The organism is Xanthomonas sp. NCPPB 3761 (genome assembly GCF_041475705.2).
In the GTDB taxonomy this organism is placed as follows: Bacteria; Pseudomonadota; Gammaproteobacteria; order Xanthomonadales; family Xanthomonadaceae; genus Xanthomonas; species Xanthomonas phaseoli.
Genome location: NZ_JCAQNX010000002.1, coordinates 1 through 54,883 on the forward strand (window position 1 = coordinate 1; position 54,883 = coordinate 54,883).

The following is a 54,883-nucleotide window of genomic DNA, read 5'->3' on the forward strand; positions in this document are numbered from 1 at the left end:
AGAAAGGATACGAGAAAATTCCACTTCTGGCGTCTGCTAATGGGCGGGGGGATTACCCCGGCTACTACCCCGGCATGCCGAAGGAGGCCGCACGGAAGATGGGCCTTACCGGCTGCGCTGTCCAATACCAAGCAGTGGAATGCAAGGCAACGCAGCCGCTCAAGATCGGTGGGGCCACGTCCACCGCCAGCACGATCACGCTGGACGAGCACACCGGGCGCGTTGCGGCGGTGGAATTTCAATTCCAGCGCGAGGCCTACGCAGCTCTCGCCGATGCGCTGGTGGCGCAGCTCGGCAAGCCCACGGCCAAAGATGGCGACTACCAAGCCAGGGAGTGGGCCAGCGCCGGCCGCGGCGCATGTGTGGACGTGCTTGTCTGGCATCGCGGTGGCGATGATGTGCTCGCCTTGTGCGGGCCAGGCTGGCGACGCACTGGCCTCACCTACCTGGTCGTCGACCGCCAGGCCGGCCGTGGCAAAGCATGGGCAAAGATCGCGACAGCCCGTGCAAAGAGCGCTCAGACAGCCGGTTCGTTCAACTCCAACTAGGCAGGCTTCTCGCAAGCACGCTAACTGGTTGCCGCACAAATCGAAGCCGCTCCGGGAACCTTGCGCTGGGATAGGTGGTGACCTGAGCAAGTTCGCCAATTGTGGGCAGAAATAGCTAGGTTGTTAAACTCCGTGCATTAAGGTGCCCAACGGAAGCGGCGAGGTCGCTCCGTTGTGCAAAGCGATGATGTGCTCGGGCTCGGAAGCAAACCAAGCGAAGGAGCGCCAAGCGAGCTCGGCGATTGTCTTTTTGAAGGCAGTGTGTGAGCGGTCAAGATAGGCCGTCACGAAAGCTACCGCTTCCGGCGTGAAACCGGCATCTGCCGCAATCTGCATGAAGGCTTCTCGCCGTTGCATCGTGATTGGTCCATCGGTCGCGACAACTTCGATGAACACCAGCAGGAAGCCCGTTACGCCACCACCGCCTAGGTCTACAAGGATGATGTCTGGCAAGTTGCGGTCGGCCGTAATTTTTAGCTTCAGTGACTTGGCAAGCTCATCGTCTCTAGAGACGACTTTCGCGCCGCTCTCGCTCACCCATAAAACGGCTGGCTGCGTGAGGAAGCGAGCGGCAAATTCTTCAATGACCGCTTTCGATATGACGGAGCTCGGGCCGGGTGCCATCCGGCGCGTTTCGCCGTTTGGAAAGGTCACCATTACACCCTCATCAGTCGGCGCAGCACCACGCCGCACGAGCGCGATGCGCGCCATCGCCGATGCTGAAAGGTGAGCTTCCTGCCAAGCAGTGATGGCTGCGATCAGGTCGTCTCCAGCAAGTGCAGGGTCAAACAACGCGGCGAAGTCAGTCTTGAGCGCATAGCGCGGCAGGCCAGAAGTCGTTGGCAAACCTGTCCGCTCTGCCACAGCGTTATTCGTGATGAACCCTTGGCGCAAAGTTTCGTCGCGAAGAGGCTCACGACTGTTTTCCTCGTACCAACGTTGCCCAGCTACCCGGAACCCCGGCTTCATGGCTCCGAGGCCGTAGGCCTCTCGCACTGCATCGTCACTTAGCAGTGCTTGCTCGACCGTCATACGCATCACATGTTTCGGAGCAAGCCAACGGCCAGTGCCTTCGACTGCCCCGATGTATAGCATCACAAACACCGCCGAGGCGGCCATTTCCCGAATGCAATAGTTACGATTGGGAGTGCCTTCCTGAAAGATGAGGGGCAGTCGCTGGTGAATGGTTCGCCGGTCGACGTAGGGAGGCAAGCTCACGCTTCACCTTCTGTCGCATACAGCTTGGCGCAGGCCTTCTCGACGCTCGCGCGTGTGACTTTGCTGCCAACCATTCTCTTCAGGTCGCTTGCAGTGGGCAGGGGCAAATTCTCAAGCTCGTATGCAGAAACCGCAACGCTACCGCTCATGCAACGGAAGGCCCGATCGGCGGCATCGCTGTTAAGAAACGCCGCAAGCAGCGCGGGCGACACCGCTGGATTTTCCACGGTAGGAATCATCATGTTGAGATGGTTCTCAATCGTAACGCCGGCGTGCCGCTTGATGAACGATGCCGGCATCTCTGCAGCGATGAGCCGGCGAGCTTGCTCTTTCGCTGTTGTCCGCTGGAGCAGAACGCAAGGCTTGCGAACGACCAGCCAATCATCACCAGGCTGAAGGCGAAGAAATGGCTTGTGGTTCCGCTTTTCTGCCCGGAGAACGAAACGGCCATCGCTGGTCACGCTTTCAGCCCATACGAGAGGGACGGTGCCAGCTTCTTCGCTGTCGCACAGTTGCGGCTTGAATCGGTTCCACACGAGGGGGCCTGTGCTTACTTTGTAGCCCCAATCTGCCAGGCGCGCCGACATGGCGCGCAGCCTCTTCGCAAGCTCTGCTTCGTCGGCGTGCCTGGGCAGGAACCAAGGGGCCGTTGCTTTGCGCGGCAAGGTGAAGTGGCCAGCGGGCTCAGCTTTGACCGGCACGCCAGGCTGCGCTTCGATGAAGGACACGACAGCGCGGGCGCGCTTTGCGCCCTTGCGATAGGTGGCCAGGACTGTTTCCTGCAGTACGTCGTCGAACACACCTTTGCGTGCCGTCACGAAGTCCAGCGAGACCGGCGGAGCTTCCTTGTGCAAAACGGCGCGCAAATTCTTGAAGTACTCCCCGGCAAGGAAGCTCGATGGCGTCAGGAATGAAACTAGGCCATCGGGCTTTGCCAGGCGCACGGCCAGATCCATGAACAGGCCGTATAGGTTCGCGTGACCGTAGAGACTTCGCGAAAAGTATTCGCGCCTTTCAGCGGCCAGCTTCAGCCTACCAAACGGCGGATTGCCGACAACCAAATCGAAGCCCTTGCTCTTTGTAATGGAGAGGCTATCGCATACGGTCAGAACAGCGGTCGGTCTCCGGCCGCAAGCCACGATGAGCGGCAGTGCTGCAGCTTCGACGAATACCTGCGCCATCCAGGCCGCAAAGGGATCGAGCTCAAAGCCGCGCAGCCTGGCCGAGAGATTGTGGATAGCTACTGCTGGGGAGCAGTCACCGAGGGACTTCAGTAGTCGCCGTGCCGCAGGCACAAGAAACGCGCCCGCTCCCGCTGCCGGGTCGAGCACATGGGCACGCGACCAATCTAGGCCTGCCGCCTCTGCTTGGTCGAGCAACCGCTCGGCCAATGCTGGCGGGGTGTAAAAAACGCCCCGCTCCGAACGCCACTCACTGGGGAGGAGCGCGGTGTAGAGCAGCCCGAGGTTAGATGCAGCGTCTTCGACAGACAGGCGCGCAATAGCCTGCCCAAACTGGATTGCGGCGCGGCGACCAGCTTCTGGAAAGTCGCACGCCGTGTGCGGGGGAGGCTGCACGGCCAGTCCCGAGCCAAGCTGCTCCCAATAGGCTTTGACGGCGTGTGCCGTGACGGCCTCAGCAAACGCGAGCTGTGAGCGTTCAGCAGTCGCCTTGCTTTGTGTTCGCAGAACCGCTCGCAGCTGCGAAGGTGAAGGCAGTTCGGCAGGCGAAGGCGGTGGCTCGCTCCGTAATGCAAGTCCATTTGCGGCGGTGTCTAAGGTCATCATTTCGTCTCCAGCAGCGGCCATTGGGCGGCGATGTACTTCTCGGCGGCCTCGCGGATAACCCAGGCAACCGAAACCTTTTTCTGCTTCGCTATGGCTTGCAGCGTCTGGTAAATCTCAGGCGGCAGGCTCGCTGAGGCACGAGTCGCACGCGGCTTGCCTGTAGGTTTACGACCTCGTTTTGCAACGGCCATGGACAGTGCACCTGATTTAGTTGCAGCACTTTACATCACTTCGAACCCACAACCATCAAATCAACGCTGCAATCGGTGCAGGCAAGGGGGTTCCGTCGCTGAGTGCCCGCTTGATGACTATCTGCCAGAACCGTTCAAGCTCATCAACGTCGATGTCTTCGCGCGGTGTGGCGATGCAGTTGCGACCCTCGCAGCATGTGCAGAACGAGTCGGCCCCCTTGCACGCTGGGCAAGGCGAGAATTGCCAGAATCCCCGTGGCATGAATACGCCCGCCTTGCAGACGTAGCAGACGATACCGGCCTGGTCCATCGTGCCGCACCGGCTGCCGCACGCGTCGCAGATGCCAGGTGGGCCGAAGTGCCACGGTGCGAGTGCTGGTCGTTTGCGTTGGCCCATGCACCACACTATGCACATCAATGTCGCAGCCGATGCGAATGCCCTGCCCACCCGCCACCAGCCCAGGCGGGCGTGACCGCACGCGGTCACCGGCTTGGGGTGCTGCGCACCGATGCCGCGTGCCGCGTCATCGCCAGTCGGCCCTAATCCTCGCCCCTTCGCCGGCTACGCCGGCTGCGCGCTCCGCTTGCACACCCCATCGCGCCCCTGCGCACAATGGCCGCTTCCGGGCCGCATGCCCATGCTGACGAGGTGCCAATGAGCCACATCCTGCTGCGAATCGTTGAAGGGGCCAGCGTGGCGCTCTACCGCCACAAAGATGAGAGCTTGGCCGAGCTGCTGCCTACCCGCCGCGACCTGTTTGATTACGACGGAGGTTATGGCTGGGGCTATGGCGGCAGTGGCCCGCAGAACCTGGCGCACGCCATCGCCGGCCGGATCTTCCTGCTGGACGGCCTGGACGACAAGCAGCTGCGCGAACGCGCTTGGGTGATCCTGGACAAGATCATTAGCCGGCCGATCCTGAACACTGATAGCGATCACGACCTGTCGGTAGACTCCATCAAGCAGCTGTTTGCCTGATCGCAGGCGGGCAGCTCGCCCCCCGCTTGCCCACCCATGCTCCACCGCTCCCCCGACGCCTGGGGATGGATACACCCATCCCCCACGGCGACGGGCAGCGCTCCGCGCTGGCGGTGGGGCATGCGTGGACGGCCGCGTGACCTGGTGGCCACCGGTAGGTGGCCACCGAGGATGCGGCCTGCGTCGCAGACCGCAACAGCACACCACGCAGGCATGGTGTGCAATGGTATTGCACGGTGTAACCTCGCCGATGCGCGGGCCATCGCACGCGCACTAAACCACACGCCGAGGACGCGACGACGATGCCTAAATCCGACTCCACCGCAGCAAACGCCAACACCCCCACCACGACGCACGACCGCTTCGATGTCGTATCGCCGCACGCCTACACCAAAGGCGACGGCGAAACCGGAACCGAGTGGTTCCGGTGCGGTGTTGCCTTTCCCCATCGCAGCGGCGGCTACACCCTCAAGCTGCGCACCGTGCCGGTGGCTATCGACGGCGAGGTGACGCTGATCGTGCGCAAGCGCGAGCCGCGCGAGCGAGGCGAGAGCGACAACTGGAACCTGCCGGACTAACGCCCCCAAAGGAGACCCCGATGAGTGATCCGACAAAGTCCGCCACCATCTGCGAAGACCCGGCAGACGGAACCACTGCCTATAACCATGTGCCCGCTGATTACACCGGCCCTTGCGCCATGAAATACCGAGGCAGTAGCGCAACGTATTGGGCCATGTTCCCAACGCGGGCCGATGCCATGACCGCCGCGCGAATGGCGAATCGGCACGACATCGGTGGCTATCACAATGTCGAAGTGCACCTGCCTGAGCTGGCGCCGGCAGACGCCGAGACGTTTGATTCCGCCGACGATTGGCTAATGGCCTACTGAGACGCGCACGCCCTGGATTCCTGCCGCCGGTCACCCGGCGGTTTTTTTTTGGCCGTGCGCCGGCACATCCGCAACAGCGGGTCAGCAGGGAGTGATTGGACGGGCGTTGGTGAGGGGATGGCCCTGTGGTCGTGATCGAGCTTCGGCGACGACCAGGACAAGGCGTGGCCGGGACCAGGCGCAGCGAGCGACCAGGTACACCGACCCCCTGCACTGGCACGCGCGGTGATGTTCCATCGGCAGAACATAGAGGTGCATGCATGACAGCTTGCATGCTTGCATGCAAGCATGCAAATCGGTATTATGAAGGTGTGCCAAGACATTGCACACCACACAACTACCGGAGATAGCGCCATGTTCACCGCATCCGACATCATCCATATCCACACCCGCGCTGACCTGATCGAGGATGGCGACCTGGTGGACGTGTCTACGCTCGCCCGCGAAGCCGGCTTTACGGTGCCGGTTGCCGTCACGCGGGCCGTCTGGGCCGACTGCGTTGCCTGGAGCCAGGACGACACTAAGCGCAAGCGTGTGCCGCAGGACGAGGAAGGCCGCTTGTGGGATGTGCTGTTCATGGCGCGCAATTTCGCCGCCCGCAACGCCCAGGCCAACCGGGTGCCGTTCGCCCTGCACCGGGTGCCCCGGGAGGGCAAAGGCCACCAGGCCCGTATCGTGACCCTGCACATGCATATCGGCGGCGGCGACAACGGCGAGCCGGTCATCACGATCATGCAGCCGACCGAAGACTGACCCCCTTTTTTTTGCCATATGGTGTGCAATGGTATTGCACACCTTTGGTCAGATCAGCAGAGGACTCCGACGATGCACCAGGCCAAGACCACCAAGCGCCCCCGCCCGCTGACCGCCGAAGACCGGCTGCGGCAAATCGTCCAGCTCGGCGCATCGGTCCGCGCCAGCGCGTGGGAATCAGCGCATGCCCAGCTCGCCGCGATCCGCTGGGCACGCCTGCGGGGTGCGGCATGAGCGCCGCCGACAACGTGCGTGCCCTGATCGCCGATCACCGCCGCCATGAGCGCGCCTGTCGGGTGCATGCAGCGCGCTTGCGCCGCGAAGCCCAGCAGCTGCGGGAGCTGCCCGCCGGAGGCGCACGCAGCCTGTTCCGCGCCCACGAGCTGGCACGCAAAGCGATCGCACTGACCGAGCAAGCCGACCACGACAGCGCCGCCGCGGCGCTGTTGGCCACCACTCCCCAGCACTGACCAGGACACCACCATGCATAAGCTGCCTAACCCCGCGTCCCTGACCGCCGCTGAGCGTGCCGAGCTGCGCGATGCCATCGCCGGCCCTCGCTATGCCCAGCAGCCGCATGACTTGGCCGACGGCTCGCGCTACTACATTGCCGAGGAAGCCGGCCGCATCGTCGTGACCAAGTTCCACGGCAAGGCCTTGAAGCCTGACCGGGTGTGGTTCCGGTCGCAGGCCGCAGCCGAGCAAGACATTGCCAGCTTCACCACCCGCCGGCAGCAGCTTGCCGACGCCCAGGCCGAGCGCCGCGCCGAGGCCAAGCGCCCGCACACCCTCACCGTGGGGGCGGTGCTGGTGTCCAGCTACGGCTACGAGCAGACCAATGTGGACTTTTACGAGGTCGTCGCCGTGCAGAATCGCACCGTGACCCTGCGCGAGCTGGTGCAGCAGCGACAGGACACCGGCCACAAGGGGGTGTAAGCCGGAACCGCCGAAAATTCCGTTACTCCAAGCTCCAGTCCCGGCTATGAGTGACCAACTCGGTAAGTTCAAGCAGTGGGTTGATGATTTTTCGGCATCGACACCTCGACGTACTCAGATAGGCGCTTCTGGGCTTCATCCATGTCAAACACCTTGGGATCGAACGGCCCGCCCAGCCACTCGATGAGTTCGCGCCGACGGGCGTTGCGGTGACCAGCAAGAACACGGAGCAAGTCTGCATACCCCCACGACCCGCCACAATCTTCCGGTGGACAGGCGTACTTGCCGGCGACCATGCATGGATAGGTACCTGTCGGTCGTGCCATCGCCTTCTCGACCGTCACTCTGTGCTGCCAGTTGTCGCCAAAATCGTAGGTGTACGTCAGGGCATCACCGATGCGGCAGACATCGCACAATCGCAGTTCGCTGTTGATCGCGCCGCCGTACCCGCGCCCATCCTGGTACGAGAACAGGTGCATCAACTCCCAGCCCATAGCGCCTTGGATGAAGTAGTGCAATTGCGCGAGTTTCGCATCCGAATGGGTATCGAAACGACGCCACACGGCCGGCGCTACGCCAAGCAGTTCGACCTTGAGACGCCACACGGGTGTAGGGTTGCGCATCGTCATGGATTCCTCACCCTTCCCACGGATTGATGACGGTTACGCCGGCCGCTTCGTAAGGGGCCGTGTCGCGTGACGCCACAATGAAACCCCGCGAGGCAGCAATCGCTGCGATGTAGCCGTCGGGTGTCGGAAATCCTCGCCCTCCGATCTTTGCCGTCACGGCCAATTCGGCATAACGCCGCGCTGCATCGATGTCGAATGGCAACACCCGATCCCTAAACAGGCCCATGAGGCCATCAAGGGCCTGTTCCAGCATGTCCTTGCGCTTACCGGCAGGAAGCGCAGCGATGCCAAATAGCAGTTCGGCCAGCGTCACGCTGGACAGGTACAGTGTTTCAGCGGCTTGATCGTTCAACCAGGTCCGCACGGATGGGTGCGGCTCGGGCTTCATCGCCTCGGAAACGACGTTGGTATCGAGAACGATCATTCAAGCCTCGGCGGGACGGCCGGCGTCTTGTCTCTTACCCGATCGAAGACCTCGAAGTCCTCATTCGTCAGGCCAATCTTGCGACCCAAAGCCGCCAAGGCTTCGCCTAGGCGAACGCGCGTCTCTGGCTTGACTGCGGTCGCCAGAATCTCGCGGACCTCGGCCTCGGTGCTGTGCCCATTTTGAGCGGCCCGCATGCGCAATGCGCGGTGCACATCATCCGGCAGATTACGTACTGTCAGCATTGCCATAGCATTCGCCTTTTCGAAAATGCATTCGATGCATGCATTTTATTTATTTGAGTTCATTATTGCAAGGGCCGGACCCTGTCGCCAAACACATGTTTTGCGGCATCTTTGCAACAGCCTCTCGAATCGCTCGTTCGGTGGCCCTAAATTTGTGCGGAAAACAGTGTCGCCATGCGCTATTGTACGGAAACCTAATCTTGATGGTTATCCGCTCATGTTAGTGGGCTACATGCGCGTGTCGTCCGATTCCGACCGCCAGAGCACAGACTTGCAGCGTGACGCCCTGCTCGCTGCCGGCGTCGATGCCCGGCACCTCTTCGAGGATCGTGCTTCCGGCGCGAAGGATGACCGGGCTGGCTTGGCGCGGGCGCTCGAATTCGTGTGCCCTGGCGACGTGCTGGTGGTGTGGAAGCTGGATAGGCTCGGCCGCTCACTATCGCACCTGCTCACCATCGTGACCTCGCTCAAGGAAAAGCAGGTGGCGTTCCGCTCGTTGACCGAAGGTATGGATACCACCACGGCATCGGGCGAGCTGCTGTTCCACGTATTCGGTGCGCTCGCGCAGTACGAACGCGCCTTGATCCGAGAGCGTGTCGTTGCCGGCTTGGACTCCGCCCGCAAACGTGGCCGGATCGGTGGCCGACCACAGGCAATCACTGGCGAGAAGCTGGATGCCATTATCGCCGCACTCGATGGTGGCATGTCCAAGGCGGCGGTGTGCCGCAACTTCGGCGTCAAGCGCACTACCTTGATCGAGACGTTGGCGCGGATCGGCTGGGCGGGCTCCGATGGAGCGTCGTCACGATGATCGCCAAGAGCGAACGATTGACGGTGCTGTCGGACGCCGAACAGGAAGCCCTGTACGGCTTGCCTGACTTTGATGATGCTCAACGGCTGGAATACTTGGCATTGACCGAATCCGAACTGGCACTCGCCAGTTGCCGCCCCGGCCTCCATGCCCAGGTCTATTGCGTCTTGCAGATCGGCTACTTCAAGGCCAAGCACGCCTTCTTCCGCTTCGACTGGACTGAGGTCGAGGACGATTGCGCCTTCGTGCTGAGCCGCTACTTCCACGGCGAGGCGTTCGAGCATAAAGCGATCACCAAGCACGAGCACTACGCCCAGCGCGAGTGCTTGGCCGAGTTGTTCGGCTATCGGCCGTGGGCGGCCGACTTCCTGCCGCAACTCGCGCAGCAGGCCGTGCAAATCGTCCGCCGCGACGTGACACCGGGATTCGTCGTCGCCGAGTTGATCGGCTGGCTCAACGAGCACAAGATCATCCGGCCCGGCTACACCACCCTGCAAGAATTGGTCAGTGAAGCCCTGTCCGCCGAACGTCGACGCTTGAACAGCCTGCTGGCAGAAGTGTTGGACGAATCGGCCAAGGCCGCGCTGGCCCAGTTACTGGTGCGTGAGGACACCCTGTCGCAACTGGCGGCACTCCAGCAGGACGCCAAAGATTTTGGCTGGCGTCAGATGGCCCGAGAGCGCGAGAAGCGCGCCACGCTGGAACCGCTGCACAGGATCACCAAGGCGTTGCTGCCAAAGCTCGGCGTCTCGCAGCAGAACCTACTGTATTACGCGAGCCTGGCCAACTTCTATACCGTCCACGACCTGCGCAACCTCAAGGGGGATCAGGCCCGGCTCTACCTACTGTGTTATGCCTGGGTGCGCTACCGGCAGCTTACCGACAACCTGGTCGATGCCATGGCCTACCACATGAAGCAATTGGAGGATGAAAGCCGCGCGGCGGCAAAGCAGTCCTTCATCGCCGAGCAGGTACGCCGCCAGCAGGACACGCCGCAGGTCGGCCGCCTGCTGTCACTTTACGTGGACCATAGCGTCGCCGATCCAACGCCGTTCGGCGAGGTACGTCAACGCGCCTACAAGATCATGCCCCGCGACACGCTGCAAACCACCGCGCAGCGCATGAGCGTAAAGCCGATGAGCAAGTTGGCGATGCACTGGCAGGCGGCGGACGGCCTGGCTGAGCGCATACGCCGCCATCTGCGACCGTTGTACGTCACGCTCGATTTCGCGGGCACCCACCCGGACAGCCCGTGGCTGGCAGCGTTAGCTTGGTCCAAGAGTGTGTTTGCCAAGCAGCAGCGGCTGTCGCAACGGCCGCTGGCAGAATGCCCGGACGCTACGCTGCCGAAACGGCTTCGTCCGTATCTGCTGACCTTCGATGCAGACGGTAAGCCGACCGGCTTGCACGCCGACCGCTACGAATTCTGGCTCTATCGACAGATCAGGAAGCGCTTTCAGTCAGGTGAATTGTTTCTCGATGACAGCCTGCAACACCGCCACTTCTCCGACGAGTTGGTCTCGCTGGACGAGAAGGCCGACGTGCTCGTGCAAATGGACATCCCCTTCCTGCGGAAACCGGTCGATGTTCAGTTCAATGCGCTGGCAACTGAACTGCGCACGCAGTGGCTGGCGTTCAATCGCGAGCTGAAACAGGGCAAGCTGACCCACCTGGAATACGACAAGGACACGCAGGCGCTGATCTGGCGCAAGCCCAAGGGCGAGAACCACAAGGCACGCGAAAAAGCGTTCTACGAGCAACTGCCATTCTGCGATGTCGCCGACGTGTTCCGCTTCGTCAACGACCAGTGCCAGTTCCTGTCGGCGCTGACGCCTTTGCAGCCGCGCTATGCGAAGAAGGTGGCCGACGCCGTCAGCCTGATGGCGGTCATCGTCGCCCAGGCCATGAATCACGGCAACCAGGTCATGGCGCGCACCAGCGACATCCCGTATCACGTGCTGGAGAGCACCTATCAGCAGTACCTGCGCCAGGCCACGTTGCACGCCGCCAACGACTGCATCAGCAACGCCATCGCTGCGCTGCCGATCTTTCCGTACTACTCGTTCGACCTCGACGTACTGTACGGTGCCGTCGATGGTCAGAAATTCGGTGTCGAACGGCCGACCGTGAAGGCGCGCTACTCGCGCAAATACTTCGGCCGCGGCAAGGGTGTCGTCGCCTATACGCTGCTGTGTAACCACGTGCCGCTCAACGGCTACCTGATCGGTGCACACGAATACGAAGGCCACCACGTGTTCGACATCTGGTATCGCAACACATCGGGCATCGTGCCGACCGCGATCACTGGCGACATGCACAGCATCAACAAGGCCAACTTCGCCATCCTTCACTGGTTCGGCCTGCGCTTCGAGCCGCGCTTCACCGACCTTGACGACCAGTTGCAGGCATTGTATTCCGCCGACGATCCGGCGCTGTACGAAAAATGCCTGATCCGACCGGTCGGGCAAATCGACCAGCAACTCATCGTCCGCGAAAAGGCGAACATCGACCGGATCGTCGCCACGCTCGGGCTGAAGGAGATGACGCAGGGCACGCTGATCCGCAAGCTGTGCACCTACACTGCGCCAAACCCGACCCGGCGTGCGGTCTTCGAGTTCGACAAACTCATCCGCAGCATCTACACGCTGTGTTACCTGCGCGATCCGCAACTGGAACGGAACGTTCACCGCTCACAGAACCGCATAGAGTCCTACCACCAGCTACGTTCGACGATTGCTCAGGTCGGTGGCAAGAAGGAATTGACCGGACGCACCGACATCGAGATCGAAATCAGCAACCAGTGTGCGCGGCTGATCGCCAACGCGGTTATCTACTACAACTCGGCCATCCTGTCGCGGCTACTGACGAAGTACGAGGACAGTGGTAACGCCAAGGCGCTGGGACTCATCACCCAGATGTCGCCGGCAGCCTGGCGGCACATCCTGCTCAACGGGCATTACACCTTCCAGAGCGACGGCAAGATGATCGACCTGGATGCGCTTGTGGCAGAGCTTGAGCTGAGTTGACGGAAATTTCGGCGGTTCCGGCTTAGAACCCCCACATGTCCGGCACTGCCATCCCGGTGCCAGGCCAGTACACAAAGGCCGAGCCGATCCGCAAGCGGGTCAATCCGCGCAACGGCGTCAAGTTGTCCAGCAGTGCCTATGCCCACCCGTGGGACGGGCGCCCGCACTACTGGTCAAGCTACGCGTGAGCCGCTAGACGTAGCCCAGCGCTGCGGCGGCAGCTTTTTTTTAGACTCGCGGTGTGCAATGGGTGTGCACACCGCAAGCTGATCGAAGGAACCGAACATGGACAAGCCCAGACCCAATGCCGCCCCGGCGCGCACCGGCAGCTATCCCAGCGCCCATGCCGGGCTACTGCTGCACGTGCGCCACCAGGTCGAAAACGGGGAGCCACAATTCGGCGTCCACCTTGCCCCCCACGTCGGCGACGTGTCAGGCCCGGCGTATTGCACCGTGCGCGGCGTGGCTGCGCTTGATGTCTTCGTGTCTTCGCCGGCAGCGGTGTCGGCCGACCTGGCTGCGCTGGTCGTGGCTGGCGGGCATTACGTGCTGACCCTGGAGGCGGCCGCACAGCTGGCCGCTGACTTCGCACTGCCGGTGCGCGCACCCCCACTGATCGAAGGCGCGTAGCGCGCCCGTAGCGCACTCCGGTAGCGTCCTGGACGTGCCGGCGCCATGCTTCCCTGTGTGATCACACCGCGCAGCCCCAACCCGTGGGCTGTCCGGCAATGAGGCAATCCCATGCTGATCCATCTTTCGCCCCGGCTGTTTGAGCCGCAGGGCATCCCCACCCGGTGCGAACTGATCGATATTGCGATTGCCCCGTTCGGCCTGCTGCTACGCAACGGCATCGAGGTCGTCGCCCGCCGCCCGTATCCCAACAAACGGTATCAGGTGGCCTGTCGCAAGATCGGACGCAAGGCCATGAATGGCCTGTTGATCGAGACGGCCGGAACCGTCGATGCGTTCCGCGTCGTCACCCGCTGGGCGGTCGAGGGGGAAATGCTCTGCACCCACGAGGTGAACTACAGCCTCGCCGACCAGGACCACGACGCAGTGAGCGAAGATGTCCTGTTTTGCAACCGCCAGGCTGCACAGGTGTATCACCAACCCCGCATGGCGGTGCTGGGAAGCGACTGCATCGCGGGCGATGCTGGCGTATCGTCTGTCACGTCCACCGAGTTCATTAGCGTGTCCGGTCCGGTCGTCACGGGCTGCCGGCAGCAGCTGCGGCTATCGACCATCACACGCGCCAGGCTGTTTGATCCGATGTTTGTTTCCCGGCGCATTCCGCCGGCCGATCACGCGTTCCGTGTCGAGCGATAGCCGGGACGAATCATGCCGGCGCCTCATGGCGCGAGGGCAAAATGCGTGCCACGCATGGTGTGCAATGGTTGTGCACACGGGGATTGCTTGCGGTTTAAGGGCCGCGCGCGGATACTTGGCAGCGATATGACAACGCGGGTGGGAAGGCTACTAGCGCAGTAGACCCCCGAAAACGAAAAAACCGCCCCGGCAAGGGCGGCTTTTTCATCACTGGGCTGGCGGGACAAAACCAGTCAATGGGCTAGTCAGATAGCTCCATCCTAATCCCGCCGGCGAAGCCGTGCAAGAGGGAAAAGGATGCAAAGGCCGAAACGCCGACCACCTTGCCCCGCTGCCGTTCATCGGCGCGGGACATGTCAACAGTAGATCCAGGCTCTCACACGCCAGGCCCTGAACCGACCGCTCCCAGCGGTCGGCCGCACAAGCGTGTGCACTGGCGTCAGCCCAAGCCACCGGCCGGCAAGAAGCGCCGGCCGGCCGTCCTCGATGCCACCCGCGACGCGCTGGTGCGCAGCCTGGAACAACGGCGCGGCTCGCTGTGGATGCGGATTAGCCGCAACGTCATCGTGGCCGGCTATGCCCTGGACAAGGCACTGACGAGGGTGCGGGCGCTGCGCGCTGATGGCGCCGAATCACTGCTGGCCATGTCCGTCGCCCTGCTCTACCTGGCCGACGTGCGCACCGGGTTTGTGGGCAAGCCGCGCCATGGCGGCGGCCGTTGGCACCGCTACACCCTCAAGGATCTCGCCCAGCTCGCCTATGGCGGACAGACCGGCGCCGAGCTGGAACGTGCCAAACGCTCGATCGACATGATGGTGAGCCTTGGCTGGGCATTCCCCACCAAGCAGGTGCGCCGGCACACCAAAGATGCCGAAGGCCGCGACGGGTGGAGCAGCGAGCCGGGCGTGCGCCGGCTCAACTTCCAACGGCTGTGCGACATGGCCGGCACCAGCTGGTTACTCAAGCGCGACCGCAAGCACGCCGACCAGGCGCGTGGGACCGGTGTTGCGTCCTTCGTCCAGGCGCACGCACGCCGGCAGTCGCCCCAGGGCGCGGCCACTACGCCGCGCACGGGCGCTGCCCGCCCTGCGGCACACCGAGCCACGGGCGACCCGCCAGGCGGCGCACAGAGCGCCGTGCAGCACATCTCCGACATCCTCGCCCTGTTCAAATAGCCGTCCCGGCAGGCGTGCCCCTGCCCGATGCCGCAAAAACAGGTGTCCACGCCGGCCAATCTGCCGCGATCAGGCTAGCTGCCCCCTCTGCGGCGGCCTCGATCATCGCCTCGACGCCCTCAACGACACCCGCCAAAGCGAGTTCCCCACCGCCTCGGGGGATAACCTGTGGGGAAGTAGCGCTATTTGTGCTCCTTAATTGCCAGGCCAACCAGTCAACCTATGGTTGAAAACACAGTCAGTAGAGCGCTCAACAGCAAAACCGGCGTCGCCGCCGCTACGCGACGCCGACAGCGTTAAAAGCTTTATCGAGTTGCGGGGGCTGCGCCCCCCATGTCCTCCCTACGCGGCTACGCCGCTACGGTCGCAACTTCGACCCCCCGGAGAGGGGCGTAAACGCCCCTCTCCCACCGGCTCTGCCCTCACTCAGGCGAAGGCTGAAACAACTGGATGGCAGAGCCGGCGGCTCCCTCACCCCAAAAGCAGGTCAGCAGGGAGTGATATACCGAGCGAATGAAGTAGAAGGCCCTGACCAGGCTGAAGGTGCCGATCACTCCGCAGAGGTAGAGCGGTCATCGTGCGCTACGCGCACACCAGCAGGTCGCCGTCACTTCACGCGGTGGATCAATCCACTGCGACAGATCACGTAGGCACGGTCACATGGGAAAGCCATGAGCTTACGGATCGACTTTTTGCGCGGAGCCAGGTTGTCCAGCTCGATGGCCACGGTCCATCTGCCGTTGCTTACTACCAGGTCAATTACGCCTTGCCGGTTTTTTTCCATTTGCAGCGGCACTTCCCATTCGACATGCCATGTCCGCCGCTTCAAACGACGTGACCACTGAAGCTGAAAGCGGTGGGCTGGTTGTGGCATCGCCAGAAATTTATCCTGTTGCATGCAAGTTGTCACGTCGTCATGCATGCTTGTCGCTAATTCAGCTTGCATGCGTGCATGCGTGTTGCTAAGGTATTGCACACTTGCCCTCAAGCAAGTGACTTCCACCAGGAGCGCAGTGCATGAAAACCGTAGCCATCGCCGTCCAGAAGGGCGGCGCAGGTAAGACCACCATCGCGGTCCATCTGGCGGTGGCCGCGCAACAAGCAGGCCTGCGCGTTGCGCTGGCCGACACCGACCCCCAAGGCTCGGCCAAGGCATGGGCAGAAACCCGGTCGGATTCGACTTTGGAGGTGGTGGCGATCACATCGGCCAATGTCGGCGCTGCGGTCGCGGCCGCCGCCGAGGAAGGCTATGACCTGTTGATTGTGGACACCCCCCCGCATGCATCGGCCGGCATCGCCGCCGCGCTTGAGCATGCGGATCTAGCCTTGATGCCTGTCCGGCCAAGCCTGCTGGACCTTGCGGCCGCCCCGGCGTCCATCCGGCTACTGCACGCCAGCGGCAAGCCGGGGGCGTTCATCCTGTCCAGCGCTCCGATCCGGGCCAGCGAAACGCGCGAAATCGAGCGAGAACTAGCCAATACCGGCATTCCGGTGCTGGAAACGGTCATCCACGACCGTACGGCCTACCGCCGCGCCCTTGCTCATGGCCAGGCCGTGGGCGAATTTGAGCCGGCCGGCAAGGCCGCATTTGAGGTTCGCGCACTCTGGCGCGAAGTGAATACGCTACTCGCAACCAAAGGAACCCAAGCATGAACACCGGACTCACCGGCAAGCTCGCCGCCCTGGACAAGAACAAGACCCAGCCGGAGAAGCCGGCGCGCCCAGCGGCGGACGCCGACAGTGCGCAAGGCACCAGCCGCCCATCCAGCGCTGGTAAGAGCGCGCCGAAGGTCGGGGCGACACGAACCGTCACAATCCGGCACCTGACCGACGACGACCTGCGCCGGCTATCTGAATTTAGGTATACCCACAACCTGACGATTCAGGACATTTCCATCAAGGGCATTTCCATGTTCCTCACCTCGATGGGACTTGCCCCGCTGTCCGCGATGGCCGACACCCCAGACGACGGCCAGGCTGAATAATCTTGCATGCAAGACGACTCGCAGGCATGCATGCATGCTGAAATGAAGACAAACAGTCGTGCATGTAAGTCTGCAAGGTTGCTTAGTGTCTAGCATGCAAGACAGCAAGCTGTCATGCATGCATGTCGGAAAGGTGCATGCAAGTCGTCAAGCCGCTGACGCAGCTTGCAGGCATGCAGGCTGCCACAACCACCATATAAGCCGCATGCAAGTCATCAAGCATGCGTGCATGCAGGTGTAGGGATGGGTGCCCAGGTCGTTGAAGCCTTCGCCAAGGGCCGGACAAATCGGCGGATACTCGCCGGTAAGCCGCGCGAGGTCGGCCGGTGGGTGATCGGCGACGAAGGAACCCGCCGCCGGCTTCTGAGCTTCGCACCTGGTGACCGCTTCGCGCTCGACCTGTGGGAGCAAAACGACTATGGCACAACCCGTTGGCGGGTCGTGCTGTGTGAAGCATTACAGCCCGGCGAGACCGGGGATAGCGTGCCATCGGTGCGCCCCGATGTTGCCATTCTGGCCGACATTACCGGCGCAACACGGGTGCGCGCGTATGTCGCTTGGTTAGCCCTCAATCGCGCGAAAATTGAGACGCTAAATCGGCTAGAATTGGCGCGAATCGAACAGTTTTTCCAGCGCATGCCACTGGCGCGGTTGAAGGTTTTAACCGCCGACGTGAGAGCCAAACTCCCCCGGAAAAGGCGAGGTTAGCGGCATGTCTGTGACACGAAAAAGGGTCATATCAGGACTGGCAATCGGTCTAGGTCTGGCGGTTTTGGCTCCGGCGCTTGGCTGGGCAAGTGCCCGTATTCTTAGCGCGTTTGGGTTCACTGTCATCGCCAATTTGTCGCCCAGCGTTGCGCAGGGCATGTATCTACTGGACCGCAATGTGCGTAGCGCAGAGCGGGGTCAGCTGGTCGCTTTTCCGCCCCACAATGCCGCTGCCCGGTACGGCTTTGAACGCGGTTGGATGAAGCCCGGAAGTCTCTACATCAAGCGCGTTGGTGCCGTCGCCGGTGACACCGTGTGCGTCAATGTCGAAGTCACGATTGCGACCCCGACGACACCCGGGCACCCGGCGACGTTTACACGCGTAGGTGCTGTATCTGCAACGGATCACACAGGTGTGCCGCTACCCCATGCGCTGCAAGGTTGCAATCGCGTGACCGCAGGACACATTTTTCCCGTCGGTGACGGCTTAGCGAACAGCTACGACGGCCGCTATTACGGGTTTGTGCCGGTGACCCTGATTGCCGGACGCATCACGCCGATATGGACCCAGGCGCAGCCAGATGGAGCCGATCATGAGTGACCTGATGTCGCTAATTCTCGCCTGTTCTATCGGCGTGCATCCGCAGACCGTGCAAGCCATCATTAAGCATGAAAGCGGCGGCAACCCCTACGCCATCAACAATCAGGCCCGTAGCTTCTACCCGACCAGGCTGGAGGACGCGCAACGCATTGCGGTCGAACAGGTGCGCGCGGGACGCAGTACCGATATCGGACTGATGCAGATCAACTCGCAACATCTAGGCAAGTTAGGGTTAACCCCGATTGACCTGCTGGACCCGTGCACGAACATCCGTGTCGGCACCACCATCCTCAGCCAGAACTATGCGCAAACATGGGCCAAGTATCGCGCCGAAAAGCCGGCATTGCTGGGTGCGCTTTCGATATACAACACGGGCAACGAGTCGCGCGGATTGCGTAACGGATATGTGGGCTGGGTGTCGCAAGCGGCCGGGGTCACGGTCAACTTGCCCGCTGGCGAGAGAGGGAGCGGCCGGCGGTCCACCAAAGCCCAATCCAATGCTGTTTCCGTGGTGTCGCCAGCTGCCGCGCCAACCGGGTTTGCAGGAACCGGCCCGAAGCCTTCAAAGCAGGGGCCACGCTGACCGCTTGTGCGGCGCTGTGGGCGGCCTGGTCGTCCAGGTGAGTGGACCCAGTGGTGCTACTCGGCGACGCGCCAGAGCAGTGCGAGGCCGGGTGGTGGGTTTCTGGGGTAGGGTGGCCAGGTCGAGGGGGTCGGGGGTCGGAGGACAAGATAAAAGTGTGTGTGGTATGTGGGTTTTAACTGACTATTTTTATTGGTTTTTTCTTACAACGTTTGCAGCTGACTATGTTGTAAATTACAACAGAGATTTTTAAGGCTGGGAGACTGCCGTGGCCGGCATTGAAAAGCGGAGTTCATCGGGGCTAGACCAGAGCGCTGGGAAGGGCAGCCAGGGTGCAAGTAGCACCGACAAGCCGCTGCGCGTTCGTCTGTCCAAGGGGCGCCAGGCGCGTAACAATTCCCAGGTCAACGAAGTCATCAGCCGTGTCAAAAGCGCTGCCAAGCGGGCGGCACGTACCGGGCGCATTTCCGGCGCGATCACGCACCATGCAGGGCGCGGCGCTGGCGTCAGGATCAATACCGGAAGCCGACAGCAGCGCGTCACCATCAAGGCCCGTGTGGTTGCAGCGCCACGGGTCGGAGCAAAGGCCGCCATGCAGCGGCACGTTGACTATGCGCAACGCCACGGCGTAGATAAGGATGGTGGGCCGGCGCGCCCTTTTACCGACACGGGCGAACTCACGCGCGAGCAGACATCGCAGTTCGTGGACCGGGCAGAGCCTGACCGGCATTCGTTCCGATTCATCGTCTCGCCGGAAGATGGCGCTAACCTGAATCTAGAAAGCTACACGCGTGATCTGATGCAACAGATGGAGCGGGATCTAGGGACAAAACTGGATTGGATGGCGGTCGCCCACCATGACACCGACAACCCGCACGTGCACATCATCGTGCGTGGTGTGGATGACAAGGGCGGCGACCTGGTGATTAGCCGCGACTACATCAGCAATGGCATGCGCGAGCGGGCGCGTGAGCTGGCAACCCGTGAGCTGGGATATCGGAGTGATATCGACATCTATCGTTCCGCTGCGAGGGAGGTCACGCAGGAGCGCTGGACGGGTCTGGACGCGTCCATGCTTCGGGAGCAGCAGAGCCGCGAAAGCGGCCTAATCCATGCCGGTAAGGTGCATGCAGATCCGTTCCGCAATGCACAGCGGCAATTGCGGCTCCAACGGCTGGCGATCCTGCGTGATCACGGCTTAGCCACCGAACATATGCCCGGTCGCTGGAAGATCCACGCGAACGCGCCGGAGGCGATGCGTGCGATGGCGCAAGAGCGCAGGCTAGCAACAGAACTCAAGCCGCACATTGACGCCGAGCGTAGCCGGCGTGGACTGCTGGCGGACAAGGACAGTCTGAAAGCTGCACCCGTGCAGGGTGTCATCCTTGATCGCGGATTGGCAGACAAACTGTCAGGCATCGAGTACGTCATTGTTGGCGGATTCGACGGCCAGGTGCATTACGCGACGCTTAGCATGCACTCAGAGCGACACATGCCTGAGCGCGGACGCGTCGGCGACACGGTGGAGCTGGGCACCTACACGCCGCCAGCCGCCACGTCTGCGGACAAGAACGTGCTAAGGCGCTTGAAGAGCGGCGTCTATCTCCCGGACGCGCATCTGGCCGAGGTGAAGGCGTGGGACCCGAAGCGCTTGCCTGCGAATGCAACGCCGGAGTCCTACATTGATGCGCACGTCAATCGCATGGAAGCACTGGCGAGCCGCGGACATGTCACCAAGCTGCCTGACGGCACGTTCCGTGTGCCGCCAGACCTCTTGGCGCGGCTCGATGGTGATCCAGCCATTGCCCGTGACAAAAACTCGTTCGTGCGTCTGGACGTTAAGGCGCAAGGCTCGCTAAACCGCCAGAGCCAAGTCATCGGGCGCACGTTCCTTGACGACCAGCTGGCCGCTGGTCGCCTTGAGCAGCTGAAGAACACCACTGTCCGCACACGCACCCAGGTGCAGTTCCTAGACGCACTGGAAGCGCGTGCCGACCGCCTGGTTGAGTTGCAGCTGGCCCAGCGCACTCCCGCTGGGGTGCGCTTGAAGGCCGGCTTTGACGACGAGCTGCGCGACATGGAGCGCGCGATGGTGCAGAAACACCAGGTGGCGGGACTGTTGAAGCCGCATCTTCGAGCCGAGCGGAGCCAGAGCGGGCGACTGGCTGACGAAAAAAGCCTAGAGACATCTGGACCGGTCCAGGGCGTCATTCTCGACCGTGGGCAGGCCGACAAGCGATCGGGTGCCGAATATGTCGTCGTCGCCGGCTTCGACGGCCAAGTGCATTACGCAACGCTCAGTGCCCCATCGGAGCGGCACCTGGTCGAGCGCGGGCAAATCGGTGACACCGTGACCCTCGATAGCTACACGCCGCCGGTCGCCACGGCGGCAGACAAGAACGTGCTGCGGCGGTTGAAGGGTGAGATCTATTCCCCTGAGGCACACCTGGAAGAGGTCAAGGAATGGGACCCGAAACGTCTGCCCGGCAACGCAACGCCAGAGTCCTACATTGAGGCGCACGTGCGGCGTATGGACGCCTTGGCGCACCGAGGCCATGTGACCAAGTTGGAGGACGGCACCTTCCAGGTGCCGGCCGACCTGGTGGAGCGTGTCAACGCCGATCCCACACTCAGCGACCCCAAGCGCGCCTTTGTGCGCCTGGACGTGCTTGGAAAGGGGCCACTGCCTCAGCAGAGCAAGGTCATGGCACGCACGTTCCTGGACGACCAGCTGGCCGCTGGTCGCCTTGAGCAGATGAAGGGCGCCACCAGCCGCACCCGCACGCAAGCGCAATTCCTGGAAGCGCTGGAAGCGCGCACCGACCGCCTGGTCGCACTGCGGATGGCCGAGCGCACTCCTGCGGGCGTGCGCCTCAAGGCCGGCTTTGACGAAGACATGCGCGGCATGGAGCTGGCCGATGCACAGAAACGGCTAGCCTCCAAGTACGGCCAGCCGGTCAATCTCGATGTGGCCCGCCGCTTTCAGGGCACCGTGGAAGCCATCGAGAACCTGCCCAGCGGCCCCCATGCGGTGATTGTGCAGAACGGAGCGTTTGCGGTGGTGCCGGCGAAGGACGGCCTGCAAAGCCAGCTCGGCAACACCGTCGCGGTGCAGCTGGCGAAGGGCCAGAGCATGAACCAAGACTTCCAGTCGGTGCGCATCCGCTTTGCGGCAATGGATGTGCTGGACAAGGGCAAATCGTTAGGACTCACACGGAGTTAAACCGATGGCACCACAAAGCAAACAACGCGAGAAAACGCGCCATGCTGGCGGACTGCGGGGCGGTCCCATGGTCGCTTGCGTGGTCTGCATCTTTCTGGGGGTGTGGGCAGCGGGCCAGTACGTCGCCTACGCGCTGGCCTACCAGCCCCAGCTCGGCGCGCCCTGGTTCCAGATCCAGGGGCACGGGATCTATGCGCCCTGGTCGTACTTCCCGTGGCTGTGGGACTACAACGCCTACGCGCCGGACATCTTCACGCGCGCCATCTACATCGTTGGCGCATCTGCGGTGCTGGGTTTCGTGGTCATGGTGGCGGTGGCCATCTACCGAACCCGCGCCCAGGAGGACGTGCTGACGCACGGCTCGGCGCGCTGGGCAGAGGCCAAAGAAATCGAAAAATCGGGGCTGCTGGGGCAGGCCGGCGTCGTGCTGGGGCTGACCGAGGACGGCCGTTACCTGACCCATGACGGTCCTGAGCATCTGGAAGTCACCGCCCCAAGCCGGTCGGGCAAGGGCGTGGGCATCGTCGTGCCCACGCTGCTGAACTGGCAGGCCAGCGTAGTGGTCAACGACATCAAGGGCGAGAATTGGGAACTGACATCGGGTTACCGGAGCCGGATCGGCTACGTCCTGAAATTCAACCCAACCCAGCGCGACACCTGCCGGTTCAATCCGCTGGCCGAGATCCGCCCCGGTGACAACGAGGTCAAGGATGCCCAGAACGTCACCGACATGCTGGTGGACCCGGATGGCAAGGGCAAACCCGACCATTGGAGCAAGGAGGCCGACTCGTGGCTGCTAGCGGTGGTGCTGCACGTCCTCTACGCCGAGCCGGACAAGACCTTGGCCGGCATCGCCATGTTCTTGGACAACCCGGAACGGACGATGGAAGCCACGCTGCAATACATGCTCGACACCAAGCACCGCAACGGCACGGTGCACCCGGTCGTTGCGATCGGGGCCAGGGCCATGCTCAACAAGAGCGCCAACGAACGCAGCGGTGTGCATTCCACCGCGCGCAGCTTCTTCAACCTGTACTACGACCCCATCGTGCAGGCCGCAACGTGTGAAAGCGACTTCCGCATCACCGACCTGATGCGCGCCAAATATCCGTTGTCGCTGTATCTGATCAGCCCGCCGAGCGACAAGTCGCGTTTGCGGCCGCTGTTCCGGCTGATGCTGCAACAGATCACCCGCCGACTCACCGAGGAATTGCACCCTGAGGGCAACAAGCACCGGCTACTCCTGCTGGTCGATGAGTTCCCATCGCTGGGCAAGTTGGAGTTCTTTGAGGAAGGGCTGGGCTACGTCGCCGGCTATGGCATCAAGTGCATGATGATCAACCAGAGCTATAACCAAATAGTGAAGTATTACGGGCCGAGTAATACCGTCATGGACGGTGCGCATATCCACGTGTGGTATGCGCCCAACACCGACGAAACGGCCAAGCGCATCAGCGATTCACTCGGGATGACGACCGAGATTCACCAGCAGACCAACTACACCGGAGGCCGGTTGTCCGGCTGGCTGGGCCATGTGATGGTGTCCAATCAGGAATCGGCCCGCGCCTTGATGACACCAGGCGAGGTGCGGGAAATGGACCCGGCCAAGAAGATCATCGTGGTGGCGGGCTTGCCGCCGATCATGGCGGTGAAGATCAAGTTTTACAGCGACGCCAAGTTCCGCGACCTGGTGCCGCCGACCGATGCGCGCGGGAAGGTACTGGACCCGACCCACAAGTACGCGCCCGTCGCCAACACTGCCGCCAGGCCATACCCCTACGGGCCGCCAGTGGCCGGCAATCCGTGGGGCAAGCTGCCCCCCGCTGTGGTGCCGGTCGCGGTGGCGGCCGCCCTGCAACCGGCCGTCCAAGACTCCCGCGACCTGGACGCCATTCCCGAGCCGACGCCCGCACCGGAGGTAGCCGTCGAAGCCGCGCCGATGCTCGATGACGATATCGACGCCGATGCCGGCACCCGAGAACACACCGTCAGCCCCGCAGCCAAAGCCGATGGCATGGATGCAGCCGACGACGACATGGACTACATGCTGCCATGAAGAAATCTGTCGGTAAGACCATCCTGCACACGCAAATCGAAACCCGGCTCATGCAGCTGGCCAAGCGCGAGGCCGCCGAGCGGCGCATTCCGTTGCGCGCGGTGGTGGAGGCCGCGCTGGCCGAGCGTTACGACCCCGAACATGCCAAAGCCGAAGAAATGCTGGTCTTGAAGGAGCTGCGGTCACTGCGCAACGAGGTACGCAATGTCCACTTCGGCAATCAGATGCTGGTCGAGCTGACCACGCTCACGACCAAGAACCTGTTTGCACGGCTGCCGGCAGCCACACCGGCCAGCAACGCAGCCGGGGAGGGCTTCTACAACGCCCTGATCGCATCGGTGGAACGGGTCTTCAGCGGGCGCACGCCGCTGCTGGACAAGTTGACCGCCTCACTGATGCGTGCCCAGACCGATAGCGAGTTCGACGCGCTGCAAGCAGCGTCAGGACAGCTCGACAATACCGACCACGATCCCGAGGCCACTCCATGAACGCATTACGCTCCACTAAGGTGTCCGTTTCGATGGTCAGCCACCCGCCCGTATGGAGGCTCAAAATCCAGTTGCTTGGCATCACCCCCACAGTGTGGCGTCGGCTCGATACCTACGCTGATGTGGAATTGGCGCAGCTGCACTACTTCATCCAAGGCGCGATGGGCTGGGAATTGATGCACCTGTTCTCGTTCGGGCATGGCAATGGCAGCAAGATTTCCAGTAAGCGCCGCTTGTGCGATGTCTCTGACATTGGAGAGACGCTGATCTACACCTACGACTTCGGCGATGACTGGCAACACCGAGTGACCGTCGAAAAGCTGATGGAAAAACCAACAGAGAGTTACCCGCACTTAATTACCGGCAAGTGCGCCTGTCCACCGGAGGACTGCGGCGGTCCATGGGGCTATGCGGAGATGCTCAGGGTACTTGCTGGCCGCAGCAGTGCCCGCCGACGCGAACTCACGGAGTGGTTAGGGGGCCCATTCGACCCCAGCTCGTTCGATATTAGTGAGGCCAGAGAACGTCTTGCCGAGTACGCCAAGCTGTCCATGCCGAAAGCTCACCGTTGAACGCCACCTGCGCTGCGCTGGCGGCGCGGTGGACGGGTCACATCACACACCCAGTGACCTCGTACACTCACCGCAAGACAGTTGCAGCGTGCCAAACCTCGAAAGAGACGAGGTAGCGGATGGGCCGTTGGTGGCAAGACCAGGTCGCAGACCTCGCAAAAGCGATCAACTGAAACGTCTGTTGCGGATCTCCTGGCGTTCCTCTGCGGTCAGATCATCAATGTGGATGTAGTGGACGCCTAGACCGCGCGGTGCGCTCAGAAGCTGCGATTCGCTCTCATCTTGGCTATTGTCGGGCGAAGAGATCAGGCCAACGATCGTTCCATGCGGGGCCACCCGCCATAGGGCCACGCGCTGGAAGACGCGTGGCTCATCGGCCCCGGCAGCTTGTGGATAGGTGGCGTACCAACCATCGGCAGGCAGGTAGCGATAAGAACCGTAGTCGTTCATAGCGTCTCTGGGCGATGCGGGATGACGCTTTGATTGTCGATATGCGCCGATAGGCGGGATGCGGGAGTTTCTGATTTGGCGCTGCAGCTACGCACCGGGTCATCTGGGCTTCGCTGCTGCGAGAAGGGTTTCGCGTACTACGCCCAGTGCACCGGACGGGCTGCAAGAGCTAACAGCTGGTGACCGAGGTCTGGACAGGTTCGTTTCAGGACTGTCGTCAAGGAGTAAGGGATGGAGACAGCCATCCCAGCAATGCGGATCCGGTCCGTGCTACCTAGTCGTTGGCTTGAAACCGCCGCCTTTCGTCGGCTTGATTACGAGGAGAACTGATGATGTCCATGTCCATGCGTCAATGTGCTGCCTGCGTTGTGCTGCTCGGAAGTTGCATCTCGCTCGCCCAAGCAGCGCCAACCTGCAACAACCCGGTAGGCGAATGGAAAAACCAGCTGGGTTCCACACTCACGATCACCGCCGTACAGACCTCCGGGCAGCTCTCGGGTACGTACATCTCGCCTTCCGGTACCACTGGTTCGGTGTATCCGCTGGTCGGCTGGTTTGCCAATCCGGTTGCTGGGTCGACGGCATTGAGCAAACTGCCCGCCATCACTTTTTCGGTGCAGTGGGGTAACTACGGCAGCATGACTGCCTGGACCGGTACCTGTGATGCGTCTGGCGGCGTGCCGACCATCACCACAGTCTGGCACTTGGTGCGGACCGGTTCCCAGTATTCGTGGGACCACATGCTGACCAACAGCGATGTTTTCGTCCCCAAATGACAGAGACCTGTCGCCAACAAAACTCCCAGCACAGAGCCTGAGAGTTTTGTTGGCGACAATGAGCGGCTGGCTAGGTCGCACGCTCATCGTCAAGGGGTTTCTAAGCCGGAACCGCCGAAAATTCCGTCAAGGGAGTGTTAGCGCGTGAGTGGCGGGGTGTGGTGCATCAAGTGAGGGAGCGCGTTACTACCAGAGGGTCAGACGGACTCGATGATCTGCACGCGGACGGCCTTGCGCCACCGCCTCCATAAACGCCGTTTGCTCGGCGTGACCGACCCTCTCACTCAGGCACAAAAAAGCCCCCGGTTAGGCCGTCCCTGGATGATGTGGGTCGGCGTACTAAAGGGGCTGCATATTTAATATGTCAGCAGAGCATGGAAAAGCGCAATAGTAGTGAGCGCTTCCGGAGTCTTGGGGGGTCCCTGCGCTCTGGGTTCAATCGAAACCAAACAATAAAGCCAAAAACCATGGGCATCAACTACACCGATGAACTTGCCAACCTAGTACGGTTTACAGGCAACACTGCATTGGCCATCCGGCAATACTGTGCTTACAGCGCGTATGCCGCCCCCGCCAGTCGTGCGGCGCGCGATGTCAAGTGGCTATCTGACAGCCTGCACAACTTCGAGGCCATTGGCCGCAGCGTGTTGCAGGCCAACCACGCGCACGTCGCTTTCATGGCTGGTTTGCTGGCCGAGCAGTTCCAGGAGCATTTGCAGACCGATCCAAGTGACCCGGAATCGCCGGCAGCCGCCTTCCAACGGCACGCCCAGTACGTCGACTTGCATGCCGTCATCGCCACGCTCCTCAACCTGCAAGCCAAAGCGGCGGCGGCGGTCGAGGAGGCGACGGTTTAAGAGGCGGTTGACACGTTCGCCGGTTGGCGAGAGGATTGAGCTATCGCTGCACAATCAGCGATTCGGCCTATGAAACCGATAAAGGTGGCAGGAGCGCGCAAGCGCCCATCGTCCGATGCTGGCGCTTTTATTTAGCTCGCCAGTTCTATGGTGGGCGGTGCGCGGAGGTCGCAAGGCCTGCCGGTTCCCGCTTCTGCCCACCGGTTTTCATAGCCGCGTACCGTCCACCACCTTTCCTGCGAGTATGCTCGCGCCTGCAAGAAGGTAGATTCAGCACCAGACGTACCAAAACAACGAGGCAGCCCGCTGGTGTGATGAGCGGAGGCCGAAAACGAAAAAACCGCCCCTGCCAGGGCGGCTTTTTCATCACTGGGCTGGCGGGAACACCAGACCAATGGGGCACAACTCATACCCCCATCCTAATCCCGCCGGCGAAGCCGTGCAAGAGGGAAAAGGATGCAAAGGCCGAAACGCCGACCACCTTGCCCCGCTGCCGTTCATCGGCGCGGGACATGCCAGCAGTAGACATAGGCCCACACGCTCAAGGCCCCAAACCGACCGCACCCAGCGGCCGGCCGCACAAGCGTGTGCACTGGCGTCAGCCCAAGCCGCTGGCCGGCAAGAAGCGCCGGCCGGGCGTACTGGACGCTACTCGCCATGGACTTGTGCGCGCCCTGGAAGAACGGAAAGGGGCGTGGAAGCGGATTCGCCACAACGTCATCGTGGCTGGTTATGCCCTGGACAAGGCGCTGACGCGGGTGCGCGGACTGCGCAAGGATGGGGCCGACTCGTTGTTGGCCATGGCCGTGGCGCTGCTCTACCTGGCTGACGTGCGCACCGGCTTTGTGGGCAAGCCGCGCCAGGGCGGCGGCCCCTGGCAGCGCTACACGCTGCCCGACCTTGCTCAGCTCGCCTATGGCGGACAGAGCGACGCCGAGCAGCGGCGCGCACGGCGCTCGCTCGACATGATGGTGAGCCTTGGCTGGGCATTCCCCACTAAACAGGTGCGCCGGCACACCAAAGACGCCGATGGCGGTGACCTGTGGTGCAGCGAGGCGGGCGTACGCCGGCTCAACTTCCAGCGGCTGTGCAAGATGGTGGGGACCAGCAGGTTGCTCAAGCGCGATCGCAAGCACGCCGACCAGGCACGCGGCACAGGCGTTGCGTCCTTCACGCAGGCGCAAGCACGCCGTCAGCCGGCCCAGGAGCCGCGCACCACGCCGCGCAAGGGCGATGCCCGTCCTGCGGCGCACCGTGCCACGGGCGACCCGCCAGGCGACGCACAGAGCGCCGTGCGGCACATTTCCGACATCCTCGCCCTGTTCAACTAGCCGTCGCCGGCAGGCTAGCCCCTGCCCGACGCCGCAAAAAACAGGCATCCACGCCGGCAAGTCTGCCGCGAAAAGGCGAGCCGCACCGCCTGCGGCGACCTCGATCACCGAGCCGTCCCCCTCAACGCCATGCCGCGCGCCAAGTTATCCACCGTGGCGGGGGATAAGCCTGTGGAGAAATGGCGTTATTTGTCCTATTTATTTGGCAGGCCATCCAGTCAACCTTTGGTTGAAAGCACAGTCAGTACGAGCTCAACAGCAAACGGGCGTCGCCGCCGCTACGCGACGCCGACAACGTTAGAAGCTCGATAGAGGGGCTGCGCCCCTCCCACCGCCACTGCGCATCAGCCAGATCGGGGAACCAAACCCGATGAGAGCGCAGTGGCGGCGGTTCCCTCCCGCAAAAAGCAACAACAGGTCAGCAGGGAGTGATTAACCGGACTTCGAGGCAGGGCATGACCCTGGAACCGCTGCCGGCTTCGGGTGGTCTACGTTTAAGAGCGGTCGCCGTGCGCTACGCGCACAACAGCGCGTAGCATCCGCAGTGCATACCCTCTTTCTGAGACCCGCAGGGCATTTTGATAACATCCAGTGCTAGCGCCGACTGGCCAAAACGGTGGTGCCATGTTCTATCCACCACAGAGGTACTGCACCGAATGCCAGGCCGACCGCGTGCTGCTGACAGCCACCAAGATCCCAAGCCTGTGCCCGTGGAGAGGCTGATTTTTGCACGCAATTTCTGCCAAGCACGGAAGGCAGCGAAGCTCAGTCAACGTGGCATAAGAGATAGGACAGGGTTCGCGCAAGGGTGGATAAGCGCAGTAGAAACAGGGAAATCAGCGCCCAACCTCGACAGCATGGCCGTCCTTGCTGAGTGCGTAGGTGTCCCGCTGTGGAAGCTTCTCGTACCGTAGTGCTCGTCACAGTTTAAATAGCCGGGCGAGGGTTATCTGAAATACGGGTGATAATATTGAGTGTGTCACCTGCGTCTCTAGAATATCCAGCCCGTGAATGCATCCGTCTCCCCACCCACCACCCGCCATAGCCGGCTGCTGGACATGATGAAGTCCGCGCTCGGCGGTGCCATCGGCGAGCTGCTGGACGATCCAGACGTTGAAGAAGTGCGCGCCAACCCCGATGGCCGGCTGTGGTATGTGAAGGATGGCCGCCGAATTTGCCACGAACACACCCTGAATGTGAACACGCGGGCGCGTGTCATCAAGATCGTGGCCGATCACGTCGGCGAGATTGCCGACAAAGACAATCCCAGCTTCCCGGCCGAGCTGCCGGAATCGGGCTACCGGTTCCACGCGATCCTGCCACCCGAATCGCCCGATGGCCCCACGTTCGTGATTCGCAAGAAATCAAACCTGCGCCTGACGCTGGACGACTACGTGACCAATGGGCGGCTGACACAGCGTCAGCGCGACATCATCGTGACGGCCGTGCATGACCGCGACAACATCGTGATCGTCGGTGGTGCCCACACCGGAAAAACCACCTTCGCCAATGCGGTCCTGTACGAAATGGGCCGGGTCACCGGCCGCGTCATTACGCTTGAGGACACGCTAGAGCTGCGCGTGGAAGCTGACGAGGTGGTGCGCTTGCGCACCGTGCGTAACCGCGACCAGATCACCCGGAGCATGACCCACCTGTTGCGCGACACGCTGCGCCTCACTCCTGACCGCCTCATCGTCGGCGAGGTGCGCGGGCCGGAAGTGATGGACATGCTCGATGCCTGGAACACCGGCCATCCCGGCGGGCTATGCACCATCCACGCCAACAGCGCCAATGAAGCATTGGAGCGCATCGAGGACCTGCTTGTGCAAGGCGGGTTCTTGCCGGTTCCGCGCAAGATCGCCCGCACGGTGCAGATCATCGTGAGCATCGGTTTCGAGACGGTAGACGACGATGAGGGCCGCAAGGCGGTGCGGCGCGTGCGTGAAGTGCTGCGCGTCAAGGGCGTCGAGCAGACGCCAGAAGGGCACGTCTACAAGCTTCTGTCAGCCGAATGACCGGGCCGCTGCTTGGTGTGCTAGATGTATACACACTACGTAAAAGCAAAGAACTTCCCCCCCGACGCAGGATATGACGATGAAGCTCCGCAACACTTGCACGCTCCAGCTGCTGACGCTGGCGTTTTTCTTGTTGCCGGCTGCCGCCTACGCAAGCGGTACCGGCATGCCATGGGAAGACTGGCTGGATAAGATCTTGAACAGCATCACCGGTCCCGTCGCCAAAGCGATTGGGGTGATCTCCATCGTTGTCTGCGGCCTCGGGATGGCGAACTCGGAAGGAGGCTCCGGTATGCGCAAGCTGATGATGGTCCTACTCGGTTTGTCGATTGCTTTCTCCGCAAGCACGTTCTTCCTCAGCTTCCTTGGCTACGGCGGCGGCGCGGTGTTCTGATCGTGGACGAACAAACCAACCCAGATGGCTATGAGGTGCCGGTACACCGCGCACTGTCCACACCCAGGCTTCTTCTAGGTATTCCACGCGACATGGCCGTTGTCGCGTTCACGACGGCTGCAGCCCTCGTGCTCGGCCTGCAATCGTGGTGGAGCTTGCCGTTCTACATCGTCATCCACATCGGCTTGGTTCTACTGACCAAGTACGACACGCAATGGCCGGAGGCGTTGAAACGCGCGCTCCGCTTGAAAAACCACTACCGCGCATAGCGGGCTACCGGGCAACTGTCCGCTACGGCGGATCACTGCCCGGCAGCACTCGGTGAAGGCCAACCCATGCAGCGACTTCCGAAATACAGCAACGAACCTACCGACATTGGCGATGTGCTGCCGTGGGCGTACCTGGTCGCCCACGGTGTGGTGCTGAACCGCAATGCGTCGTTAATCACGACGCTACGCTTTCGCGGTCCAGACCTGGACTCAGCGACCAAGCACGAACTGATTGCCGTGTCGGCTCAGATGAACAACCTGTTCCGCCGCCTTGGCGACGGCTGGTATTTCCAGATCGACGCACAGCGTGCACCCAGCACCAACTATCCCAGCGGCGAACACTTCCCCGATCCGATGTCGTATCTGATCGATGAAGAACGTCGCACGATCGCCGAGACCGGGATTCACTTCGAGACCACGTATTACTTCACACTCGGATGGTTGCCGCCCAAGGCGCGGGAGAGTACAGCCCGAGCCTGGTTCTTCACTGACCCGGACGGGCAGCGCAAGAGTGCGGCCAACCGTGACCGGCAGACAATCAACGATTGGCTCGACAAGTTCTTGGTGGAGCGCGTTCGGCTCCTGGAGGCCTTCTCGGCCATCCTGCCCGAAGTGCATGCGCTCGATGACTCCGAGCTGCTGACCTACCTGCACGACACAATCAGCACCAAGCGTCACCCGGTGGTGCCTGGTGACGTATCGCAAGAGCTTTGCCGCGTGCTGCCCGATACCCCGCTGATCGGCGGCAAGGAGCCGAAGCTGGGCAAGCACCACATGGGCATCATCACCGTGCGCCAGTTCCCGACGCAGACCACGCCCGGAATCCTGGACCGCTTGAACCGGATGGGCATGGCTTACAGGTGGGTGACGCGCTGGGTGGCCCTGGACAAGGCTACGGCCGACAAGGAAATGAAGAAGATCCAGCGCGAGTGGTTCAGCGGCCGCAAGTCCTTCATGGTCATCTTGAAGGAGCTGCTGAGCAAGTCAGAGTCCGCGCTGGAAAACCCCGAAGCGCTCGCCAATGCGGCCGACGCCAATGCAGCCATGCAGGAAATTGCCGCCCAGGCGGTGGGCTACGGCTACTTCACGCAATCGCTGATCGTGCTGGATACCGATCCGCGCCGGCTGGAAACCAAGCTGCGCGCGGTCGAGCGCGAAATCAATGGTCTAGGCTTTGTGACCATTGACGAAGCCCGCGACGGCAACGCCATCGATGCGTTTCTCGGCGCGGTGCCAGGCAACGCCCAGCACAACATCCGCCGGCCGATGGTGTCCACGCTCAACCTCGCTCACGCCATGCCAAGTTCCAGCGTGTGGGCGGGGCCGCGCTATTGCCAGAACGATCTATTCCCCGGCAATGCGCGCCTGGACCACTCCCCGCCGCACATGTTCGTGGTCACCGGAGAGACCACGCCTTTCCGATTCAGTACGTATGTCGGTGACGTTGGGCACGCGATGGTCATCGGCCCGACCGGTGCCGGCAAGTCGTTGTTTCTCAACCTTGCCGAAACACAGTTCCGCCGCTACGAGTCGGCGCAGGTTTACATCTTCGACAAGGGCGGCAGCTCCCGGATCACCACCGACCATGTGGGGGGGCGCTTCTACGACCTAGGCGGTGACAGCAGCCCGGCGTTTCAGCCGCTGGCCCACGTGGACAACGACCAGGAGCGGGCGTGGGCGCAAGAATGGCTCATTGACATCATCGTAGGCGAAGGCGTCGAAATGACGCCGCAGCGTAAGCGCGCCATCTGGGATGCGCTCAACGAGTTGGGCGCAGACGACAGCCCGGTCGAGCAGCGCACCATTACGGGCTTTACCGTGCTGGTGCAAGATCCAGTCATCAAGGAGGCCTTGCACCCCTTCACCGCGGATGGGGCGCATAAGAAACTGCTGGATGCGTCGCACGATGACGTGTCGCTGGGCAGCTGGCTCGCGTTTGAGATGGAAGAATTGATGAACACCCCCCAGGTGGTCATGCCGGTGCTGACCTACCTGTTCCACCGCTTGGAGCAGCGCTTCGACGCGAAGCGGCCGAGCCTCCTGGTGCTCGATGAAGCATGGCTGTTCCTCGACCACCCAGCGTTTTCGGCCAAGATCCGCGAATGGCTCAAGGTGCTCCGTAAGGCCAACGTCGCTGTGTGGTTCGCCACGCAGAGTCTTGCCGACGTGGCGCAATCCAAAATCATGCCGACGCTGATCGAGGCATGCATGACCAAGATCTTCCTGCCCAACAGCAGCGCCCGAAACGACGAGGTAGCCAAGTTCTACCGGATGTTCGGATTGAACGATAAGCAGCTCGACATCCTCGCCAGCAGCACGCCAAAGCGCGACTACTACCTGACCAGCCCGCAGGGCAACCGGCTGTTCTCGCTGGGCTTGGGGCCGCTGGCACTGGCCGTATGTGGTGCAACCGGCAAAGAGGCCCAGCGAGACGCCATCGCCATCCGCAAGACCACCAACTCCCCCGTGCAGTTCAACGAAGCGTACCTGTCGCACCTGGTCAACAAGCACGACCAGGCGCAGGCGTCCAAGCCAGAAAGTCAGCGCACGCAATCCCCCCTGCAATGGGCGCTCGACTTCGTGCGCTCCGTTGATAGCAGCCCCGCAGCGCCCAGCAACGCCACCGTCGAAGCCTAACCCCGCATGGAGAACGCTATGACCATTCGTCGCGTCACCGCAGTCCTCACCGTTGCCATCGGCATTGCCGTTGCCGGCGGCTCCGCCGTCTATGCGCCCCCCGCGCAAGCGATTGTGTGTGCCAATTGCAGCAACCTGGTGACCCAGCTGTTGCAGCAGAGCAAGGAAATCAGCGCCTATGCTAAGCAGGTGCAGCAGTACAAAACCCAGCTGGATCAATTGAACTTGCAGATTCAGCAAGTCGCCAACGAGGGCCGCAATCTAGCCTCACTTCCGCGCAATGTGTTCGGCGAGTACCAGCAGGTCTACAACTCTTATAAGCAGAGCATTTCCCAGTTGCGTGGGAGCATGGCGAACCTACAAAACACGCGCGATATGTTCGCCCAGCGCTACCCCGAGGTGACGAACGACACCACCTTCCAGCAGCTTTCCGCGATGGTCGATCAGTGGCAATCGCAAGGCCGCGAGAACGTGGAGGATGCCCTGTACAGCGGCGCGGCCGTCCTGGACACACTGGATAGCACCAACCAGCAGTTTGAGACGATGGGCCAGGCCTCGCAGTCAGCGACCGGTGCCTTAGCTGCTACGCAGGCCGGCAACCAGATCAACATGCTGGTCGGCCAGGAACTGATGAAGCTCAACGCACAAACCGCTGCGATGAACCAGGCCGTGCTTGAGGAACAAGCTCGGCAGCTGGCGGGCGATCGCGTAACGCAGCAGAACATCGATAACGCCCATCGCAACGAAAAAGCCTTCCAGAAATCTACCCAACCAGCTGCAAAGCCAATTGGAGAGTGGTGGTGAGCGCCCGCGTCCTAGCCGCCCTCGTGCTTGCTGCTGTCAGCCTTGCAGGCTGCACAGCGCAACCTGCGGGAAAATCCTGCGAACAGACTTTGACCTGTGAAGCTCCAGAAGTCCTCCCTAAGAGCGTACCGGCCAAATGCGGATGCGCTTTGCTGTTTGATGAGGAATGCAGGGCGTTGATCGACCGCACCTACGGGAAGAGCGCAGCCGCCAATTTGCAGACTCGGCTGAACATAGCGAGGGCTTATGGAGACGCGGCTCAACGTGCATGCCCTCCTGCACCAGGCCAGCCCGCCGGCAAACAAAAGCGTTCCGACGCTTTCGCGCCATCGACTGTGAAGCCGGCCAAGCCAATTGGGGAGTGGTGGTGAACGGTCGCGTTCGTGCCTCCCTCGTGCTTGCTACTGCGGCCCTCGCCGGCTGCGGCGGCGATCGTACCGCTCAAGTTCCTGGCAGTGTCTTCGCTACAGCCACGATTCCCGGCGATCAACCAATTCCGATCGTCGAGAAATTAGGTTTGCCGGACAAGTGCAAGAGACTCGAGACTTTTGACCAGGCATGTTCAGACCAGATCGATGCCGCATACGGCAAGGGTGCGGGCGGCGATGCAAGGAGCAAGTTGGGGACTTGCAGCGCGTATGGAAATTGCGTCGGGATGCCGCGCAGTCGTGCCTACGAGAAGTCCACTGTGCCTCCCGCCAAGGTCGATTTCCTCAAGTGAGCAGGGGTCCACTGTGCCTGCTGCAAAGACGAGCTTCTAGCCTTAAAAGGAGGCAGTAATGGACCCGACCACCACCGGATTCCTGACCGCGCTACTCAACAATTTCGTAGCTGTGTTTTCAAACGGTTTCGGCATTATTACGCCGCGCGCGTCGGCAATCCTGGGTACCTTAGCCGCCATAGAGGTTGCGCTGGCGTCGCTGTTCTGGGCATTGCGCGGTGAGGACTTCACCGCGCCATTCCTTCGCAAACTATTGCGGATCGGCTTTTTTGCCTTCTTGGTGGCGTCGTGGCCGACATTGACGGAAGGCGTCGCTAGCGGCCTCGCACAAATCGGCTCCCTCGCTGGCGGTGGCTCAGGCGCGCCATTGATCAAAGATCCTAGCCGCATCCTCGAGCAGGCAATGGCTGTCATCAAGCCAATCGAGGACGAAATGACGCGCATCCAACACGGGTCGTGGTACCAGAAAATTGCCGTATTGGCGGTGGTGATCCAATACACGATTGCGGAGCTGTGTGTGCTGGTCGCGTTCTTCATCTTGGCGATCACCTGTTTGCTCACACAAATTGAGTTCGCGCTGGTGGCGGTATTAGGCCTCATCCTGGTGCCGTGGGGAGTGAGCAACCACACCGCGTTTCTTGCGGAAAAAGCTATCGGCGCAGTGATTGCCCAGGGCGTCAAACTCATGGTGCTGAGCTTCATCATTGCTGTCTACGGCGGGGTACTCAACACATTCGCCCTAAGCCCAGCGCCATCGCCAATGGATACCTGGCTGTTGGCGGGCTCTGCGTTCGTTATGGCTATCATCGCGGTGCATGCCCCAGCAGTGGCGGGCGGGTTGCTCTCTGGCTCGCCGTCGTTGACAGCCGGCAGTGCGGCTGGGGTGGCAATTGGTGCCGGCGCCGCCGCCATCGGTGCCGGTGTCGGCGCCGCTGCGCTTGGCCGGATGGGCGCCGCCAGTGCGGCTAAGACCATCACGGCTGCCGGGCAGATCCACGGCGCCGGCAGTGCAGCTGCCGCGAACAGCACCGGGGCCGGTGCGGCTGCACTGAGCAATCCCGGTGTCCGTGGCAGCGTCATTGGTGGGCTGATGGCTGCAAGCACGACACCAGCCGGCCAGGCCGTTGCAGCCGGCGTTCAACGCGCTGCAAGCACCCGGCTCGGCCAGGCCGCAATCAAGTTCGGCTCGGCCGCCGCTGCCAACATTGATCGCGGCGTCTCAGCAGGCGCCAGCTACGCGGCCGCTGGTGCGTCGGAAGTCGGCCGGATGGCCGCTGCACCGGTCACCAATGCCGGCGCGGCGGTGAAAGATGCCTGGTCCCAGGGCGTTGCGATGGGCAGCGGTGTACCGCCTGCAGCTGCGCCGGCACCGCCTGCGACACCTACCCCGTCTCCGGAACGTCTGGAAGCCGGCAGACAGCGATTCAGCGACGCAGCCACCGTCGCCAAAGCAACAACGACAGCGATCAAAGGAGCCACGACCACCAGCGGTGGCGGCAGTGGAAACCCGACGATTGCCCCCACCAACGACGAGAGCTAACCACGCATGAGCAGCACCAACGACTTACTGCAAACGCCCGTCGGCCAGCGTCCCAGCTCGCCGCCGATGTCGCCCCACCACGATTCAGCGCGCAAAGGCTGGACAGACAAACTCGAAAAATCGGAGAGCGACAAGCGCGCATGGCGCTGGGCAGCCGTTGGCGGCTACGCCTTGTCGGTGCTACTGACCGGTGGCTTGATTGCCGTCAGCAATCGGCCGCCACCGAAGCCGCTCATTGCCCGCATCAACGTCGATGGTGCCCCGCAGGTTGTGGGGTACGCCAGTCCCAACTACACGCCGGGGCAGGCAGAGATTCGCTACTTCCTCAAACATTGGGTGGAGCTGGTGCGCACCGTCCCGCTTGATCCGGTGGTAGTGAAGTCGGCATGGAACGAGGCCTACAGCTTCATGACCCCAGCCTCTGCGAACAAGCTCAATGCCGAAGCCCGCGTGCCGGGTTCGACCATGAGCAAGGTCGGCCAAGAAACCGTCACCACCCAAGTCACCTCAGTGGTCCCCGTGTCGGCTGACAGCTACCAGGTACGGTGGGTGGAGACCAGCTTCACCGACCAGGGCCAGGTCAAGGAGCGGGCGACGTGGACATCCACGTTCACCATCAAGCAAAACACCCCCGATCCCAAGATCGAGCTGGTGAACCCGCTGGGCCTGTTCATCACGGACTTCAATTGGCAGCGCGACATCGGCAGCGCCCCTTAATTTTTTCGCTTGAGAGTGCAAACACTATGCAAACCATGAAGACGACCGTTCTGCCGTTGCTGTTGTTGTCCGCCGGCATCGCCAATGCCCAAACCACGCCACAGGTGCCCGCGATCACCAGCGCGCTCAACGACAACAGCACGGCGACCGCCAATGCGACCCCGTTGGCCAACAACGCCCCCGCTCCCGCACCCGCCTATGTGCCGCCGCCCTTGCAGCCGGAGCATGTCTCGCCGCGCGTCGCCAAAGCGCGGTCTGACTTCGACAGCAAGCAGCGCGCCCAGGTGGCCGAGTACGTCGGCCAGGCACGGCAAGTGCCGACCAGCTCCAGCACGGCCAATGTGGGCGGACAGACGATCTTTACCTATCGGCCTGGTGCGCTCTATACGATCTATGTCGGCGCCGGCCGTCAGACCGTTATCGACTTCCAGCCAGGCGAACAGCTGACGGGCGAAGTCAACGGCTCCGATACGGTGAGGTGGCTCATTAGCCAGGTCACCAGCGGCACCGATGCCGGCGAGCAAGTGCATCTGGTGCTCAAGGCGGTGGAGCCAGGTCTGACCAACGACCTGTTCATTGCCACCAATCGGCGCACCTACCTGGTCACCGCGCGCAGCGTGGCCGATTGGAGCATGCCCAGCGTGTCGTGGCAGTACCCGATGGACACCTGGAAGGCCCAGCAAGCCGTGGCAGCCAAGCGTGAAGCCGTCCAGCCTGTGGCAGTCGCCCCGGATGCATTGCACTTCAACTACGACATCAAGGGCGGCCGCTACTCCTGGAAGCCCATGCAAGTCTTTGACGATGGCGCGCAAACCTATATCCGCATGCCGGCCACGCTCAATGCCACCGATGCCCCGGCGCTGTTTCTGATCGAGAAGGGCGAACCGTTGCTGGTGAACTACCGCGTCAAAGGCGTGGCGAACGGTACCACCGGCCCGACCTACATCGTAGATCGCGTGTTTGATCGCGCCGAGCTGCGCGTGGGTGCGAAGCAAACCATCACGATCCGCCGTCGCTAATTACAGAGGTGCCGCATGCAGACCACAAACGGAACCCCGGCTGACGACGAACGCGACCCGGTGACCGGTGAGTCGGCCAGCGAGGGCTACACGCCGCCGCAGGACGCGCCGATTCCCTTGGCAACGCCCAAGCCGAAGATCAAGACCCTGGACAAAAAGAAGGTCGGCATCATTGCAGGCATCGCGGGTGTGTTGATCGCATTTGCTTTCGTCCAGGCCTTCACGCAGAAGCCGAACCAGAACAAGCCAAAGGAGCAGCCGCCCACCGCCAACATGTCCACCAAGCCTGAGGCCTTCAATGCCTTGCCAGGCGACTACGCAACGGCCGCCCAGCAGCGCGCAGAGCGCGTTCCGAAGCTCGGGGCACCAATGCCGGGGGAAGTGGGGCAAATGCAGTACGCGGCCCAGCAACAGGCCAGCACGCGGGCCTACGGCGGCGGTGCGCAGCCGCAAACAGCGGCACAGCAGTTTGCCGCCCAGCAGGATCTACAGCGCATGCAGCAGGCCGCCAATGCCCGCTACGCGAAAACCAGCTTCCAGCAAAGTGCTAGACCTGATGCGGCCGGCAATCCGAGCCAGTTCGGTGGACCGCCGGCATTCGGTGGGATGCCGGCGGACTCACCCGAGGCGGTGCAGCAGAAGATGCTTGCGCAGGCCGCTGCCGCGGCCGCTGGTGCTGGTGGGCCAGACAAGACGGCTCGCGACGATGCCAACCGGCAAGACGACAAGCGCAACTTCATGGACGAAAAGCGCGACACCGGCACGCTGCAATCGCGCCTGACTCCGCCAGCCACGCCGACCGTCGTGAGCGCGGGCACGCTCATCCCTGCCCTGTTCTTGACAGGGATCAACAGCGACCTACCCGGCCAGATCACCGCGCAGGTCTCACAGCCGGTCTATGACACCCCAACTGGCCGCTACGTCATCATCCCGCAAGGCTCGGTGCTGATCGGTGCTTACGACTCGCGCGTGACCTTCGGGCAGAACCGCGTGTTGCTGGTGTGGCAGCGCCTGCGCTTTCCGAACGGGTCTAGTCTGGATCTGGAGGGCATGCCAGGTGTTGACCTGTCCGGCTATGCCGGCGTGAGCGATAAGGTCAACAACCATTGGGGCAAAGTCTTGTCGAGCGTGCTGCTGTCGAGCACGGTAGCCGCCGCTGTGGCGACGGCCGAAGGTGACAGTTTTTCCGCTTTTCAACGTGACGCCGGTCAGGCCGCATCCCAGGGTGCGGCGCAACAGATCAACCAGGCCGGTTCGCAGCTGCTTCAACGTAGCATCAACGTGCAACCCACGCTGGAAATTCGGCCTGGTCAACGGGTGGCGGTCATGGTCAACAAAGACTTGGCGCTGTCGCCCTATGGCCCGTGACCGTGAACCAACGTGTGCAATATCGATAAACTCCGAGGGCTTTACCAACCACCCAACGGAGCAAATAGCTATGCCTGCAAAAGCCGCTCGGCGACAGGTTGTCGCGAACGTGGCCCCTAAGCAGATGAAAGCGATTGACCGCGATGCACAGCGAGCCGGACTCAGCCGGCGAATGTTTATGCAACACCTCATGGAAGAATTTCTGCTTCAACCCACCACCCTGGTGGCCGGCGGCATCTATCGCAAGCAAGACCGCGAACGCCTCCGCTTCCACCTGTCCGTCCCCTTGCACAACGGCGTCAGCAAATACGCCAAAAAATTGGGCGTCACGATCAGCGTCGTTATCACCACCGCTGTAGCCAATCGCTACCCGCTATAGGAACAACTACATGGCCCGCAAACCATCTGCACTGCCGAAGATCCCCGTCAAAACCGAACGCGTCACCAAGCGCTTGCAGTTCGATCCCGCGCTCATCAAGCGCGTGGAAGCCTTCTGCGACTTCTACGCGCACACCGTGGGCGCAAAGCCCGACTGGAACGATGCCGCCGTTGCCCTGATCGAGCATGCGCTCGATGGCAACCGTGACTTCACCAAGTACCTTGCCGAGCAGAACAAGCCAGCTGCATGACCACACCGTGACGCACTGAGTCTGTGCGGTCCACCTCGGGTGACCGCATCAGACAACCGCCGGAGTTAGCGCATGAACGCACCCGAAAAAAGCCTGGGATACCGCATCGGCGAAATGCTCTACGCCATGTCGCAGTGGTCACGCCCAGCCCGCGCCAGTATCGTGATCGTCGGCATGCTCGCCGCCATCGTGTTTTTCTGGCTCTCCATACCCGCTGCCGCCGTCGCCATCGGCCTCCTATCGCTGGCGACGTTCTGGCTGCTGCTGCCCACCGACCCGCCGGCCGATCCGAATACCGCCGCTAACGACCCGGAGCGCTGACATGCGTCTATGGATCTGCGAGAAGCGCGACCAGGCCAAAAACATTGCGCCACTGCTGGGCAACCCGAAGCCTGGTCAGGGCTACATCGATACCGACGATGGCCGGGTGACGTGGGCACGTGGCCACCTCTTGGAACAGGTCGGTCCACCGGGCTACGACAAGGCATGGGAGGCCTGGAATTTCGAGGTGTTGCCCATGATCCCGACCGCGTGGAAGCACCAACCAACTGCCGACAAACAGCGCGAGTTAGCCGTGCTGCTAGCCAACATCCCCAAGGCATCGGAAATCGTCATCGCCACCGACTGCGGCGCCGAGGGCGAAGCGATCGCACGAGAGCTGCTGGACCACGCCGGCTATCGGGGACCGGTGCGCCGGCTGTGGTATTCCGCGCTCGATGCTGCAAGCCTGACCAAGGCAATCGCCAGCTTGCGGCCAGGCGAAAGCAGCGAGCCGCTCTATTGGGCAAGTCAGGCACGTTCACGCGCCGACTGGCTCATGGGTATGAACCTCAGCCGTGCCTACACGCTGCGGTCTCGTGCAGCTGGCGGTAAAGGGCCACGGCACGTCGGCCGGGTGATGTCGCCCACCCTCGCCCTGGTCGTGCGTCGGGATGCTGAAATCGCCGCGTTCCGCGAAGCCACCTATTACGAGCTGGAAATCACCGCTCAGACCGCACTCGGGGCAAACGTCGTGCTGACGCACGCCCCGGCAGATGCGGAGCGGCTCTTCGCTCGCGCCGACGCCGAAGCCATCCTCGCAGCGGCCACCGGAGCCAGTGGACCGCTCGCGGTCACGCACGAAAGCAAGGCGCAGAAGCCCCCTGCCCTGATGACGCTTTCGCGCTTCCAGCAGCTGGCCTCGCGGCGATTCGGATGGAGCGCAAAAAAGACGCTCGATATCGCGCAAAGCCTGTACGACAAGGAGCTGACCAGCTACCCACGCACGCCGTGCATGGTGTTACCCAATGAGCAGGAAGCCGAAATTCCCCGTGTGCTGGAAACGCTTGGCCAGGTGCCAGGCCTGGCGCGGCACGTAGCAGCGCTGACCGTCCACAAACCAACCATCCGGCCGACCGTCTTCAACAGCGCCAAGATGGCAAAAGACAACGCAGAACACCATGCCATCGTGCCCACAGGTGTGCCGCTTGCCAGCCGCACGCTCAGCGATGACGAGCAAACCGCCTTCCTATTGATCGCACAGCACTATCTTGCTGCGCTCATGCCCGACTACACGTTCAACGAAACCCGCATGACGCTGGAAGCCGGCGGCGTGCCTTTTACTGTCACTGGCCGTGTTCCCACCGGCCAAGGCTGGAAATCCGTGTTCGGCACGGACCCGGACAGCGAGGACGAGGACGACACGGCCACGCCTGCGCTGCCTGACATCCAGGACGGCACGCGCTGCACTGTGGCTGCGGCCGCACTACGGCCGAAGAAGACGCGGCCGCCCAAGCGCTACACAGAAGGCGACTTGATCGCCGACATGCTCGATGTTGGCAAGTTCGCCACCAACCCCGAGGTGCGCAAGCGACTGAAAGAAAACGCCGGCATCGGCACCGAGGCCACGCGCGGGACAATCATCGAGAACCTGCGCGAACGCGGCTACCTGGAGCCGCAAGGGAAATTCATCGTCAGCACGCCACTGGCGCGTGAGCTGATCGCAATGCTGCCTGCCCCGATCACCGATGCCGCGACGACGGCCCTGTGGGAGGAAAAGCTAGATGAAATCGAGGGTCGGCAGGGATTCGTGTAAAAAACAGCCAAAAGTGAGCTAACTCACTGACAGTGAGAGGTTTATTACACGAATCTCTGCCGACCCTCAGGTCGTTCCCGACTGGGCCTCACTGAGGAAACAGCTCCATCAACCATGCCATCTCCTCTTCGTTGAATGCCGGGAAATCATCCGCCTCCCCTACGAAGGGGGCCGCATCTTGTTCCCAGATCATGGTGCTGGACGCTGCCAGATCGGCATCCATGGGCGTACCAGGATCCGGGAGGCCTCCTCCGATCCTGGTACGCGGGCGTTTTACACCCCAGCTTAGGGGGGGGAAATGCAGCCCCTCGTGCTGTTCGGGAACGCGCACCTCGACAGCTTGCTGTGCGAAGGAGCCGGTGACAGAACTCTCCGATCGGGACCGTTTACGGCTGCTGCTTGCCAGCGCCTGGCCCGCCCGGTCTATTGGGCTGGGCGCATCCAGCTCACGCTCCAGCGCATCGGCGAATGCATGCAAAGACGCCTGGTCCGGCGTTTGAGCCGAAGCACCGGACGGTTCGGCCCTTTTCATCCCTGATGCCTGGAGGATACGGTGCCAACGCTGCGGGGCTGGGGGGAGCGTTCCACTGCGGGCCTCGAGTTCGGTGACGCCCACTCTGCGAAATAGCTGTAACAACCCGTGCCTGCTCATCCCGAACTGCGTCATGGCTTCATCAAATGCTTGCGCTGGATGGGAGTGGCACTGGAAAAAACCCAGCACGCGAGCCACTTGCGCGTGGTCGGCAACGCGATGGGACGTGCGTTCGGGAAGACGGCGATTGGTTCTTTTGATCAAGGTCGGCGCGTGCGGCAATCCCTTTTTCACTGCCTCCAGCGCAGGACGCCCGCCGAGGCAGGCCAAGGCGACGAGGTGGTCGTTGGTCAACGCGGCCAACGCCTGATCAGGGCGAGATAACTGGGCAAAAATGCTCTCCAGCGCCTGCTTGCCGCCGCCATTGCTGGCGATGGCCACCACCTGGGCCGGGGTCAGGCCATGTTGCTCGCACAGCACCGGCAACAGCCGCTGCACCGTCTCCAGCGCCTGCTTGCCGCCATCGTGGCTGGCGATGGCCACCACCTGCTCCGGGGTCAGGCCATGGGCCTGGCATAGCACCGGCAACAGCCGCTGCACCGTCTCCAGCGCCTGCTTGCCGCCATCGTGGCTGGCGATGGCCACCACCTGCTCCGGGGTCAGGCCATGTTGCTCGCACAGCACCGGCAACAGCCGCTGCACCGTCTCCAGCGCCTGCTTGCCGCCAATATTGCTGGCGATGGCCACCACCTGGTCCGGGGTCAGGCCATGTTGCTCGCACAGCACCGGCAACAGCCGCTGCACCGTCTCAAGCGCCTGCTTGCCGCCGCCATTGCTGGCGATGGCCACCACCTGGTCCGGGGTCAGGCCATGTTGCTCGCACAGCACCGGCAACAGCCGCTGCACCGTCTCAAGCGCCTGCTTGCCGCCAATATTGCTGGCGATGGCCACCACCTGGTCCGGGGTCAGGTTCAGGGGAGCGCCCGTCAGTGCATTGCGCCATGCATGTACTGCCTCCACCGCGGTCACGCCGCCACGTTTTGCAATCTTGAGAAGTTGACCTGTGTCCAACTGTAACGGTGGACCTCTCAACTCTCCCGACACCGTGAGCAATGCTTCCAGGGCGCGTGCGCCGGACCACTGTTTGCCGACGCCAACGATGTCTTCGTGTGTCGCCTCCGGCAACGCCGCGATCATGACCTGGTACTTGACAGCGACGGTCCCTAAGGCTGCCGGGTGTTGGCTGAGCGCAACGATTTGCGCACGTGTAAACCCATGGCCGATCAGTGCCTCGTGGTGCTGTGCTACTGTCGAACGAGCCTTCAGTTTGATCTTCTCTTGCTGCTGCTGGCTGTAGCCGAGCGTGCATAGATCGACCTGCCCGGCCGGCGAAGCGTCAGAGGTGTGCGCAGCACGCCGTCGCGGCACCGGCTTGGCGCGCGGCGGTCGCGCGGCCGTCACAGCGACCTGCACGGTGGCTTGCGGGTCATCGGCTGCACGCAGACCCGATTGCACCTCATCCCCCTCTCCTGAGGCAGCCTCTGTATGAGGCGCGCCGAAGGCAGACATCGAATCAAAAAGCGATGTATCAAGAAGCGACGGATCGAACTGACGGAGCAGATCGCTGAAACTGCCCGCTGAGAACGCAGGCAAGGGTGCAGGGGGAGACGGGAGACGGGTTCGGGACATCGTCCGTCGAGCGGGCAAGCCATCCAGGGGGCTGCCAGCAGGCGGAGCCCCCCCACGATCTGCAGTCGGCTGCGGCTGAACCCTATCCGGCTGGGGTCCGGCCAGAAGTTCGTGGGCAGGACTTGGCGTGCGCGGACGAATGGGATCCATTAGGCATACCTGTTTATAGAAAAGATGGTCGCCCAAGACTAAAAGATCTCTGGTCCCTCCACTCCTTGCCGAATCCGCACGGCAGCACACAACTTCGGGGGATCCTGGCAACCCTCGACGACCGGGGGCGAGGCGCAGACATGAAGGAGGTCCTGGACCCGTCTGGAGGGCCGGCAGGAAGTTGTGAAAAATTTCTTTTCTGACAGCAAGTTAGCTCACTTTTGGCTGTTTTTTACACGAATCCCTGCCGACCCTCAGTTTGGCTACACCAAGGTTCGCTATCGCGGTCTGGCCAAGAACACGGCACAGGTGCTGACCTTGTTTGCGCTGTCAAACCTGTGGATGAAGCGAAAGCAGTTACTGCCTGCGATGGGGAGCGTGCGCCTGTAACCCGGAAATTCCCACGGAAAACGCTAGAAATGGCGAAATTCCGAAGTTCCAAAAGCCACTCGTCGGAACGACGCCACCTTCCACCCTGTCAGGCATCGTTGTTCAGACCTTCCTTAGCGACTTGTGCAAATCCAGACGCTATTAATATTCCAGTAATCAGGATGCTTCCCCCCTGCAGTAACGGCCCAACTCGCTAAATATGCAGAGCTGGAATTTACAAACTGTTGTTTGCATTTACCCAAAGCTTGCTGCTGGTGTGCGCTCCGCACCTGATTATCTGTAGGATTTGCGGGTTGAATGTTACCAAGCACAGAAACTGCCCCCAAATCGTCTGCCTGGCTTGTGGTCGATATCGATAAAAGAAGGAATCCGAATGCTGTTGCAGCGAGAAATGACGCTATTCTAGCGCAAATTATTGATTTTCTTAGCATGCTTAATTCCTCGTTGTTGGTTAACATTTAATATTTTGAAGCATAGCCAAGGTGAGGGATATCCCCGATCAGGCGGCCCGCAGCCGCGCCAGCAGCGACGTACTGGCGTAACCGTCCTGCGGCAATTGCTGGCTACGCTGGAACGCACGGATTCCCTGGCGAGTACGCGCGCCCAGCACACCGTCGACGCCGCCCACGTCGAATCCCTTGTCGGCCAGCCTCTGCTGCAGCTCGGTGATCTGGGCCGTGCTATTGAGCGGCGGATCGTCTTTGGGCCAGGATTGCTCGACCCCGGCCCTGCCCGCATAGCCATCTGCCAGCAAGCCGACCGCCAGTGCATAGGCGGTGGAATTGTTGTAGCGCAGAATGCTGCGGAAATTATCGAACACCAGGAATGCCGGGCCGCGGTATCCGGTGGGCAACAACACCGATGCCAACTGCTGCGCCAGTGCGGGCGCAATCGGCTTGCGGGGCGCCACGCCCAGGCGCTGCCATTCGGCGACGGTCTTCTTGATCGTCAGGTCGGCCTGCGCGTAGTCGAAGCCGGCTGACAGCTGGACTTCCTGGCCCCAGGGAACAGCGCTGGTCCAATTGTTCTGCTTGAGATAATTCGCCGCAGAGCCCAAAGCGTCCGCCTTGGAATTCCAGACATCCCGCTTCTGGTCGCCATCCTCATCGACGGCGTAGTCGCGATAGGTGCTCGGAATGAATTGCGTCTGTCCCATGGCGCCGGCCCACGAACCCACCAGTTGCGAGCGATCAATGTTTTTTTCTGTCTGCAGGATCTGCAGGGCCGCAAGCAGCTGCGTGTTGCCATATGTGGTGCGCCGCCCCTCATGGGCCAGTGTCGCCAGCGAGCGAATGACATAAAAGTCCCCGATCTGCTTGCCGTACCCGCTTTCCATGCTCCAGATGGCGGTCAGGATGCCCGGATCCACACCGTAGTGCTGCCGCAACTTCTGGAAGAGGGCGTGCTGGCTGATCAGCAGCTGCTGTCCTTCCTGGATGGCCGAAGGTGTGACACGCGCGTCGAGATAGTCCCACAGATACTGGGTGAATTCGGGTTGCTGCTGATCCAGTTCATGCACCGATGGATCGGGTGTGACACCAGCCAATGCGTTATCCAGCGTGGTGGCTTCAATGCCGGCGGCAAGCGCACGTTGGCGGAAGTCGGCCAGCCACTGTTCGAAGCTCGCAGTGGGTGCGGGATCCTGCTGTTGCGCACTGACCTCGGTTGCGGAGGATGCGGTTGTTTGGGGAGCGATGGCTTGCGCTGCTACGCTGGTTGCGGCCACACAGACGCTGACACCGAGCGATAGACGCAAAAGGCGCGAAGGCATGATCATGAGATACCCGAGGTGGTGGTTGAGCGGCCACTCTAGTCCTCCTGTTTCCAGGATGTAATTATTGCGGCTATGCGTTTTTGACCGCGATGGGCAAGCAGGAATTCGCCCGGTAAAAAACAGCCGATTGCGTCCTAACGCGTTGTCGCCGCAAGAATTCTCCGCGAAAAATCGATTGGCTCGACCTGCCGCTTGAGGTCCAAGGTGTAGTCACCGAACCGGTTGATATGGCTGGTCCGATACGGCGACAGGCCAGCCAGCACGTCCGGGCTGATGTTTGAGCCCTCCTCCCGCAGTTCGGCCAGCACGCGGGTCATCTGCTCCACGTTGTGCAGGATGACCAGGTTGGCCACCAACTGGTTGTAACGCACGATCTTGCGCTGTTCGTGCTGGACGTTCTCGGCGATGATCCCTTCCCCGCCGAAGAAGGCCCATTTGACGAAGCCGTTGAACTCCTCGCTCTTGTTGGTGGCGGCATGGATGGTCTTGCGCACTTCGACATCGTCGATGTAGCGCAACAGGAACAGTGTGCGTACCGCCTTGCCCAGTTCGCGAAACGCCCAGTACACCTTGTTCTTGCGGCTGTAGGTGCCGAGCCGGCGCAGGATGGTGGAAGCGGTGATCTTGCCAAGTTTGATCGAGATGGCGACCCGCAGCATGTCGTGCACGTGGGTCTCGATGAGTTTCCAGTCGACGCTGTCGCCGAATAGCGCCTGGATGTTCTCGTAGGTCCGACCCGGCTCGGGACGGGAAAACACCAGGTCCTTGCGCGGCATGAGGTTGATGCCCAGCAGGTGCGCCAGCCCGAACACCGGGAAGCTCTGCGCCTGGGTGTCGCCGTGTACGGTGTCCGGCTGGATGTCGGACCGGTTGGCCAGCATCCCGTCAAGGATGTAGACCAGGGTTGGCAGGGATTCGTGCAAAAAACAGCCAAAAGTGAGATAACTTGCTGTTAGTAAAGAATTTTTTCGCAGATTCCTGCCGGCCCTCAATCCCGGCAGCGTGTACTGCCGAATATTCCTTGCGTGCTCTGCTGTGAAGCAGGCGGCATCCGTCTATTACCCACCCTGCGACCACTGGTCTCGCACAGTGCCGCAAGACAGTTGCAGCGAGCCGAACCTCGAAAGGGACGAGGTAGTGGATGAGCGATGGAAGCGCCGTTTTTATCTGGCAACTTCATGTTTTCACAAAAGAAATTGGATTCTGCGAGTCATTTTTACACGTATGTCGGCTGAACCCCGTCATCGTCCAAATCGGCATAGGACAAGCTTTCGACGTCCCCCCCCCCCCTTCCGCTACTCAGGACGAGGGTCGGCAGAGATTCGTGTAATAAACCTCTCACTGTCAGTGAGTTAGCTCACTTTTGGCTGTTTTTTACACGAATCCCTGCCGACCCTCAAATCCGTCGTGGCCAGGTGCCGGTGGAGGCGCGCGACGAGTTCGTCAGCAAGGTCGCGGCGAACGTCACCCGCATCATCGAGGCCGTGCGCGTGGATGCCGCCAAAGCGGCCGCCACCCGCGCGCCCAGCGAGGGCCAGCTACGCTATGCCCAGGCCATCGCCGTGGCGCTGGGTGTGCCGCTGCCGGCGAATGCGGACAGCTCGCACACGGCCGTGCAGGCATTCCTAGGCGCCCATAGCGATACCTACGGCAACCTGCCGCCGAGCGACAAGCAACTGGCCTACGCCCAGAAGCTGGCCACCGAGAAGGGTGTCGCCTTGGCGGACGAGCAGCGCCGCTCACGTGCCGCTCTCGGTGCGTGGCTGGATCTGCATGCCGACAAGAAGAAGGCGCCAGCGAAGAAAGCCATAAGCAAGTCGCCGGCAGCGAAGACTACCCGAGCGCGCAAAGCCAAAGCCTAAATGCATGCAAGCATGCTTGCATGCTCAGGACTATATTCGGCGTGTGCACAACCATTGCACACCGTGCCCTTTCGGAGATCTATCGTGCAACTGAGGCGCCCCAGCATCTTGCGGCACCCCGTGGTGGCATTGGTTAACGGCATGTTTGCCGCCGGAGGCTGCTGGCTAGCACCACTGCCGTTGGTCTATCCGATGGTGACTACAGGCGAGTGGTCAGTGAGCCGCGTGCCATTCGCGGTGCTGTTTGCAGTGCTTGGCCCCTTAACCGGGCGTGTGATCGCACGCACCACGCTGACGAACTGGCGCAACCGCCAGGCCAGCGCACCCCCCGCTGTCTGACTTGGAGATTGCATCAATGAGCATCACCACACTTGCCCTGGGGTTAGCCGCTAGCGTGCTGCTGCTGGCCGGCTTAGGGCGCGCCGCATTCCGCGCTGGTTACGGATTGATGGATGACGTGATGGACCCCAAGCCCCAGAAATAACGAGGAACGACACCATGAAACTTCCCTACTGGCTGCGAAGCAGGAGCTGACATGAATCTATATTCCGTTTTGGTGTACCTCACGGCCGCGTGTATTCTCGTTTCCGTGGTCAACCTCATCGTATCGCGCCACGCTGTCACGCTTGGCCTGGTGACCCCGGTCCAGTACCGCATAAGGGCCGCAACCATCGTCGTGGTACTGCTTACCCTTTTCATGGGCTTGTGGTGGCTGAAAACGTAGTAATCATCGGCGCCGGTCCGGTTATCCAGCCCCGCTCCTGCGGGGCTTTTTTGTGCCGGCGACAGGTGCCGGCATCGAGGAGGTGCCGGCGACACGCCACTGCGCGCAATCTTCCACCGTCAAATATTGTCCCCTCTCACGGGTACCCGCATGCTAGCGACTGTAGCAGCAGCTGACCGGTGACGAGGGAGATACATCGATGAAGGAGAAGTATTGGCCCGACCACTTGGCCAAGGGGTACATCGCGATTGAAGGTGCTCAGTTTTCCCTGACGCATCTGCAACCGTTCAACTACCAGGTCGCCGTCCAAGCGCCTAACCAGGCGCCGGTAACGGTGTCTGTGCAGGTGGAATTTAGCTCGCACTGCGTCAGCAAGGGGCCGCCCAAGAAAGGGCCGGCGCTGGTCTTTCGCGCAAGCCACGATGATCTGGTCATCGACGGGCGCCGCATCTGGCGCTGCTTCCATCCTGCACGTTATGCGGCTTCAGTGCTCTTGCCCGACATCATGCGCACGCTCGATCAGCGCCCTTGCCTGTTTACCAATGGCGACAACTTCCTGACGATGGAGTTGCAGCAACTGATTCCCGGTTACCCACCAGGCGTGCAGTACGAGGTGTACTTCAACGTCACCACGCGCGGCGTGGGCGCGGTGCGGATCTACGTCGAAAGCGCCTACGTGCGGGATGAGGACGCCGACAACGATCCCTACAAATTCAAGAAGGAGGATCGCATCAAGGGCTGGCGGTTGTTACTCAACCGCGCCACCGGCAAGCCGGTGCGCCGGCCGCCGAAGCGGTAGAAAAAGCAAACCCCCCTTTCGGGGGGTTTCGCGGAAGCCCTTAGGGATTGCTCCCATCAACCGGCAATAGCCTGGAACCCGTGGCGGCGTCTGAACACCTAGGTGACCCTAGGCTCCGTATATATCCAGATGTGAATACTGTAACGCCTACGTGACACCTGCGCAATAGCATTTGCTTACCGCTCGGCCAAGCAAATGCTATTGCGCCCTGACAGGCAAGAACCTTGGCAGCTGCCGGCATCGCGCCACTGCGTGCAATCTCGCGTTATGTGCGCCTCCGCCCTCGCGCCGATAGTGCTTGCACGGCAGGGTCAAATGATCGAGCATCAAACATCGAAGTTTGATAGGTCGATCATGACATCCCCCATTTCCATCACCACCCTGTCCGCCCTGGCCAGTGCCGGGGTGCTGCGCACCGTGCAGCTGGTCGGCCAGGTCGGCGGCTATACCGTGATGGTGCGGGTGGGCCAGGTCGAGAAGCAACTGACCGGCCAGCGCGGCACCCCGCGCGTGTTTGCCAGCCTGGACACCGCCGCTGCCCAGCTGCTGGCGCTGGGCGTGACCGTGTTCGAGGTGCTGCCGGCCAACTACGTGCGCGCGCCCAAGGTCTACCGACGCGGCCGGCCGGCCGCGCTCAAGGAGTTGGCCAAGCTCCAACGCGAGGGCAAACCCGCCAAGCGTGCGCCCGCCAAGAAGCCGGCCGGCGCGGCGGTGGCCACTGCCCCGAAGATCCTGCCCAGCGATCGGGCGCAGCTCAAACTGCCCGGCCTGCCGCGCACCCGCAAGCCCGCCCGCACCGCTGGGGCCGGCGCATGGGGCGTGTCCTAGATTTTGTGTAACCGGGCCACAGGCAGGAGACTGCCACCTAACCCGGAGACACCATGAGCCCACGCACACATGAGGTACCCGACGAGCTGCTTAGCAGCCTGTTGGTCAACTACACCAAACCCGAGGATCTGATCGGCGAGAACGGCCTGCTCAAGGGTAATCCCCCCACTTTTAGCGGTCGCCAGAAGTGGAGCTAAGCGGCCATCGCCAACTTCATGGCAGGCGTGATGCCGCCGAGCGCCATATTCGGACGCTCGTGGTTGTACGTCCATAGCCAGCGGGTGGCTTTGTCCTGCACCTGGTCGATGGTGTCGAACAGGGTTTGGGCGAGCCAGGCGTAGCGGATGGTGCGGTTGTAGCGTTCAACGTAGGCGTTCTGCTGTGGCTTGCCCGGCTGGATGTGCTCGACCCGGATACCATGCCGCTGCGCCCAGGACAGCAACGCGCCACTGATGTATTCAGGGCCGTTGTCGCAGCGGATCACGGCGGGCTTGCCGCGCCACTCGATGATCTGCTCCAGCGATCGGATCACACGGGCTGACGGCAGCGACAGATCCACCTCGATCCCCAGCCCCTCGCGATTGAAGTCGTCGAGCACATTGAACAGCCGGAAGCTGCGGCCGTCGGCCAACTGGTCGTGCATGAAGTCCATCGACCAGACCTGGTTGATAGCCTCCGGCACCGCCAGAGGCTCGGGCCGCTCACGCACCAGCCGCTTCCTCGGCTTGATCCGCAGGTTCAACTCCAGCTCGCGGTAGATCCGGTAGACCCGCTTGTGATTCCAGCCAAAGCCCTTCACGTTGCGCAGGTACAGGTAGCACAGGCCAAAGCCCCAGTCGCGATGGGCGGTCGTCAGGCGGACCAGCCAGTCGGCGATCCGGGCGTTCTGCTCGCTGGCCTTGGCCTGGTAGCGGAAGCAGGTCTGGCTCACCGCGAAGGCCTGGCAGGCGTGGCGGATGTTCGTACGCCCGCTCGTGACTGCCGATTGGGCCATCTCGCGTCGCTGAGATGGCCTCACCATTTTTTTGCGAGCGCTTCCTTCAGCAGGTCGGTACTGAGCTGCGCCTCGGCGTACATCTTCTTGAGCCGGCGGTTCTCCTCCTCCAGCTCCTTCATGCGCGCGACCATGGACACGTCCATGCCGCCGAACTTGCTGCGCCACTTGTAGAACGTGGCCGAGCTGATGCCGTGCTCGCGGCACAGCTCCGGCACGGGCGCACCGGCCTGGGCCTGCTTGAGCACGGCGATGATCTGGCTGTCGGTAAAGCGGGACTTCTTCATGGAACCTCCTCGGGAAAGGGGACGAGAAAATTCCACTTCTGGCGTCTGCTAATGGGCGGGGGGATTACCGCGCCGGCTCAGCGGCCGGAAGGTGGGCCGGCGGCGACGTGCGCGCGCCGATCGCCGGCACGACCTGTATCGCCTTCGGCACCACCCTGGCGCTCGCGAGTACCTTCTGCACGTAGCTCGGCTGGCCCGCCTTGTCGGGCCGGAAGCCGCGCGAGAAATTACCGGAGTAGTAGCAAGAGAACGCCGCGTGCAGCGGGTCTTTCTCGCTGGTCAGCTTGGCCGACGCACGCGCGTAGCAGTCTTGCAGGATCTTCGATCCCGCACGCAGATTGGCGCAGGCGTCGAACGCCTGCGCATATGTCAACTTGTACTTCGGAAGGTTGCGCCGATTGACCTGGGCGATGCCCAGTGAAAAGTTCCAGCCGCCCGCTTCCAATTGCTGCGCAGTGGCGACGGCTTCCTCAAGATTTACGGGTTGACGGGCTAGTCGCCCGTCAACCACGCCAATCGCATACGGGTTGAAACCCGACTCGACTTGCACCAGCGCTGCCATCGTCTGCGGCGCGACGGTCGGTGCGCACTGCTGCGCAAGATCCATGAACTCCAGCAACATATGGCCTCCATCGTTGGGTCTGGAGACCAGAATAACATATATTAGTAAATACAGTTATGACATATTGGCTTCAGCTTTTTGCCAGTTTGGCGTTGGCCGGCATATCCCCAACAACCGCCATCGGTCGAGCCTCGCCCGGTAATCCCTGGTTGCGGAGCAGAGTAAATCCGTCCAACGGATCTTTCTCCAACAATAGATCGTTGAGACGTTTCAAGTCCTTAAACATTCTCGGTCTGTCGCGATTCCTCCGAGTGGTCAAATACCACTCCTTGTCGCGCTCGCCAAGAAGTTGCGCTAGAACGTAGTAAGCCTCTGGTACCCCCATAGGTTTGATCTGTTTAAGAAAACCACCCTTTCTATCTGCAAATTTTGCAGTGACGTAAAAACCGCTCGGCGTTTCAAATACCTTGATGTGATTCACAATATTATATTGGGCGGCCAACTCTAGATCACTCTCCAAAATAGAATTAGACAGGGTGCAGGGTGGGTAAACGGGTGGTAGGGCGGCTCCCATGAGGCGGTCGCGATCTCGGTCTCGGTCGTTCATCTTAAAATTTTCCTATCCTACTGCCAAAGCACCGCATATTGGTAATCTATTTGCATCATTTCGGTTCCATGGTCCGCTCAGAGAACGAGCTGGCTGGCTCACCCCATCCCCCGACCTGCGGGCAGGGGATGGGGACGGGCTTTCGTAAACCGAACCCGGCTGTGCCGGTTTCGGCCCTTCGGGCTTCAATCCCTTTCGGGTCCGGCGAACAGCAAGGAACGCCGGTAGTGCTCGGCGGCTTACCCTCACTGCGCGAAACGCGAACCAACATGCATAAATCTGCATCCCCAAACTGCCGCGCTACATGGCCACACTGTACTATGTTGGCTACAAAAATGTAATTTTCGATATGGAAGTGTCACCAAGAAGACGAAGCCTGGCGCAATACTGGCAGAGCGAAGCAAGGCATTGCCCTGCAAAGGAATTTAGCAGGCGCGCCGCGCCGCTTACCGACAAATCTGCTTGTTCCATCGTGAATTTGTCGTCACCGTCTCAGTAAGGAGCGGTGAGCGGCGCCGCGCCTGCCGTGGCGGCTGAAATTGGCGACTGCCCACATACCCACCGCCTCGCTGCGGGTGCCATAGAAGGCCCCTGCGCAGACCGTGGATATGTGGACAGCGCCGGCGGCGCTGGTGCGCCTTGGTGACGACCAAGCAGGCGTCGCCGGCGAGATCCGTGACCAAGGATTGGCGACAGCCTGGCGGTTGGCCAGATCGAGGCCTGTCGCCAACGTGCCGGTCGGCATGTGTCACCAACGTCGTCGCCAGCGCCGACGACCAGGTGCCCGCTCCGGGGTGTAGGGGGGAACCCCCTACGGACAACGCTTCACCCGCGCACGCGCGGCTTCAGCGCCGAGGACAACGCTCCCGCCGCCGGCAGGGAGCCGCCCTCACCCTCCCCCTGCAAACCCGCTTTTGATGGCACCGCCGCC

General features: G+C 61.9%; 57 protein-coding genes and 5 pseudogenes. 48 read left to right on the forward strand and 14 right to left on the reverse strand.

Translation table 11 applies throughout. The features are described from left to right. Nucleotides 1-59 precede the first annotated feature (59 nt). Nucleotides 60-548: pseudogene (locus ACCQ00_RS21875) on the forward strand (hypothetical protein); the annotation flags it as partial. Between the two features lie 123 nt (nucleotides 549-671). Here ACCQ00_RS21875 and ACCQ00_RS21880 read toward each other — a convergent pair. Genes ACCQ00_RS21880 through ACCQ00_RS21890 form a run of 3 tightly spaced genes read right to left on the reverse strand, consistent with a single transcriptional unit; the run spans nucleotide 672 to nucleotide 3,744 of the window. After that, nucleotides 672-1,766, reverse strand: coding sequence for a BsuBI/PstI family type II restriction endonuclease (locus tag ACCQ00_RS21880; protein WP_157926052.1), 1,095 nt, complete (start codon nucleotides 1,764-1,766; stop codon nucleotides 672-674). After that, complete coding sequence (locus ACCQ00_RS21885; protein WP_039572147.1) at nucleotides 1,763-3,574, reverse strand: HsdM family class I SAM-dependent methyltransferase; 1,812 nt, start codon at nucleotides 3,572-3,574, stop codon at nucleotides 1,763-1,765. The genes ACCQ00_RS21880 and ACCQ00_RS21885 overlap by 4 nt, the downstream gene beginning before the upstream one ends. Continuing rightward, complete coding sequence (locus tag ACCQ00_RS21890; protein ID WP_080948835.1) at nucleotides 3,550-3,744, reverse strand: ribbon-helix-helix domain-containing protein; 195 nt, start codon at nucleotides 3,742-3,744, stop codon at nucleotides 3,550-3,552. Before ACCQ00_RS21890 ends, ACCQ00_RS21885 begins: the two co-directional genes overlap by 25 nt. 655 nt (nucleotides 3,745-4,399) lie before the next feature. On the opposite strand from ACCQ00_RS21890, the gene ACCQ00_RS21895 reads away from it, so the two are divergent. From ACCQ00_RS21895 to ACCQ00_RS21925, 7 genes are all read left to right on the forward strand, one after another. Beyond that, nucleotides 4,400-4,723 carry a hypothetical protein gene (locus tag ACCQ00_RS21895; RefSeq protein WP_039572152.1) on the forward strand — a complete coding sequence of 108 codons (324 nt, stop codon included), beginning with the start codon at nucleotides 4,400-4,402 and terminating at the stop codon, nucleotides 4,721-4,723. Nucleotides 4,724-5,025: 302 nt separating this feature from the next. Further along, entirely contained in the window at nucleotides 5,026-5,301 is a 276-nt protein-coding gene (locus ACCQ00_RS21900; RefSeq protein ID WP_039572155.1) for a hypothetical protein, read from the forward strand. A gap of 20 nt (nucleotides 5,302-5,321) precedes the next feature. Then, nucleotides 5,322-5,612: a hypothetical protein gene (locus tag ACCQ00_RS21905; protein ID WP_127446651.1), complete on the forward strand. Its 291-nt coding sequence runs from the start codon at nucleotides 5,322-5,324 to the stop codon at nucleotides 5,610-5,612. A 354-nt stretch (nucleotides 5,613-5,966) separates the two neighbouring features. Further along, nucleotides 5,967-6,365 (forward strand): DUF6573 family protein, encoded by a 399-nt coding sequence (locus ACCQ00_RS21910; protein ID WP_039572158.1) that lies wholly within the window; start codon nucleotides 5,967-5,969, stop codon nucleotides 6,363-6,365. A gap of 72 nt (nucleotides 6,366-6,437) precedes the next feature. Next, nucleotides 6,438-6,599 carry a hypothetical protein gene (locus ACCQ00_RS21915; RefSeq protein WP_157926053.1) on the forward strand — a complete coding sequence of 54 codons (162 nt, stop codon included), beginning with the start codon at nucleotides 6,438-6,440 and terminating at the stop codon, nucleotides 6,597-6,599. Further along, complete coding sequence (locus tag ACCQ00_RS21920; protein ID WP_039572160.1) at nucleotides 6,596-6,835, forward strand: hypothetical protein; 240 nt, start codon at nucleotides 6,596-6,598, stop codon at nucleotides 6,833-6,835. The genes ACCQ00_RS21915 and ACCQ00_RS21920 overlap by 4 nt, the downstream gene beginning before the upstream one ends. 13 nt (nucleotides 6,836-6,848) lie before the next feature. Beyond that, nucleotides 6,849-7,301 carry a hypothetical protein gene (locus tag ACCQ00_RS21925; RefSeq protein WP_372354154.1) on the forward strand — a complete coding sequence of 151 codons (453 nt, stop codon included), beginning with the start codon at nucleotides 6,849-6,851 and terminating at the stop codon, nucleotides 7,299-7,301. A gap of 68 nt (nucleotides 7,302-7,369) precedes the next feature. Here the strand turns inward: ACCQ00_RS21925 and ACCQ00_RS21930 are convergent, their stop codons facing one another. Genes ACCQ00_RS21930 through ACCQ00_RS21940 form a run of 3 tightly spaced genes read right to left on the reverse strand, consistent with a single transcriptional unit; the run spans nucleotide 7,370 to nucleotide 8,605 of the window. Continuing rightward, nucleotides 7,370-7,930, reverse strand: a complete 561-nt coding sequence (locus ACCQ00_RS21930) for a plasmid pRiA4b ORF-3 family protein (protein ID WP_022557733.1) — start codon at nucleotides 7,928-7,930, stop codon at nucleotides 7,370-7,372. A 7-nt stretch (nucleotides 7,931-7,937) separates the two neighbouring features. Then, the gene (locus tag ACCQ00_RS21935) at nucleotides 7,938-8,354 is read right to left on the reverse strand and encodes a type II toxin-antitoxin system VapC family toxin (protein WP_022557732.1); all 417 of its coding nucleotides are present in this window, start codon (nucleotides 8,352-8,354) and stop codon (nucleotides 7,938-7,940) included. Further along, nucleotides 8,351-8,605: a FitA-like ribbon-helix-helix domain-containing protein gene (locus ACCQ00_RS21940; RefSeq protein WP_022557731.1), complete on the reverse strand. Its 255-nt coding sequence runs from the start codon at nucleotides 8,603-8,605 to the stop codon at nucleotides 8,351-8,353. Before ACCQ00_RS21940 ends, ACCQ00_RS21935 begins: the two co-directional genes overlap by 4 nt. A 211-nt stretch (nucleotides 8,606-8,816) precedes the next feature. Here ACCQ00_RS21940 and ACCQ00_RS21945 point away from each other — a divergent pair, with 211 nt between their 5' ends. From ACCQ00_RS21945 to ACCQ00_RS21970, 6 genes are all read left to right on the forward strand, one after another. Beyond that, nucleotides 8,817-9,410: a recombinase family protein gene (locus tag ACCQ00_RS21945; protein WP_022560487.1), complete on the forward strand. Its 594-nt coding sequence runs from the start codon at nucleotides 8,817-8,819 to the stop codon at nucleotides 9,408-9,410. Next, nucleotides 9,407-12,436 carry a Tn3 family transposase gene (locus ACCQ00_RS21950; RefSeq protein WP_022560486.1) on the forward strand — a complete coding sequence of 1,010 codons (3,030 nt, stop codon included), beginning with the start codon at nucleotides 9,407-9,409 and terminating at the stop codon, nucleotides 12,434-12,436. The genes ACCQ00_RS21945 and ACCQ00_RS21950 overlap by 4 nt, the downstream gene beginning before the upstream one ends. A 35-nt stretch (nucleotides 12,437-12,471) precedes the next feature. Beyond that, on the forward strand, nucleotides 12,472-12,624 hold the full coding sequence (locus tag ACCQ00_RS21955) for a hypothetical protein (protein ID WP_372354155.1): 153 nt from the start codon (nucleotides 12,472-12,474) through the stop codon (nucleotides 12,622-12,624). Between the two features lie 97 nt (nucleotides 12,625-12,721). Beyond that, a complete protein-coding gene (locus tag ACCQ00_RS21960) occupies nucleotides 12,722-13,066 on the forward strand; it encodes a hypothetical protein (protein WP_039572167.1) in 345 nt (114 codons plus the stop codon). A 111-nt stretch (nucleotides 13,067-13,177) separates the two neighbouring features. Continuing rightward, nucleotides 13,178-13,762: a DUF6012 family protein gene (locus tag ACCQ00_RS21965; protein WP_039572170.1), complete on the forward strand. Its 585-nt coding sequence runs from the start codon at nucleotides 13,178-13,180 to the stop codon at nucleotides 13,760-13,762. 353 nt (nucleotides 13,763-14,115) lie between these two features. Continuing rightward, nucleotides 14,116-14,937 (forward strand): hypothetical protein, encoded by an 822-nt coding sequence (locus ACCQ00_RS21970; protein ID WP_039572173.1) that lies wholly within the window; start codon nucleotides 14,116-14,118, stop codon nucleotides 14,935-14,937. A gap of 607 nt (nucleotides 14,938-15,544) precedes the next feature. On the opposite strand, the gene ACCQ00_RS21975 is transcribed toward ACCQ00_RS21970, so the two are convergent. Then, a complete protein-coding gene (locus tag ACCQ00_RS21975) occupies nucleotides 15,545-15,883 on the reverse strand; it encodes a hypothetical protein (protein WP_099859120.1) in 339 nt (112 codons plus the stop codon). A gap of 71 nt (nucleotides 15,884-15,954) precedes the next feature. On the opposite strand from ACCQ00_RS21975, the gene parA reads away from it, so the two are divergent. From parA to ACCQ00_RS22020, 9 genes are all read left to right on the forward strand, one after another. Continuing rightward, nucleotides 15,955-16,590, forward strand: coding sequence for a ParA family partition ATPase (gene parA / locus ACCQ00_RS21980; RefSeq protein ID WP_039572177.1), 636 nt, complete (start codon nucleotides 15,955-15,957; stop codon nucleotides 16,588-16,590). Beyond that, a complete protein-coding gene (locus tag ACCQ00_RS21985) occupies nucleotides 16,587-16,922 on the forward strand; it encodes a hypothetical protein (RefSeq protein WP_039572180.1) in 336 nt (111 codons plus the stop codon). The genes parA and ACCQ00_RS21985 overlap by 4 nt, the downstream gene beginning before the upstream one ends. Before the next feature lie 243 nt (nucleotides 16,923-17,165). Next, nucleotides 17,166-17,630, forward strand: a complete 465-nt coding sequence (locus ACCQ00_RS21990) for a DUF2840 domain-containing protein (RefSeq protein WP_022557748.1) — start codon at nucleotides 17,166-17,168, stop codon at nucleotides 17,628-17,630. 4 nt (nucleotides 17,631-17,634) lie between these two features. Next, nucleotides 17,635-18,231, forward strand: a complete 597-nt coding sequence (locus tag ACCQ00_RS21995; RefSeq protein WP_080948837.1) for a S26 family signal peptidase — start codon at nucleotides 17,635-17,637, stop codon at nucleotides 18,229-18,231. Further along, nucleotides 18,224-18,814, forward strand: coding sequence for a lytic transglycosylase domain-containing protein (locus ACCQ00_RS22000; protein ID WP_052756669.1), 591 nt, complete (start codon nucleotides 18,224-18,226; stop codon nucleotides 18,812-18,814). Before ACCQ00_RS21995 ends, ACCQ00_RS22000 begins: the two co-directional genes overlap by 8 nt. 592 nt (nucleotides 18,815-19,406) lie before the next feature. Continuing rightward, entirely contained in the window at nucleotides 19,407-22,037 is a 2,631-nt protein-coding gene (locus tag ACCQ00_RS22005) for a DUF3363 domain-containing protein (protein WP_039583566.1), read from the forward strand. Between the two features lie 67 nt (nucleotides 22,038-22,104). Then, on the forward strand, nucleotides 22,105-24,093 hold the full coding sequence (gene traG / locus ACCQ00_RS22010; RefSeq protein ID WP_017163704.1) for an IncP-type conjugal transfer protein TraG: 1,989 nt from the start codon (nucleotides 22,105-22,107) through the stop codon (nucleotides 24,091-24,093). After that, nucleotides 24,090-24,581, forward strand: a complete 492-nt coding sequence (locus tag ACCQ00_RS22015; protein WP_039583571.1) for a hypothetical protein — start codon at nucleotides 24,090-24,092, stop codon at nucleotides 24,579-24,581. Before traG ends, ACCQ00_RS22015 begins: the two co-directional genes overlap by 4 nt. A 32-nt stretch (nucleotides 24,582-24,613) precedes the next feature. Continuing rightward, a complete protein-coding gene (locus ACCQ00_RS22020; protein ID WP_017154820.1) occupies nucleotides 24,614-25,153 on the forward strand; it encodes a plasmid pRiA4b ORF-3 family protein in 540 nt (179 codons plus the stop codon). 165 nt (nucleotides 25,154-25,318) lie between these two features. Here the strand turns inward: ACCQ00_RS22020 and ACCQ00_RS22025 are convergent, their stop codons facing one another. After that, nucleotides 25,319-25,603, reverse strand: coding sequence for a hypothetical protein (locus ACCQ00_RS22025; protein ID WP_017154819.1), 285 nt, complete (start codon nucleotides 25,601-25,603; stop codon nucleotides 25,319-25,321). A gap of 329 nt (nucleotides 25,604-25,932) precedes the next feature. Between ACCQ00_RS22025 and ACCQ00_RS22030 the strand changes: the two genes are divergently transcribed. The 18 genes from ACCQ00_RS22030 (at nucleotide 25,933) to ACCQ00_RS22115 (ending at nucleotide 42,754) form a co-directional block, all read left to right on the forward strand. Further along, nucleotides 25,933-26,379, forward strand: a complete 447-nt coding sequence (locus ACCQ00_RS22030; protein ID WP_022557741.1) for an avidin/streptavidin family protein — start codon at nucleotides 25,933-25,935, stop codon at nucleotides 26,377-26,379. A gap of 467 nt (nucleotides 26,380-26,846) precedes the next feature. Next, the gene (locus ACCQ00_RS22035; protein WP_046830524.1) at nucleotides 26,847-27,236 is read left to right on the forward strand and encodes a hypothetical protein; all 390 of its coding nucleotides are present in this window, start codon (nucleotides 26,847-26,849) and stop codon (nucleotides 27,234-27,236) included. Nucleotides 27,237-27,748: 512 nt separating this feature from the next. Continuing rightward, nucleotides 27,749-28,567 carry a hypothetical protein gene (locus ACCQ00_RS22040; RefSeq protein WP_046830525.1) on the forward strand — a complete coding sequence of 273 codons (819 nt, stop codon included), beginning with the start codon at nucleotides 27,749-27,751 and terminating at the stop codon, nucleotides 28,565-28,567. Between the two features lie 656 nt (nucleotides 28,568-29,223). Then, a complete protein-coding gene (locus ACCQ00_RS22045) occupies nucleotides 29,224-29,481 on the forward strand; it encodes a helix-turn-helix domain-containing protein (protein ID WP_074038434.1) in 258 nt (85 codons plus the stop codon). A 93-nt stretch (nucleotides 29,482-29,574) separates the two neighbouring features. Continuing rightward, a complete protein-coding gene (locus ACCQ00_RS22050; protein WP_039583450.1) occupies nucleotides 29,575-30,582 on the forward strand; it encodes an ATPase, T2SS/T4P/T4SS family in 1,008 nt (335 codons plus the stop codon). A gap of 73 nt (nucleotides 30,583-30,655) precedes the next feature. Next, entirely contained in the window at nucleotides 30,656-30,976 is a 321-nt protein-coding gene (locus ACCQ00_RS22055) for a TrbC/VirB2 family type IV secretion system protein (RefSeq protein ID WP_017162817.1), read from the forward strand. A gap of 92 nt (nucleotides 30,977-31,068) precedes the next feature. Then, nucleotides 31,069-31,245: a hypothetical protein gene (locus ACCQ00_RS22060; protein WP_005995701.1), complete on the forward strand. Its 177-nt coding sequence runs from the start codon at nucleotides 31,069-31,071 to the stop codon at nucleotides 31,243-31,245. A gap of 66 nt (nucleotides 31,246-31,311) precedes the next feature. Next, the gene (locus ACCQ00_RS22065) at nucleotides 31,312-33,882 is read left to right on the forward strand and encodes a TraG/VirB4 family ATPase (RefSeq protein WP_017162818.1); all 2,571 of its coding nucleotides are present in this window, start codon (nucleotides 31,312-31,314) and stop codon (nucleotides 33,880-33,882) included. A gap of 18 nt (nucleotides 33,883-33,900) precedes the next feature. Next, nucleotides 33,901-34,686: a TrbJ/VirB5 family protein gene (locus tag ACCQ00_RS22070; RefSeq protein WP_017160737.1), complete on the forward strand. Its 786-nt coding sequence runs from the start codon at nucleotides 33,901-33,903 to the stop codon at nucleotides 34,684-34,686. Nucleotides 34,687-35,053: 367 nt separating this feature from the next. Continuing rightward, nucleotides 35,054-35,407: a hypothetical protein gene (locus tag ACCQ00_RS22075; protein ID WP_127172325.1), complete on the forward strand. Its 354-nt coding sequence runs from the start codon at nucleotides 35,054-35,056 to the stop codon at nucleotides 35,405-35,407. 58 nt (nucleotides 35,408-35,465) lie between these two features. Then, complete coding sequence (gene trbL, locus ACCQ00_RS22080) at nucleotides 35,466-36,947, forward strand: P-type conjugative transfer protein TrbL (RefSeq protein ID WP_039583452.1); 1,482 nt, start codon at nucleotides 35,466-35,468, stop codon at nucleotides 36,945-36,947. Nucleotides 36,948-36,953: 6 nt separating this feature from the next. Beyond that, nucleotides 36,954-37,664, forward strand: a complete 711-nt coding sequence (trbF, locus tag ACCQ00_RS22085; protein WP_039583455.1) for a conjugal transfer protein TrbF — start codon at nucleotides 36,954-36,956, stop codon at nucleotides 37,662-37,664. A gap of 26 nt (nucleotides 37,665-37,690) precedes the next feature. Then, on the forward strand, nucleotides 37,691-38,683 hold the full coding sequence (gene trbG / locus ACCQ00_RS22090) for a P-type conjugative transfer protein TrbG (RefSeq protein ID WP_017164024.1): 993 nt from the start codon (nucleotides 37,691-37,693) through the stop codon (nucleotides 38,681-38,683). A 15-nt stretch (nucleotides 38,684-38,698) separates the two neighbouring features. Next, complete coding sequence (locus ACCQ00_RS22095; RefSeq protein WP_039583456.1) at nucleotides 38,699-40,051, forward strand: TraB/TrbI/VirB10 family type IV secretion system protein; 1,353 nt, start codon at nucleotides 38,699-38,701, stop codon at nucleotides 40,049-40,051. Between the two features lie 172 nt (nucleotides 40,052-40,223). Continuing rightward, nucleotides 40,224-40,430 carry a hypothetical protein gene (locus ACCQ00_RS22100; RefSeq protein WP_017164026.1) on the forward strand — a complete coding sequence of 69 codons (207 nt, stop codon included), beginning with the start codon at nucleotides 40,224-40,226 and terminating at the stop codon, nucleotides 40,428-40,430. 10 nt (nucleotides 40,431-40,440) lie between these two features. Beyond that, nucleotides 40,441-40,680 carry a hypothetical protein gene (locus tag ACCQ00_RS22105; RefSeq protein ID WP_005997461.1) on the forward strand — a complete coding sequence of 80 codons (240 nt, stop codon included), beginning with the start codon at nucleotides 40,441-40,443 and terminating at the stop codon, nucleotides 40,678-40,680. Between the two features lie 72 nt (nucleotides 40,681-40,752). Beyond that, nucleotides 40,753-41,001: a hypothetical protein gene (locus ACCQ00_RS22110; protein ID WP_039583459.1), complete on the forward strand. Its 249-nt coding sequence runs from the start codon at nucleotides 40,753-40,755 to the stop codon at nucleotides 40,999-41,001. A gap of 1 nt (nucleotide 41,002) precedes the next feature. Further along, nucleotides 41,003-42,754 carry a DNA topoisomerase gene (locus ACCQ00_RS22115; RefSeq protein ID WP_080950332.1) on the forward strand — a complete coding sequence of 584 codons (1,752 nt, stop codon included), beginning with the start codon at nucleotides 41,003-41,005 and terminating at the stop codon, nucleotides 42,752-42,754. Nucleotides 42,755-43,583: 829 nt separating this feature from the next. On the opposite strand, the pseudogene ACCQ00_RS22120 reads toward ACCQ00_RS22115, so the two are convergent. Further along, nucleotides 43,584-45,125: pseudogene (locus ACCQ00_RS22120) on the reverse strand (type III secretion system effector avirulence protein AvrBs3); the annotation flags it as partial. Nucleotides 45,126-45,380: 255 nt separating this feature from the next. On the opposite strand from ACCQ00_RS22120, the pseudogene ACCQ00_RS22125 reads away from it, so the two are divergent. Further along, nucleotides 45,381-45,515, forward strand: a pseudogene (locus tag ACCQ00_RS22125) (IS5-like element IS1646 family transposase); the annotation flags it as partial. Nucleotides 45,516-46,014: 499 nt separating this feature from the next. On the opposite strand, the gene ACCQ00_RS22130 reads toward ACCQ00_RS22125, so the two are convergent. Both ACCQ00_RS22130 and ACCQ00_RS22135 read right to left on the reverse strand, forming a co-directional pair. Further along, on the reverse strand, nucleotides 46,015-47,292 hold the full coding sequence (locus tag ACCQ00_RS22130; RefSeq protein WP_046736133.1) for a lytic murein transglycosylase: 1,278 nt from the start codon (nucleotides 47,290-47,292) through the stop codon (nucleotides 46,015-46,017). Between the two features lie 131 nt (nucleotides 47,293-47,423). Beyond that, nucleotides 47,424-48,188, reverse strand: a pseudogene (locus ACCQ00_RS22135) (Tn3 family transposase); the annotation flags it as partial. 516 nt (nucleotides 48,189-48,704) lie between these two features. Between ACCQ00_RS22135 and ACCQ00_RS22140 the strand changes: the two are divergent. The 6 genes from ACCQ00_RS22140 (at nucleotide 48,705) to ACCQ00_RS22165 (ending at nucleotide 51,699) form a co-directional block, all read left to right on the forward strand. Beyond that, a complete protein-coding gene (locus ACCQ00_RS22140) occupies nucleotides 48,705-49,151 on the forward strand; it encodes a hypothetical protein (protein ID WP_236493569.1) in 447 nt (148 codons plus the stop codon). 355 nt (nucleotides 49,152-49,506) lie between these two features. After that, nucleotides 49,507-49,635 carry a hypothetical protein gene (locus ACCQ00_RS22145; protein ID WP_256359326.1) on the forward strand — a complete coding sequence of 43 codons (129 nt, stop codon included), beginning with the start codon at nucleotides 49,507-49,509 and terminating at the stop codon, nucleotides 49,633-49,635. A 51-nt stretch (nucleotides 49,636-49,686) separates the two neighbouring features. Beyond that, on the forward strand, nucleotides 49,687-49,875 hold the full coding sequence (locus ACCQ00_RS22150) for a hypothetical protein (protein WP_039575724.1): 189 nt from the start codon (nucleotides 49,687-49,689) through the stop codon (nucleotides 49,873-49,875). Nucleotides 49,876-50,074: 199 nt separating this feature from the next. After that, nucleotides 50,075-50,674, forward strand: coding sequence for a YjaZ family protein (locus tag ACCQ00_RS22155; protein WP_039575722.1), 600 nt, complete (start codon nucleotides 50,075-50,077; stop codon nucleotides 50,672-50,674). A gap of 354 nt (nucleotides 50,675-51,028) precedes the next feature. Further along, nucleotides 51,029-51,502 (forward strand): ParC-related protein, encoded by a 474-nt coding sequence (locus ACCQ00_RS22160; protein ID WP_039584270.1) that lies wholly within the window; start codon nucleotides 51,029-51,031, stop codon nucleotides 51,500-51,502. A gap of 53 nt (nucleotides 51,503-51,555) precedes the next feature. After that, nucleotides 51,556-51,699: a hypothetical protein gene (locus tag ACCQ00_RS22165; RefSeq protein ID WP_372354156.1), complete on the forward strand. Its 144-nt coding sequence runs from the start codon at nucleotides 51,556-51,558 to the stop codon at nucleotides 51,697-51,699. Here ACCQ00_RS22165 and ACCQ00_RS22170 read toward each other — a convergent pair. From ACCQ00_RS22170 to ACCQ00_RS22180, 3 genes and pseudogenes are all read right to left on the reverse strand, one after another. Next, nucleotides 51,696-52,783, reverse strand: a protein-coding gene (locus ACCQ00_RS22170) for an IS3-like element ISXac2 family transposase (protein ID WP_099770635.1) whose coding sequence is annotated in 2 segments (ribosomal slippage) — nucleotides 51,696-52,531 and nucleotides 52,531-52,783 — 1,089 coding nt in all. Because the reading frame shifts where the segments join, the coding sequence is not laid out codon by codon here. The genes ACCQ00_RS22165 and ACCQ00_RS22170 overlap by 4 nt on opposite strands. 67 nt (nucleotides 52,784-52,850) lie before the next feature. Continuing rightward, nucleotides 52,851-53,402 (reverse strand): annotated as a pseudogene (locus ACCQ00_RS22175) (lytic transglycosylase domain-containing protein); the annotation flags it as partial. A gap of 73 nt (nucleotides 53,403-53,475) precedes the next feature. Beyond that, nucleotides 53,476-53,952, reverse strand: coding sequence for a hypothetical protein (locus ACCQ00_RS22180; protein WP_039575298.1), 477 nt, complete (start codon nucleotides 53,950-53,952; stop codon nucleotides 53,476-53,478). Nucleotides 53,953-54,883: the final 931 nt, after the last annotated feature.

Bases quoted from the DNA above. Each gene is read 5' to 3' on its own strand.
- ACCQ00_RS21885 (WP_039572147.1), bottom strand. From the start codon at position 3,574: ATGGCCGCTGCTGGAGACGAAATGATGACCTTAGACACCGCCGCAAAT.
- ACCQ00_RS21890 (WP_080948835.1), bottom strand. From the start codon at position 3,744: ATGGCCGTTGCAAAACGAGGTCGTAAACCTACAGGCAAGCCGCGTGCG.
- ACCQ00_RS21895 (WP_039572152.1), top strand. From the start codon at position 4,400: ATGAGCCACATCCTGCTGCGAATCGTTGAAGGGGCCAGCGTGGCGCTC.
- ACCQ00_RS21900 (WP_039572155.1), top strand. From the start codon at position 5,026: ATGCCTAAATCCGACTCCACCGCAGCAAACGCCAACACCCCCACCACG.
- ACCQ00_RS21905 (WP_127446651.1), top strand. From the start codon at position 5,322: ATGAGTGATCCGACAAAGTCCGCCACCATCTGCGAAGACCCGGCAGAC.
- ACCQ00_RS21910 (WP_039572158.1), top strand. From the start codon at position 5,967: ATGTTCACCGCATCCGACATCATCCATATCCACACCCGCGCTGACCTG.
- ACCQ00_RS21915 (WP_157926053.1), top strand. From the start codon at position 6,438: ATGCACCAGGCCAAGACCACCAAGCGCCCCCGCCCGCTGACCGCCGAA.
- ACCQ00_RS21920 (WP_039572160.1), top strand. From the start codon at position 6,596: ATGAGCGCCGCCGACAACGTGCGTGCCCTGATCGCCGATCACCGCCGC.
- ACCQ00_RS21925 (WP_372354154.1), top strand. From the start codon at position 6,849: ATGCATAAGCTGCCTAACCCCGCGTCCCTGACCGCCGCTGAGCGTGCC.
- ACCQ00_RS21930 (WP_022557733.1), bottom strand. From the start codon at position 7,930: ATGACGATGCGCAACCCTACACCCGTGTGGCGTCTCAAGGTCGAACTG.
- ACCQ00_RS21935 (WP_022557732.1), bottom strand. From the start codon at position 8,354: ATGATCGTTCTCGATACCAACGTCGTTTCCGAGGCGATGAAGCCCGAG.
- ACCQ00_RS21940 (WP_022557731.1), bottom strand. From the start codon at position 8,605: ATGGCAATGCTGACAGTACGTAATCTGCCGGATGATGTGCACCGCGCA.
- ACCQ00_RS21945 (WP_022560487.1), top strand. From the start codon at position 8,817: ATGTTAGTGGGCTACATGCGCGTGTCGTCCGATTCCGACCGCCAGAGC.
- ACCQ00_RS21950 (WP_022560486.1), top strand. From the start codon at position 9,407: ATGATCGCCAAGAGCGAACGATTGACGGTGCTGTCGGACGCCGAACAG.
- ACCQ00_RS21955 (WP_372354155.1), top strand. From the start codon at position 12,472: ATGTCCGGCACTGCCATCCCGGTGCCAGGCCAGTACACAAAGGCCGAG.
- ACCQ00_RS21960 (WP_039572167.1), top strand. From the start codon at position 12,722: ATGGACAAGCCCAGACCCAATGCCGCCCCGGCGCGCACCGGCAGCTAT.
- ACCQ00_RS21965 (WP_039572170.1), top strand. From the start codon at position 13,178: ATGCTGATCCATCTTTCGCCCCGGCTGTTTGAGCCGCAGGGCATCCCC.
- ACCQ00_RS21970 (WP_039572173.1), top strand. From the start codon at position 14,116: ATGTCAACAGTAGATCCAGGCTCTCACACGCCAGGCCCTGAACCGACC.
- ACCQ00_RS21975 (WP_099859120.1), bottom strand. From the start codon at position 15,883: ATGCAAGCTGAATTAGCGACAAGCATGCATGACGACGTGACAACTTGC.
- parA (WP_039572177.1), top strand. From the start codon at position 15,955: ATGAAAACCGTAGCCATCGCCGTCCAGAAGGGCGGCGCAGGTAAGACC.
- ACCQ00_RS21985 (WP_039572180.1), top strand. From the start codon at position 16,587: ATGAACACCGGACTCACCGGCAAGCTCGCCGCCCTGGACAAGAACAAG.
- ACCQ00_RS21990 (WP_022557748.1), top strand. From the start codon at position 17,166: ATGGGTGCCCAGGTCGTTGAAGCCTTCGCCAAGGGCCGGACAAATCGG.
- ACCQ00_RS21995 (WP_080948837.1), top strand. From the start codon at position 17,635: ATGTCTGTGACACGAAAAAGGGTCATATCAGGACTGGCAATCGGTCTA.
- ACCQ00_RS22000 (WP_052756669.1), top strand. From the start codon at position 18,224: ATGAGTGACCTGATGTCGCTAATTCTCGCCTGTTCTATCGGCGTGCAT.
- ACCQ00_RS22005 (WP_039583566.1), top strand. From the start codon at position 19,407: ATGCAGCGGCACGTTGACTATGCGCAACGCCACGGCGTAGATAAGGAT.
- traG (WP_017163704.1), top strand. From the start codon at position 22,105: ATGGTCGCTTGCGTGGTCTGCATCTTTCTGGGGGTGTGGGCAGCGGGC.
- ACCQ00_RS22015 (WP_039583571.1), top strand. From the start codon at position 24,090: ATGAAGAAATCTGTCGGTAAGACCATCCTGCACACGCAAATCGAAACC.
- ACCQ00_RS22020 (WP_017154820.1), top strand. From the start codon at position 24,614: ATGGTCAGCCACCCGCCCGTATGGAGGCTCAAAATCCAGTTGCTTGGC.
- ACCQ00_RS22025 (WP_017154819.1), bottom strand. From the start codon at position 25,603: ATGAACGACTACGGTTCTTATCGCTACCTGCCTGCCGATGGTTGGTAC.
- ACCQ00_RS22030 (WP_022557741.1), top strand. From the start codon at position 25,933: ATGATGTCCATGTCCATGCGTCAATGTGCTGCCTGCGTTGTGCTGCTC.
- ACCQ00_RS22035 (WP_046830524.1), top strand. From the start codon at position 26,847: ATGGGCATCAACTACACCGATGAACTTGCCAACCTAGTACGGTTTACA.
- ACCQ00_RS22040 (WP_046830525.1), top strand. From the start codon at position 27,749: ATGCCAGCAGTAGACATAGGCCCACACGCTCAAGGCCCCAAACCGACC.
- ACCQ00_RS22045 (WP_074038434.1), top strand. From the start codon at position 29,224: ATGCCAGGCCGACCGCGTGCTGCTGACAGCCACCAAGATCCCAAGCCT.
- ACCQ00_RS22055 (WP_017162817.1), top strand. From the start codon at position 30,656: ATGACGATGAAGCTCCGCAACACTTGCACGCTCCAGCTGCTGACGCTG.
- ACCQ00_RS22060 (WP_005995701.1), top strand. From the start codon at position 31,069: ATGGCCGTTGTCGCGTTCACGACGGCTGCAGCCCTCGTGCTCGGCCTG.
- ACCQ00_RS22065 (WP_017162818.1), top strand. From the start codon at position 31,312: ATGCAGCGACTTCCGAAATACAGCAACGAACCTACCGACATTGGCGAT.
- ACCQ00_RS22070 (WP_017160737.1), top strand. From the start codon at position 33,901: ATGACCATTCGTCGCGTCACCGCAGTCCTCACCGTTGCCATCGGCATT.
- trbL (WP_039583452.1), top strand. From the start codon at position 35,466: ATGGACCCGACCACCACCGGATTCCTGACCGCGCTACTCAACAATTTC.
- trbF (WP_039583455.1), top strand. From the start codon at position 36,954: ATGAGCAGCACCAACGACTTACTGCAAACGCCCGTCGGCCAGCGTCCC.
- trbG (WP_017164024.1), top strand. From the start codon at position 37,691: ATGCAAACCATGAAGACGACCGTTCTGCCGTTGCTGTTGTTGTCCGCC.
- ACCQ00_RS22095 (WP_039583456.1), top strand. From the start codon at position 38,699: ATGCAGACCACAAACGGAACCCCGGCTGACGACGAACGCGACCCGGTG.
- ACCQ00_RS22100 (WP_017164026.1), top strand. From the start codon at position 40,224: ATGTTTATGCAACACCTCATGGAAGAATTTCTGCTTCAACCCACCACC.
- ACCQ00_RS22105 (WP_005997461.1), top strand. From the start codon at position 40,441: ATGGCCCGCAAACCATCTGCACTGCCGAAGATCCCCGTCAAAACCGAA.
- ACCQ00_RS22110 (WP_039583459.1), top strand. From the start codon at position 40,753: ATGAACGCACCCGAAAAAAGCCTGGGATACCGCATCGGCGAAATGCTC.
- ACCQ00_RS22115 (WP_080950332.1), top strand. From the start codon at position 41,003: ATGCGTCTATGGATCTGCGAGAAGCGCGACCAGGCCAAAAACATTGCG.
- ACCQ00_RS22130 (WP_046736133.1), bottom strand. From the start codon at position 47,292: ATGATCATGCCTTCGCGCCTTTTGCGTCTATCGCTCGGTGTCAGCGTC.
- ACCQ00_RS22145 (WP_256359326.1), top strand. From the start codon at position 49,507: ATGAGCATCACCACACTTGCCCTGGGGTTAGCCGCTAGCGTGCTGCTG.
- ACCQ00_RS22150 (WP_039575724.1), top strand. From the start codon at position 49,687: ATGAATCTATATTCCGTTTTGGTGTACCTCACGGCCGCGTGTATTCTC.
- ACCQ00_RS22155 (WP_039575722.1), top strand. From the start codon at position 50,075: ATGAAGGAGAAGTATTGGCCCGACCACTTGGCCAAGGGGTACATCGCG.
- ACCQ00_RS22160 (WP_039584270.1), top strand. From the start codon at position 51,029: ATGACATCCCCCATTTCCATCACCACCCTGTCCGCCCTGGCCAGTGCC.
- ACCQ00_RS22165 (WP_372354156.1), top strand. From the start codon at position 51,556: ATGAGCCCACGCACACATGAGGTACCCGACGAGCTGCTTAGCAGCCTG.
- ACCQ00_RS22180 (WP_039575298.1), bottom strand. From the start codon at position 53,952: ATGAACGACCGAGACCGAGATCGCGACCGCCTCATGGGAGCCGCCCTA.